61 protein-coding genes (1 of these 61 running past the window's edge) are annotated in these 57,671 nt (G+C 39.4%); 3 read left to right on the forward strand and 58 right to left on the reverse strand.

The window, feature by feature from the left end:
- Positions 1 to 187 precede the first annotated feature (187 nt).
- A complete protein-coding gene (locus G613_RS0109885; RefSeq protein ID WP_022770101.1) occupies positions 188 to 415 on the reverse strand; it encodes a hypothetical protein in 228 nt (75 codons plus the stop codon).
- A 481-nt stretch (positions 416 to 896) separates the two neighbouring features.
- On the opposite strand from G613_RS0109885, the gene G613_RS0109890 reads away from it, so the two are divergent.
- The gene (locus G613_RS0109890; RefSeq protein WP_029232514.1) at positions 897 to 1,310 is read left to right on the forward strand and encodes a hypothetical protein; all 414 of its coding nucleotides are present in this window, start codon (positions 897 to 899) and stop codon (positions 1,308 to 1,310) included.
- 36 nt (positions 1,311 to 1,346) lie between these two features.
- Positions 1,347 to 1,568: a hypothetical protein gene (locus tag G613_RS0109895; RefSeq protein WP_029232515.1), complete on the forward strand. Its 222-nt coding sequence runs from the start codon at positions 1,347 to 1,349 to the stop codon at positions 1,566 to 1,568.
- 31 nt (positions 1,569 to 1,599) lie between these two features.
- On the opposite strand, the gene G613_RS0109900 is transcribed toward G613_RS0109895, so the two are convergent.
- From G613_RS0109900 to G613_RS0109960, 12 genes are all read right to left on the reverse strand, one after another.
- Complete coding sequence (locus G613_RS0109900) at positions 1,600 to 1,992, reverse strand: iron chaperone (protein WP_155828062.1); 393 nt, start codon at positions 1,990 to 1,992, stop codon at positions 1,600 to 1,602.
- Between the two features lie 68 nt (positions 1,993 to 2,060).
- Complete coding sequence (locus G613_RS0109905) at positions 2,061 to 2,294, reverse strand: hypothetical protein (RefSeq protein ID WP_155828063.1); 234 nt, start codon at positions 2,292 to 2,294, stop codon at positions 2,061 to 2,063.
- A 123-nt stretch (positions 2,295 to 2,417) separates the two neighbouring features.
- On the reverse strand, positions 2,418 to 2,984 hold the full coding sequence (locus G613_RS0109910; protein WP_029232517.1) for a rhomboid family intramembrane serine protease: 567 nt from the start codon (positions 2,982 to 2,984) through the stop codon (positions 2,418 to 2,420).
- Positions 2,981 to 3,448, reverse strand: a complete 468-nt coding sequence (locus G613_RS0109915; RefSeq protein WP_029232518.1) for an NUDIX hydrolase — start codon at positions 3,446 to 3,448, stop codon at positions 2,981 to 2,983. Before G613_RS0109915 ends, G613_RS0109910 begins: the two co-directional genes overlap by 4 nt.
- A 389-nt stretch (positions 3,449 to 3,837) precedes the next feature.
- Entirely contained in the window at positions 3,838 to 4,485 is a 648-nt protein-coding gene (locus G613_RS0109920; RefSeq protein ID WP_029232519.1) for an alpha/beta hydrolase family protein, read from the reverse strand.
- Positions 4,486 to 4,597: 112 nt separating this feature from the next.
- Positions 4,598 to 5,056, reverse strand: a complete 459-nt coding sequence (locus G613_RS0109925) for an Hsp20/alpha crystallin family protein (RefSeq protein WP_022770111.1) — start codon at positions 5,054 to 5,056, stop codon at positions 4,598 to 4,600.
- A gap of 233 nt (positions 5,057 to 5,289) precedes the next feature.
- Positions 5,290 to 5,511 (reverse strand): rhodanese-like domain-containing protein, encoded by a 222-nt coding sequence (locus G613_RS18010; RefSeq protein ID WP_029232520.1) that lies wholly within the window; start codon positions 5,509 to 5,511, stop codon positions 5,290 to 5,292.
- A 211-nt stretch (positions 5,512 to 5,722) separates the two neighbouring features.
- On the reverse strand, positions 5,723 to 6,166 hold the full coding sequence (locus G613_RS0109940) for a flavodoxin domain-containing protein (protein ID WP_029232521.1): 444 nt from the start codon (positions 6,164 to 6,166) through the stop codon (positions 5,723 to 5,725).
- A 104-nt stretch (positions 6,167 to 6,270) separates the two neighbouring features.
- Positions 6,271 to 6,552, reverse strand: a complete 282-nt coding sequence (locus G613_RS0109945) for a hypothetical protein (RefSeq protein WP_035774567.1) — start codon at positions 6,550 to 6,552, stop codon at positions 6,271 to 6,273.
- A 150-nt stretch (positions 6,553 to 6,702) separates the two neighbouring features.
- The gene (locus tag G613_RS0109950) at positions 6,703 to 7,020 is read right to left on the reverse strand and encodes a hypothetical protein (RefSeq protein ID WP_029232523.1); all 318 of its coding nucleotides are present in this window, start codon (positions 7,018 to 7,020) and stop codon (positions 6,703 to 6,705) included.
- Between the two features lie 23 nt (positions 7,021 to 7,043).
- Positions 7,044 to 7,430 (reverse strand): hypothetical protein, encoded by a 387-nt coding sequence (locus G613_RS18650; RefSeq protein ID WP_029232524.1) that lies wholly within the window; start codon positions 7,428 to 7,430, stop codon positions 7,044 to 7,046.
- Positions 7,431 to 7,753: 323 nt separating this feature from the next.
- Positions 7,754 to 8,227: a hypothetical protein gene (locus tag G613_RS0109960; RefSeq protein WP_029232525.1), complete on the reverse strand. Its 474-nt coding sequence runs from the start codon at positions 8,225 to 8,227 to the stop codon at positions 7,754 to 7,756.
- Positions 8,228 to 8,245: 18 nt separating this feature from the next.
- Here G613_RS0109960 and G613_RS0109965 point away from each other — a divergent pair, with 18 nt between their 5' ends.
- Positions 8,246 to 8,752, forward strand: a complete 507-nt coding sequence (locus G613_RS0109965) for a hypothetical protein (protein WP_029232526.1) — start codon at positions 8,246 to 8,248, stop codon at positions 8,750 to 8,752.
- Positions 8,753 to 8,893: 141 nt separating this feature from the next.
- On the opposite strand, the gene G613_RS0109970 is transcribed toward G613_RS0109965, so the two are convergent.
- The 45 genes from G613_RS0109970 to G613_RS0110200 form a co-directional block, all read right to left on the reverse strand.
- The gene (locus G613_RS0109970) at positions 8,894 to 9,259 is read right to left on the reverse strand and encodes a hypothetical protein (protein ID WP_029232527.1); all 366 of its coding nucleotides are present in this window, start codon (positions 9,257 to 9,259) and stop codon (positions 8,894 to 8,896) included.
- Between the two features lie 23 nt (positions 9,260 to 9,282).
- Positions 9,283 to 9,477 carry a hypothetical protein gene (locus G613_RS0109975; protein WP_029232528.1) on the reverse strand — a complete coding sequence of 65 codons (195 nt, stop codon included), beginning with the start codon at positions 9,475 to 9,477 and terminating at the stop codon, positions 9,283 to 9,285.
- A 23-nt stretch (positions 9,478 to 9,500) separates the two neighbouring features.
- The gene (locus G613_RS0109980) at positions 9,501 to 9,782 is read right to left on the reverse strand and encodes a hypothetical protein (RefSeq protein WP_029232529.1); all 282 of its coding nucleotides are present in this window, start codon (positions 9,780 to 9,782) and stop codon (positions 9,501 to 9,503) included.
- A 76-nt stretch (positions 9,783 to 9,858) separates the two neighbouring features.
- Positions 9,859 to 10,242: a hypothetical protein gene (locus tag G613_RS0109985; protein WP_029232530.1), complete on the reverse strand. Its 384-nt coding sequence runs from the start codon at positions 10,240 to 10,242 to the stop codon at positions 9,859 to 9,861.
- Between the two features lie 216 nt (positions 10,243 to 10,458).
- A complete protein-coding gene (locus G613_RS0109990) occupies positions 10,459 to 10,839 on the reverse strand; it encodes a DNA-directed RNA polymerase subunit alpha C-terminal domain-containing protein (protein ID WP_029232531.1) in 381 nt (126 codons plus the stop codon).
- Positions 10,772 to 11,278, reverse strand: coding sequence for an Lrp/AsnC family transcriptional regulator (locus G613_RS0109995; RefSeq protein ID WP_029232532.1), 507 nt, complete (start codon positions 11,276 to 11,278; stop codon positions 10,772 to 10,774). Before G613_RS0109995 ends, G613_RS0109990 begins: the two co-directional genes overlap by 68 nt.
- Positions 11,279 to 11,476: 198 nt before the next feature.
- Entirely contained in the window at positions 11,477 to 11,899 is a 423-nt protein-coding gene (locus G613_RS0110000; protein WP_029232533.1) for an HIRAN domain-containing protein, read from the reverse strand.
- Positions 11,900 to 11,902: 3 nt separating this feature from the next.
- A complete protein-coding gene (locus G613_RS0110005; protein WP_029232534.1) occupies positions 11,903 to 13,006 on the reverse strand; it encodes a hypothetical protein in 1,104 nt (367 codons plus the stop codon).
- Positions 13,006 to 13,200 (reverse strand): hypothetical protein, encoded by a 195-nt coding sequence (locus G613_RS0110010; protein WP_029232535.1) that lies wholly within the window; start codon positions 13,198 to 13,200, stop codon positions 13,006 to 13,008. Before G613_RS0110010 ends, G613_RS0110005 begins: the two co-directional genes overlap by 1 nt.
- 36 nt (positions 13,201 to 13,236) lie before the next feature.
- Complete coding sequence (locus tag G613_RS0110015) at positions 13,237 to 14,637, reverse strand: AAA family ATPase (protein ID WP_029232536.1); 1,401 nt, start codon at positions 14,635 to 14,637, stop codon at positions 13,237 to 13,239.
- Between the two features lie 15 nt (positions 14,638 to 14,652).
- On the reverse strand, positions 14,653 to 15,219 hold the full coding sequence (locus G613_RS0110020; protein ID WP_029232537.1) for a hypothetical protein: 567 nt from the start codon (positions 15,217 to 15,219) through the stop codon (positions 14,653 to 14,655).
- Between the two features lie 20 nt (positions 15,220 to 15,239).
- The gene (locus G613_RS0110025; protein WP_029232538.1) at positions 15,240 to 16,289 is read right to left on the reverse strand and encodes a J domain-containing protein; all 1,050 of its coding nucleotides are present in this window, start codon (positions 16,287 to 16,289) and stop codon (positions 15,240 to 15,242) included.
- A 3-nt stretch (positions 16,290 to 16,292) separates the two neighbouring features.
- Entirely contained in the window at positions 16,293 to 17,150 is an 858-nt protein-coding gene (locus G613_RS0110030) for a hypothetical protein (protein WP_029232539.1), read from the reverse strand.
- Positions 17,151 to 17,492: 342 nt separating this feature from the next.
- Positions 17,493 to 17,651 carry a hypothetical protein gene (locus G613_RS19485; RefSeq protein ID WP_155828064.1) on the reverse strand — a complete coding sequence of 53 codons (159 nt, stop codon included), beginning with the start codon at positions 17,649 to 17,651 and terminating at the stop codon, positions 17,493 to 17,495.
- A gap of 32 nt (positions 17,652 to 17,683) precedes the next feature.
- A complete protein-coding gene (locus tag G613_RS0110045; RefSeq protein ID WP_029232540.1) occupies positions 17,684 to 17,995 on the reverse strand; it encodes a hypothetical protein in 312 nt (103 codons plus the stop codon).
- 44 nt (positions 17,996 to 18,039) lie between these two features.
- Positions 18,040 to 18,291, reverse strand: a complete 252-nt coding sequence (locus tag G613_RS0110050) for a hypothetical protein (protein WP_029232541.1) — start codon at positions 18,289 to 18,291, stop codon at positions 18,040 to 18,042.
- A 75-nt stretch (positions 18,292 to 18,366) separates the two neighbouring features.
- Positions 18,367 to 18,567, reverse strand: coding sequence for a hypothetical protein (locus G613_RS0110055; protein ID WP_035774570.1), 201 nt, complete (start codon positions 18,565 to 18,567; stop codon positions 18,367 to 18,369).
- An 11-nt stretch (positions 18,568 to 18,578) separates the two neighbouring features.
- Positions 18,579 to 18,866: a hypothetical protein gene (locus G613_RS0110060; protein WP_029232543.1), complete on the reverse strand. Its 288-nt coding sequence runs from the start codon at positions 18,864 to 18,866 to the stop codon at positions 18,579 to 18,581.
- Between the two features lie 19 nt (positions 18,867 to 18,885).
- Positions 18,886 to 19,029 (reverse strand): hypothetical protein, encoded by a 144-nt coding sequence (locus G613_RS19490; RefSeq protein ID WP_155828065.1) that lies wholly within the window; start codon positions 19,027 to 19,029, stop codon positions 18,886 to 18,888.
- Positions 19,030 to 19,154: 125 nt separating this feature from the next.
- Positions 19,155 to 21,443 carry a hypothetical protein gene (locus G613_RS0110070; protein WP_029232544.1) on the reverse strand — a complete coding sequence of 763 codons (2,289 nt, stop codon included), beginning with the start codon at positions 21,441 to 21,443 and terminating at the stop codon, positions 19,155 to 19,157.
- A gap of 6 nt (positions 21,444 to 21,449) precedes the next feature.
- Positions 21,450 to 23,792: a hypothetical protein gene (locus G613_RS0110075; RefSeq protein WP_029232545.1), complete on the reverse strand. Its 2,343-nt coding sequence runs from the start codon at positions 23,790 to 23,792 to the stop codon at positions 21,450 to 21,452.
- The gene (locus G613_RS0110080) at positions 23,793 to 25,430 is read right to left on the reverse strand and encodes a hypothetical protein (protein ID WP_029232546.1); all 1,638 of its coding nucleotides are present in this window, start codon (positions 25,428 to 25,430) and stop codon (positions 23,793 to 23,795) included. It lies immediately after the preceding gene.
- Between the two features lies 1 nt (position 25,431).
- Positions 25,432 to 28,542: a DEAD/DEAH box helicase gene (locus G613_RS0110085; RefSeq protein ID WP_029232547.1), complete on the reverse strand. Its 3,111-nt coding sequence runs from the start codon at positions 28,540 to 28,542 to the stop codon at positions 25,432 to 25,434.
- Positions 28,542 to 30,032, reverse strand: coding sequence for a serine/threonine protein kinase (locus G613_RS0110090; RefSeq protein ID WP_029232548.1), 1,491 nt, complete (start codon positions 30,030 to 30,032; stop codon positions 28,542 to 28,544). Before G613_RS0110090 ends, G613_RS0110085 begins: the two co-directional genes overlap by 1 nt.
- Positions 30,032 to 30,793 carry a protein phosphatase 2C domain-containing protein gene (locus G613_RS0110095; protein WP_029232549.1) on the reverse strand — a complete coding sequence of 254 codons (762 nt, stop codon included), beginning with the start codon at positions 30,791 to 30,793 and terminating at the stop codon, positions 30,032 to 30,034. The genes G613_RS0110090 and G613_RS0110095 overlap by 1 nt, the downstream gene beginning before the upstream one ends.
- An 18-nt stretch (positions 30,794 to 30,811) precedes the next feature.
- The gene (locus tag G613_RS0110100; protein ID WP_029232550.1) at positions 30,812 to 31,522 is read right to left on the reverse strand and encodes a vWA domain-containing protein; all 711 of its coding nucleotides are present in this window, start codon (positions 31,520 to 31,522) and stop codon (positions 30,812 to 30,814) included.
- An 81-nt stretch (positions 31,523 to 31,603) separates the two neighbouring features.
- Positions 31,604 to 33,682, reverse strand: a complete 2,079-nt coding sequence (locus G613_RS0110105) for a hypothetical protein (RefSeq protein ID WP_029232551.1) — start codon at positions 33,680 to 33,682, stop codon at positions 31,604 to 31,606.
- Between the two features lie 17 nt (positions 33,683 to 33,699).
- Complete coding sequence (locus G613_RS0110110; protein WP_029232552.1) at positions 33,700 to 34,668, reverse strand: WYL domain-containing protein; 969 nt, start codon at positions 34,666 to 34,668, stop codon at positions 33,700 to 33,702.
- Positions 34,655 to 35,932: a helix-turn-helix transcriptional regulator gene (locus G613_RS0110115; protein ID WP_029232553.1), complete on the reverse strand. Its 1,278-nt coding sequence runs from the start codon at positions 35,930 to 35,932 to the stop codon at positions 34,655 to 34,657. The genes G613_RS0110110 and G613_RS0110115 overlap by 14 nt, the downstream gene beginning before the upstream one ends.
- 59 nt (positions 35,933 to 35,991) lie before the next feature.
- On the reverse strand, positions 35,992 to 38,616 hold the full coding sequence (locus G613_RS0110120; protein WP_081647853.1) for a DUF262 domain-containing protein: 2,625 nt from the start codon (positions 38,614 to 38,616) through the stop codon (positions 35,992 to 35,994).
- 1 nt (position 38,617) lies between these two features.
- Positions 38,618 to 40,351: a DUF262 domain-containing protein gene (locus G613_RS0110125; RefSeq protein ID WP_029232555.1), complete on the reverse strand. Its 1,734-nt coding sequence runs from the start codon at positions 40,349 to 40,351 to the stop codon at positions 38,618 to 38,620.
- A gap of 23 nt (positions 40,352 to 40,374) precedes the next feature.
- A complete protein-coding gene (locus tag G613_RS0110130) occupies positions 40,375 to 43,122 on the reverse strand; it encodes a phospholipase D-like domain-containing anti-phage protein (protein WP_029232556.1) in 2,748 nt (915 codons plus the stop codon).
- Positions 43,123 to 43,134: 12 nt separating this feature from the next.
- On the reverse strand, positions 43,135 to 46,029 hold the full coding sequence (locus G613_RS0110135) for an anti-phage-associated DUF1156 domain-containing protein (protein WP_029232557.1): 2,895 nt from the start codon (positions 46,027 to 46,029) through the stop codon (positions 43,135 to 43,137).
- Positions 46,022 to 46,573 carry a DUF3780 domain-containing protein gene (locus G613_RS0110140; protein WP_029232558.1) on the reverse strand — a complete coding sequence of 184 codons (552 nt, stop codon included), beginning with the start codon at positions 46,571 to 46,573 and terminating at the stop codon, positions 46,022 to 46,024. The genes G613_RS0110135 and G613_RS0110140 overlap by 8 nt, the downstream gene beginning before the upstream one ends.
- Positions 46,570 to 49,689, reverse strand: coding sequence for a DUF499 domain-containing protein (locus G613_RS0110145; RefSeq protein ID WP_029232559.1), 3,120 nt, complete (start codon positions 49,687 to 49,689; stop codon positions 46,570 to 46,572). The genes G613_RS0110140 and G613_RS0110145 overlap by 4 nt, the downstream gene beginning before the upstream one ends.
- On the reverse strand, positions 49,686 to 49,892 hold the full coding sequence (locus tag G613_RS0110150; RefSeq protein WP_029232560.1) for a conjugal transfer protein: 207 nt from the start codon (positions 49,890 to 49,892) through the stop codon (positions 49,686 to 49,688). Before G613_RS0110150 ends, G613_RS0110145 begins: the two co-directional genes overlap by 4 nt.
- Before the next feature lie 114 nt (positions 49,893 to 50,006).
- Positions 50,007 to 51,104: a serpin family protein gene (locus G613_RS0110155; protein WP_029232561.1), complete on the reverse strand. Its 1,098-nt coding sequence runs from the start codon at positions 51,102 to 51,104 to the stop codon at positions 50,007 to 50,009.
- Positions 51,105 to 51,412: 308 nt separating this feature from the next.
- The gene (locus G613_RS0110165) at positions 51,413 to 52,054 is read right to left on the reverse strand and encodes a hypothetical protein (protein ID WP_029232562.1); all 642 of its coding nucleotides are present in this window, start codon (positions 52,052 to 52,054) and stop codon (positions 51,413 to 51,415) included.
- A gap of 219 nt (positions 52,055 to 52,273) precedes the next feature.
- A complete protein-coding gene (locus G613_RS0110170) occupies positions 52,274 to 52,576 on the reverse strand; it encodes a zinc ribbon domain-containing protein (RefSeq protein ID WP_029232563.1) in 303 nt (100 codons plus the stop codon).
- 2 nt (positions 52,577 to 52,578) lie between these two features.
- Positions 52,579 to 53,982 carry a hypothetical protein gene (locus G613_RS19870; protein ID WP_035774579.1) on the reverse strand — a complete coding sequence of 468 codons (1,404 nt, stop codon included), beginning with the start codon at positions 53,980 to 53,982 and terminating at the stop codon, positions 52,579 to 52,581.
- A 73-nt stretch (positions 53,983 to 54,055) separates the two neighbouring features.
- Positions 54,056 to 54,532: a gamma carbonic anhydrase family protein gene (locus tag G613_RS0110180; protein ID WP_029232565.1), complete on the reverse strand. Its 477-nt coding sequence runs from the start codon at positions 54,530 to 54,532 to the stop codon at positions 54,056 to 54,058.
- 177 nt (positions 54,533 to 54,709) lie between these two features.
- Entirely contained in the window at positions 54,710 to 55,264 is a 555-nt protein-coding gene (locus tag G613_RS0110185; protein WP_051151062.1) for a thermonuclease family protein, read from the reverse strand.
- A gap of 1 nt (position 55,265) precedes the next feature.
- Positions 55,266 to 55,601, reverse strand: coding sequence for a hypothetical protein (locus tag G613_RS0110190; protein ID WP_029232567.1), 336 nt, complete (start codon positions 55,599 to 55,601; stop codon positions 55,266 to 55,268).
- Positions 55,602 to 55,874: 273 nt separating this feature from the next.
- Positions 55,875 to 57,347 (reverse strand): relaxase/mobilization nuclease domain-containing protein, encoded by a 1,473-nt coding sequence (locus G613_RS0110195; RefSeq protein ID WP_029232568.1) that lies wholly within the window; start codon positions 57,345 to 57,347, stop codon positions 55,875 to 55,877.
- A gap of 39 nt (positions 57,348 to 57,386) precedes the next feature.
- A protein-coding gene (locus G613_RS0110200; RefSeq protein ID WP_022770701.1) for a plasmid mobilization protein crosses the window boundary here: on the reverse strand, positions 57,387 to 57,671 show its 3' portion. The gene runs 66 nt beyond the window's last position; the window shows 285 of its 351 coding nt (coding positions 67–351); the start codon falls outside the window, past its right edge; the stop codon is at positions 57,387 to 57,389.

Below are 57,671 nucleotides of genomic sequence, written 5' to 3' on the forward strand. Positions count from 1 at the left end.
ATCCACTCGACAGAATGTTTCTTTTTGGCCATAAAAAATCCCCCTAAAGGAGACTTTGGTTATTTCCATTGTCTACTTTAGGGGAATCATATCAAATTCCAACATCCTCTTTAAAACTTTTCCCTCATGTTACAATGCTAACTTAATGACATTGCGCATCTCTGCAGTGAAGCCCATTTGTCCATATTCAGTTAAATGCCTGTCTTCCTACAATTCTGTAGCTTTTATTCCACTTTTGCTCAACGCCTCTCCAGCTGTAAGTGAGTTCTCCATTCGGATAAAGGCAGATTGACTTCGATGTTATCTCAGAAGGATTATCTTTGGAGTCATAATATGCTCCTCCACTTGCCCTCTGGGACATCTTTTTGTAAACGAAACCATCAATAGTTATTACTTCCGGGAACTGTGTGATCATGATCACTCTCCATTGGAACAAATAAAGTTTACGGGTTTCTTATACATAATATTGTAGTACTGATATTGATATAATACAAGATAGTGTATTTAACCATTCTTTTTGTTCAGACATCACCTCTCCCTCCTGTGAACAATTTGGCACAGGAAGAAGGGAGTCTATCAAATATATGTAAAGCTCATTTTGAGCTATTTCGAGGGAGGTTTGCTGCCAGTAAAAGCTTGCTGGCAGCATATGTGTTATGAAAATGTGTGTGGGGGTGGAACATCTCTGTTCCTTATAGATTCATATTATATGTTCTGCCTTAAATTATCCTAAAAATATTATGTGGAACTCGTATCCATCACATTTCTGTCATGCATTCTCTAAAAAAGTAAAATAAGCCAGCTTATCACACTACATCTGTCATATATTTTCGCTATTCCCTGTTCTACTATGGTATTAGCAAGAGTTCACCTTGAACATGTATGGAGGAACAGTTATGTACGACATGAGAACAAGAGAAATACAAGAAGCAATTGAAGCTGCTGATGAGGCACTTAATCATCTTGAAAGAGCAAAGAGAAGCCTTTCAAGTGCCAGTGGATGGGGACTTTTTGATACTCTTGGAGGCGGATTTATCAGTGGCCTGATCAAGCACGGCAAAATGAGCGATCCCGAGTATGAAATTAATGAAGCAAAAAAGGCATTATCCAGGTTCTCGAAGGAACTTCGCGACGTTGACGGATATTCATCGGTTCATATTAACGGATTCCTTACATTTGGAGATCTCTTCTGCGATGGCTTTTTGATGGATGTACTTGTACAGTCCCAGATCGGAAAGGCCAAAAGGGAATGCGAAAATGCAATCTCACAGGTTACAAAAATCCGCAATGACCTGAAGAAAATGCTTTAATTTTTCTATAATTATGTATTAAAGGGGATTACACAAATGGAAAAACTTGAATCACATATTGCAGAGTTTGTCGGAAATTATACGCGAAGACATGGATATCCGCCAACTGTAGAGGAGCTTATAAACACGTTCGGTATCTTCCATATCATGTGTGTGATGTTTTATGTGCTGAGCCTGTACAGAATTGGTATGATTAGAAACTCACTGTTCTTTGGAACTGGCAATCTTCAGCTCATTACAATGAGGCTTAGTAACTGAGGGGGCTTTAACTAAGCCCTCTTAACACTTTTCATTCAACGGCATTTTGTTCGTAGCTCCACTTTGCAATCTCAGCTATAAGTTCGTATGGAATCTCTTTGTTATATGGAAACTGTATAGCACCTTTGCTGGTATTAAAATCAGTAAGCCTTCCGGCGAATGCTTCTATTGCATCAGGACCGGGATAAATTCCTAAGTGTTTCTTTGCCGGAGCAAAATGTATTATGTTTTTACCCTTTCTGAATGTCGGCATATTCCATGAAATACACTCTTCTGCATCAGGAATGGCTTCCCTGATTGTTTTATATACGTCATTAAGAATCTCTTTGATCTTTGGATCCGACTGTAAATTGATAAAATCAGTGATTGTCATGCACTTTCCCTCTCTATAAGCATTTCTAGGGCAACGCTCTATATTTAACAACCATATCCTCGTTTTTGTCAATAAAAAACTCCCCCACTACCCATGAATAGCGAAAGAGTTAATTATATTTAGTATTCCTGCGAATCCAAGTATTCTTCTGAAATATACTTCTCTATTTCCGCATATCCCTTTTCACCTATTCCCTTTATACTTCCAAGTGTACCCTTGTTGTATATATGTATTAGGGCAAAAACATCGGTTATATTGTTTCTGCGCAGAGCCCAGCATGTCCGGTTGCAGAAGCCACAGGACTCAATTGCTCTTTCTTTGTATATATTCTTTTCCGTAATTCTTTTTCCCACTTTTGTTTCCTCTGCTACATCAGGTCCCAAAAGCATTATATCAACGTATTATAAACCCATAATAAACGTTATATTATATATAAATTAACTCGCAGCTCCCTATGTAAAACTGGTAAGTTTTAGTTAATAACCATAAGAATATACACTGACCAAAACAAAGCCGCATATAATTCCAACTATCAGTCCGGTAAAGTGTCCGATTGAGTCTATCCTCTTTGATGTAGTCATTGCGATAAGAAGGATTATTGTCGGTATAAGAGATCTTATGCCTCCAAACCCAAACACTCTAAATGCGATCACCATATATATCCCCAATAGACCGCATATCACTCCGGATGCTCCAATGGAATATGTAAAAGGCGAGCCTTTTTTATGGAAACGTGCGGAAAAATAGCCTCCGAACAGCATGATTACGATGTAACATATAGAATATAGTTTTGTAGAAAGGACATGCTCAAGGACTGTTCCAATGTTATAAAGCGAGTACATATTACAGGCAAGATGCAACACTTCCTTCTGGGTAAACGCACTACTCACTATCCTGTAATACTGTCTGTTCTGTATAGTATCCATATATGAAGATCCGAGCATTTTTACATCAAACGCCCGAAGGTTTACCAAGGCAAATATAATGATATTGATCCCAATGATGACAATAGTTGCGGGAGAATTAAGGAATATGCTGTTCATTTTACTTCTACTTCCTTTATGCCTTTAGCCCAATCAAGAATCGGTCTTGCGTCTGGAACAAACAGCTCCTTTGGAATAGTATCTCTGTCAAAGAATCTATGCTCCAATGCTTCACCATCGGGAACCGATATCTCTCCCGAATAATTTGTCGTAATAAAAATAATGGAGAGCGAATATACCACATCTCCATTCGGATAATGTATTTCCCTGTCAGCACCTGAATACAGCCCAAAGAGCTTTAGGTCTGAAACCAATATTCCTGTTTCTTCTTTCAGTTCTCTTGTTGCTGCTTCTATATATGTTTCTCCAGGCTCAAGAGCGCCACCTGGTACACACCACTGTCCGGTGTCACTCCTTCTCTGAAGAAGGAGCTCTCCCTTTTCGTTTTCTATTAACACGCCACATCCGACAGTCATAACCAGATCATGACCTACGTGCTTTCTCATTTCTGCAATATAATTCATCTGTTCATTCTCCCATCGCCCTTGATGGATCTATTTCCAATCGCTTACAATCCTCTTTATTTCTGTAAAAACAAAATGATCAGTTAAAGCATGGCTGAGAAGTCGTCACATGATTCGACTTTTCAGCCTTTAATCTGCCCTATTGGGGTTCTTTAGGTTTTCACAGTCCGGAGGCGAATTTACCAGGTCATTGTTTCTGACCTTACAGGAAGCATTCCGGCAATCCCTGCATCTAAAGCTCACATGGTTGCCATACATCCTCTTACATGACAGTGAGCAGAACATAGCTCCTCCATGTTGGGCTGTAAACTTCCTTCCACAATTAACACATAATCTGGGAACATTTCTCGCCATAGCATCTCCTGCTTAGCTTGAGGGAAATTGTGACCTTACCTCAATTTTAAGCCTGCTATTCCCTCATAGATCTTTACAAACTCGATGGACATCTCTCTTGCATTAACGCTATCCTGCCCGTCAAATCCATGGCCTGCACCACGTATCTCTTTAAGCGTGGCATATCCATAGTTGGCTGCAGCTTCCCTTGAATACTCTATTGGCACCACGTCATCCCTATCCCCATGTATAAGAAGAACCGGCTTCCCAAAGCCTCTTTGGAGCTGCTTAACATCTATATTCTTTGCGACATTATCATATTCAGCAGTTATTTCCCTGCCAAACATGCTCGAATTTCCTGTTTCCAGTCTTTTTCTGGCATCGTCCGGTATGACAAATGCCGGATACCACAGGATAAGACCCTTTATATCACTTTTCCTTCTTGCGCCAACAATGGCCGATACAAAGCCGCCCTGGCTTTCACCTTGGAGATATATGGCTTCGCTATTGATATACGGGAGCTCTATTACAGTATCAAGCACTGCATCAAGATCGGCAGCTTCCGTCTCAATAGTCATATTTTTCATATCTCCGTCACTTGTGGATGCTGTTCCACCTCCACAGAAGTCGAAAAACACGCAAACAATCCCACTTTCTGCAAAACCTTCCCCATGATGGATGCGTAATTCTTTTAATCTGCTCATTTATTAAACTCCTCGTACAATGCTTTTTTCCTTTAAATTATAACATTCTGAGGTGTTTAGTAGAAAAGGCACCCGGTACTGATTGTACCGGGTGCCTTAAAATAAAGCTTTTTCATCCTTCAATAGCTATCAGATTCTTTTCCGGGATCTTCTTTTCCAGGGCTTTCTTAGGAACTGTCACCGTAAGAACTCCGTGCCTGTAGGTTGCCTCGATATCGCCCTTCTCTACATTGTCTCCAATATAGAAGCTCCTTGTCATGGATCCTGCATATCTCTCCTGACGGATAAGTTTGCCCTTCTTGTTCTCGTCCTTATCAAGGCCCTTTGCTGCGCTGATGGTAAGATAGCCGTTATCAAGTTCTACTGTTATCTCTTCCTTCTTGAAGCCTGGCAGGTCAACTGATACTTCGTAGTTATCATCCTTTTCCCTGATATCGGTCTTCATCATCCTGTTTGCTTTTCTTCCATAGAGCTTACGCTCCATGTTCCTCTCCATGTCGTCAAATTCATTCATTGGGAATCCAAACAGATCATCGATAAAATTCTCTTCAAAAATACTGGGTGCTAACATAATACATACCTCCTTTGCATCAAAAACATTATCTATGTTAATGAGCAATGGGACGGAGGGTTTAGATCTTAGGAAAGTTAAGTCCTAACGGTCTTCTCTGTTCCTTTGTTCTACAAACACTATAACACCGCAATTAGCACTCGTCAACCGAGAGTGCTAATTTGGATAAAATAGTATTGTACTTCTTATTACAAATTTATCATTCCGGCACAAAAAAGAGGCATCCCTGCCTCTTAATCTAGTACTGTTAATCCTTTATATGACGCGATTCCGCCTATACTTCTGGCTCTTTTATAGCCAAAAGTCTTCAGTTTCTTTACAGCGCTTATGCTTCTGCTTCCTCTTAGGCAATATACATAAATCTCCGCATCATGATCCTTTATGATACCGAACAGTAAACATACCGGTATTATCGTAGCAACCAAAACAAGAATCAATAAAACCTTTGCAGTCATTATTATAAGCCCTCCAACAATTTTGATGTTGAAATCATTATATCTTAGTTCAGAAGGCTCATATATAACTATATCGGTGATTATCAGGCATTTAATTTACTATCTATGCAAATCAAGAACTTATTCTTATCACCAATAGTTTCTGCGTCTATCTGTTCTTTTTCCTTGTTATGGTTCTTCCAGGTATCTAACCTCTTTGCCATGTCAGAGATTATAAATTCTTGTAAAACTCCACTGCAACCTGAAGCTCTTCCTCTGTAGGATGCCCCTTCTGAAGCCCTCCTACAATCTTGAACGGGCCAAAGGTGTCAAACCCACCACACTGGAATCTTCCGATCTCGTTACAGTGTTTCTCTTTAGTAGCTGCCACGATAGAATTAAAGTTGTGATTTATAGGATTACCTGCAGTTGCGATAAAAAACACATCCTTACCGGTAGGCAGATTAACCTTCGCAAAGTTGTGAAGCTGCTCTGCAAACTTCCCAAAATAAATGCCACTTGCAAATCCTATCCGGTCGTATCCTGTCAGATCCACTTCATGCTTCTCAGTTACATCAATAAGCATAATGTCGTTATCATAACCAGCAATTGCATCCAGGACCTTCTTAGTATTTCCATGATGTTGGCTATAATAAACGATAGCTGTCTTTCCCATTAACTAAACTCCTCCAAAACAGTTATATCCATTATAACCCTAACAGCTCTGTTTCACTCATAAAAAATGGACTGGAACTCTCATATGTCCCAGCCCGAATGCCATCACAAATCTTCGTTTTCTTTATAAACAAGACCATGTTTCTTAAGATTTCTTACCATAGTATTTCCAAGATTATTCATGTGTGATAGCGGTTGTCCTGCCCGGTTTTTAGCATTATTCATTATTTCTATGAACTCTTCTTCCGTTTTGGACTCCACTTCACATAAATCCTTAAATCCCGCACAAATCAAAAAATGTCTATAATGTGGGTGCATAGGCATTCCATCAAATTCACAATCATTTGGTCCTGCCTGTCGTATTCTTGTTTTCTGTTCATCTGTCATTATAAAACCGCCTTCACAAGTTTTAGAAAGGAGTAGCCCGGCTGATCTCACGAAATCCCCTACCAGACCGCACGCCCTGTGGCAACAAATCCTTACTATCCAGAGGATGGATCATTTCATTCAGGATCTGATATGTCAAAACACACACGATTAAAAATCATCTCCAAAGTCGTCTCCGAAATCATCATCGAAGTCGTCCGTGTCATATCCAGCATCCTCAAGCGCTTCTCTGCGCTCTTTCGGACTCATAAACTCTAACTCATCTTCCAGATCTTCGTCATCATCCCAGTGATGTGATTTGGAATCAGAGCTTTCTGTCATCATTTCATACATCATATCGTCATGAACTCTTCTGCAGTTTTCCTCGAAGATACTCATTTCTCCATCATGGTCAAAATCCCATCTATCTGCGCCGCCATCATATCTTTCCATTCCCATATGATGAAATTCATTAAAAGAGATACCCATATTTCCTTCCTTTCCGGCAATCGTCAATAATTGTCGTTCCAGTAATCTTCAGCTGCATCATAAGCTTCGTCTTCATCTTCGTAGTCATCTTCGTAATCGTAGAACTCTTCGTACTTGTCATCTGCAAAGTCCTGTGCTGACTTGTAGTTATGTACGTCGTATGAATCATAGGATTTCTTTGATGACTTAGAACTGCTCTTCTTAGATGAACTCTTGCTGCTTGATGATTTTGAAGAGCTCTTGTTCTTTGACTTTGAGCTTGTTGTTTTCTTTTTTGTGCTCTTCTTGCTCGATGAATAACTGCTAGTTGTTTTATTCTTGCCAGCTGCCTCTACAGATACTGATGTCATTCCCACAGATGTTATCATCATCATCACTGCTACTAAAATGCTTAATAATGTCCTCTTCATAACCACTACCTCCATTTCAGGTGAAAAGAGTTTTATCCTGTTATAAGCTTACCGCCAAGCCTTCATGTAATACATGGTTACTTCAGCGAGATTCTCTGTGTTATTTTGCTAAAACAGTGATAAAAAATGTTTTGCTTTGTTCTGATGATACTATCATGCCACACAAGGAGTCCCATATTCCTCCCTGGATACACGTACTTATGCGAAGATGCGAAGAGCGGAGAGCGTCCAAGTTCTTGGATCAGCTCTCCGCACTACGTTATAACCATATTCCAGTCGCCGAGTCGGCGACACATCCACAACAAACAACTACTACAATGTAATCAATCACCAATACAAGGACATTTGAATTGATATAGCACACTGTTGATCAGATCTATATCATAAATCCGCTTTGACAGAAAGTATCTCAGGATCATATCACCTCTGTTATTCGAGGCAAAGGAATAGCTTGCAAGTCCGAGCAATTCAACACTTTCAAGATAATCCAGACCAAAAGCAATACATAAAGCAAACACTGTTTTCTTTGAAGGATGATACCTGCGATTCTTAATTATCTTGTGAAACAACCTCCTGTCAATATAGGCTCTCTCGTAGAGATCTTTCGTAGTAAGCCGCTTGGTGTCCATATAGTAGCGGACCATGGATGAAAAAGTTGTTGTTTCATCTATATCAGAAAGCATGCTATTCACTTCAGCAACAATCTTGGATTCGGTAACATCTTTGTTTATCGCCTCTTTGACGTCATTATCCGGATTTTCAAGATCAAACAGATAAAAAATGTGTTCTTGTTTCATGCTAAAAGGAGCCTCTCAATGAAAATTATTATTATCGACACAAGCCACAATTCATCGATAACAAAGGTAAGAGCTTTTCTCAATCATCACAGTGATGCAGAAAAAGTCTTTACATTTGATGCTATGTCATGGGAATACTCTACTGTCGAAGACCTTGAAGAAGATCTTGATGAATGCCCCGAAGAATTCTTCTCAAAGCCCTGCGCATACTATGATCTCGTTGTGGCTATCCTTGGTAAAGTAAGAAAAACCGGCGCTGATTCAATTATAGTTTACTCTCCACAAATAGATGAATGCAGCAGACTATCAAGTGAATTCCTTTTTGATAATTTCATCCGGCACTTTGATATGTATAATCCCGGGATTCTAGACATCAATTATTCAAACCTCGAGTATATTCCACGTCTTGCGAAGGTCAAAAATCCAATAAAAGATCTGCTAAGCCACTTTTCACTTCCAAGATTGGATTTGTTCGGACTTGATAACGATTCAGATGAATATGATGATTTCTACTCCGCCAGTTAAATCCCCAACACTAAAAATATACCTTATAACATTTACATTTTTGTCGCCAAAAGAGCGACAAAGAGTCGGGATGCCTTGTTCGATCCCGACTCAGCAATGCACATAATCAATTTGCAAAACCAGTCTTACTTACGTTAATACTTATCTCCAAAAATCAAACACACTCCCCAATATGTATAATCCAAACAACACCAATGCTCCTATGATATTGTTCCCAACAAATAGCCATATCGCAGCAATAACAATTATAGCGAACAATATATGCCCTGACTTTTCTGCCTGAACATCTCTGCGAAGCTTCTCCATGTCAGCATTCATTTTCTTCCGCTCTTCAGCTGTAGGATACCAACCACCGCCACCAATGTCATCGCCATCATCGATGTCTACACTGCCGCCTTCATCACTTTCTTTGTAAAAAGTATCGTAAATATATGCAGCTTCATTGGAATCTATATGTCCATCATGGTTCAAATCAAAAGGAGTATTCTCAAAATTATCGTATGCCATAGCTCCCTCACTTTCCCAGGAAATTAGAACATTCTCTTTCCTGTCTTTGCCAGGATATATGCCTCATCATAAGTACACTTGTTTTCCATGGCGAACTGGTATAGTGCGCTGTCAAGATCCGGGTATTTGCGTGGATCTACGTATCCTCTGTTGCAGTCATACCAAGCTCTTTTATATAAAGCCTTTATTCTGTCTTCATTTACATCTAATAATCCCATAATTCTTACCTCTTTATCTGCAATCAAAACTCATCGTCAAAATCATCTGGATCAAGCCCAGCATCCTCAAGAGCTTCCCTGCGTTCATCTTCATCCATGAACTCGAGCTCGTCCCTGTCGAGACCTGCCATCTCGATCTCATCTAAAACGTCGTCATCTTCCTCAACGTTGCTTCCAGTTGAAATTCCATTATTGTCTTCAAAAAACGTGTCGTTAATAAAAGCCCATTCTGCTCCATCAATCTTTCCATCGCGGTTTAAATCAAATGCCGAATGTCCAAATAATCTATCCATAGGTCCTTCCATGACTAAATCCTCCTGGTTTAAAATGGGGAAACAGCTCCAAGCTATCTCCCCCGTTGTCTTTCCCTAAATATTCTCCTCAGTCGTAAAGATCGTTCCAGTAATCCTCAGCTGCCTCGTAAGCTTCGTCGTAATCATCGTAGTCATCTTCGTAATCGTAGAACTCTTCATACTTATCATCTGCGAAATCCTGGGCTGATTTATACTTGTCTGAATTATAGTAATCACTGCTGGACTTCTTTGATTTTGACTTTGATGAACTACTCTTCTTGGAACTCTTTGAACTCTTGGAAGATTTACTCTTCTTGGAAGAGGAGCTTGTTGTCTTATTTTTCTTTGATTTCTTCGAATATGAAGTTGTTGTCCTTGTCTTGTTTGATGCTTCTACAGTTACAGGTGAAGCGCTGACTGTCAGGAACATCATTGCTAATGCTATCATCAAACCAATCATTGTCTTTTTCATGGTTTCTGTCCTCCTTATGGGTGAACTGTGTGTTATCTTATTACTAGGATAAAGCCTGGGCTCTTTGGAATAAATGTTGCCTTCCGCTGCTTAACCCGTTTTAAATCGCTGTTTTGGAAAAAGATTTTTCTCCCTTGCTTTATCTTATGACCTAAGTCTAATACTCTATCAGGGTTATAAACCTCCCTATATTCACGAACAATAGTTCTCTTGCCCTCAGGAGCCCTGTTTTGCGGCATTCATCTGCACAACTTCAAGGATATATTTAGCTCTTTTCTCCTGTGGAAGAGCACTGTACTGGTATAAAAAGAGCTTTTCCATTATCTCTCTGCAGCTCTTGGAGCCACAGTTCCTGATCTTACTGATTTCTGTTCCACCGGCGATTGCCTCTGCTAGATCTCCGATAGTTCCGTATCCAGCTCTTTTTAAACTGTTATATGCTCTGACTCCAAGGTCCAATGCCTCAATTGGCGTCTCGCTCATCTTGGAATTCAGGTAAATATTGAAAAAGAACTTCCCGCCCTTTTTCTCATGAATCCTGTCCCCGGTTATCTGCTCGATTATCTGTGACAGTGTCTGGCTCTGATCTGCGCTCATATTCAATTCCTCCGTAGACGTCCTTGATAATCTCCCGGACCTGGCGCGCATGATATTCAACGATATCATCAATGCAGGCCTTTTTGATTATCTTGGCCATGTAATTGATTTGCTCTAGAGAATCGGATACAGCAACAAGATGAATATGATATTCCTTGAGAGTGGTGTAGATCTGACGCACATACACTGTTCTTGTGGCGACATATTCCAGCACCCTGTCAAAACCTTCGGGAGTTGTAATGATATCGATCAGCATCGTTATCTCATCATCTCTCTTTATGTAGGTGTTATACTGGCGGATGATTCCGGCTTCCTCAAGCTTTGCAATTCTCTTCTTGGCAGCCACTCTGGAAATTCCCAGAGCATCGCCAATCTCCTGGTAGCTCTTGCGGGCATCGCCTTTGATCATATTCAAAATCTGCTTATCTTTTTCATCCATGCATTTGCTCCTTATCAGTGTCGACTCTGATGAGCACATTATATTGAGCACATATATTTATGGCAATAGCAAAGGTTACGAAACGTAACTCTTCGGTTTCATTCCGTAACCACAACAATCAAAAATCCTCAAAAAGCCTGTACTAGCAACGTTTCTACTGCTTATGACAGAGTGGAATTTAGTTTTGCAATAGTCGTCTTAATCACACATATAAACATCAATGTAAATCTCAATCCAGGAATCCCGTTCGTCAAGATGGTCCCCTATATCACCACCATGAACAATTCCGAACAGTTCCTTTCCTGCATCCATCAAATGATAGAGCACTTCGTTCTTAACCCTGGGGATATATCCAAGCTTTTTCCCCTTAGGATCAAGAACAAGAATAGCTTTCTCATCATACTTATTCTTTGGCTCCAACAGCAGTTTGAGCCTGTCGCCCTTCTTTAATGCCTTTGCCTGCTTGTAAATAGTCTTCACATGCATAGCACCATTGATCATTGTATTCATCAAAAAGATATCCCTGGAAAACGGAAGGCTTGTATCTATGCCATTCTTACTGAGTATGCTTGATGTAAGTGCTGCACTCTGAACATTGGCAAGTTCCTTGTTTTCTCCCATTGGCTACTCCTTTTTTGCTTTACGTTTCTTGGCTTCTTTCTCGTTCTTTTCTGCTACTTTGCTGAGCTCAAGGATCTTTTCTTGAAGCTCAATAATCTTATCTGCACACTGCCTGTTATACTCTGCCAGCTCTTCCTGCCTTGCTTTAACAGCATCCTCATTAGCGAGGAAGTCCTTCTCAGTATAAGGGAAGCTGTTCTTGATCTCATCAATATGAGCCAAGAGGATCTCGACCTTTTCGGCAAGTTTTGCTCTGAGCTCCCGGAGCTTGGCTATATCATCAGGATTATCGCTGTATTTCTCAGTAATATCCGTATCATCCAACTGGTCTGCTATCTCACGAAGAGTCTCAAGATCACCTTCCGCATATGCTTTCTGTGCCTTTAACAAAAGAGCCTTATCCTTCTCCGTGGCATTTGGATTAGCATCAGGATGAAGCTTCTTCATGATCATTCTGTAAAGACGCTTAAGCTCCTCCTTTGGAGTTTCATGAATGGTCTCGCTGTCATTACCAAGACCTGCATCCTCCGCTTTTTCTCTGTCCTCACTATTCGTTTCTGAAGACTTTTCATCCTCTTTTTTGTCCTTATCTTTCGATGAATCCTCTTTATCAGCTGATTCACCATCTTTACCGCCAGAGGCCTTTCCCCTCGTATCCTTTCCTTCTTCCCTGGCTTTTCTCTCTTCCTCGGCTTTTTCTTCGTTCTTTTTATCCTGCTTAGCACGACGTTCCTTGTATTCCTTGTCGCGCTTCATGTCTTCGGCCTTCTTGTTCAGGTCTTCTTCATACTGCTTGTACTCCTGCTCGACCTTCTTCTGAACTTCTTCATACTTGGCCGCTTCCTGACGATTGATAGCTGCCTGTAGCAGTTCTATAGCTCTCTTCAGACGAGCGATTTCAAGCCTGTAGGCCTGCGCCTGATACTCCAGGTTACCAACCTTCTGGTCATAGTCTGCCCTCAGCTCAACGCATATATGATTCTCCAGGTCATCAATCTCCTCTGCAAGAGCCGCCAGCTTAAGTTCAAGCTCGAGGATTTCCTCTATAAGCTTGTCATATTCACTTATAACCGGAACAATGCCCGCATGATCAGTAGTTTTTCCCATTAAAAGAACTTCTTTCCTGTCTTGGCTAGTAGATAAGCCTCATCATAAGTGCAGTTATTCTCTCTGGCAAAGATATACAGTGCCTTATCGAGATAAGGATACTTCCTTGGATCAACATATCCCCTGTTGCACTCAAGCCAAGCCCTATGATAAAAAGCCTGTAGTTTAGTTTCATCAACATCAAATAAGCCCATAGTATTCCCCTACTCTGTCCAACAGTTGGACAACTATCACATAATTCCTTCCACATCCGCCAGCTCCAGCGTACTCAGCTGCTCATTGGTAGGATCCTTAATCTCAAATAGCCTATCTGCCTGATTCATCATAGCTGTCTCAAAGAAGTTCCTGATTTCGCGGGCATTAGCAAAGTTCTTGCTACGGTTCTGGTATTTCTTCTCAAAGGTATATGCGCAGTGCTTGATCACTTCCTCAGTTGGAATATATCCTGCATGCTTGCACATGAGCTTAAAGATCTCAAGAAGCTCTATGTCGTCATAGTCCTCAAAGTTAATATACTTGTTAAACCTTGATCTCAGGCCTGGGTTTGAATCAATAAATTCAGCCATTAGCTCCGGATAACCGGCAACGATAACTATAAAGTCATCTCTATGGTCTTCCATAAACTTCAAAAGCGTATCCACAGCCTCAGCGCCATAGTCGTTACCACTATCGCTCCTTGTCAGGGAATATGCCTCATCTATAAATAGTACTCCGCCAAGAGCCTTCTGAGCCACTTCCTGAACCTTTAGAGCAGTCTGACCAACATATCCGGCAACAAGACCCGAGCGATCCGTTTCAATAAACTGTCCCTTCGAAAGAATTCCCATCACGTGGTAAATCTGTGCCAGAAGTCTCGCTACTGTAGTCTTTCCGGTTCCAGGATTGCCATAGAACACAAGGTGATTTGATACTGGAATCTCCTTAAGGCCACGTTCTTTACGAAGCTTCTTAATCTCCTGCATATGTATCAGAGTATTGACATCCTTCTTAACTGACTCAAGACCGATTAGTTCGTTAAGCTCCTCCAGCAGCTCTTCCAAGGTCTTCTCTTTGTTTCCTTCTGCATCAAACTTAGGAATGGTCTCTCCAGGATGCACATCGCTGATATCTATTGAGCCTTTCACCTTGTCGGAGAAAGAGCTGTGTTCTCTCTTATATTTCCTAAGCGTATCCATATAAGTTGAGAAATCCTCAATCTCCTGCTTCTCAGCCTCACCATCGCAAACGATGAACTCTTTGCCCAAGCAATCAAATACATCAATGTATGATGCACTGGCAGAGACAGATAGTTCCAATCTCTGTTTAAACGCATTGTTATCCTGTTCAATCAGCCTTACCAGCGTACCAGGCGCTTTCTTCTCAAAAGCAGTGGAATAGATTCCATTTTTTTCAATATATGCCTTCAGCTCCTCTACTGAATAATTAAGGCTAAAATACTCATTTATGAAAGAAGTCTCAACCTCTGATATAGTCCCATCTGCAGCAGAAAGGTATGACAAAAAGTCCACCATTTCTGTCTTCATTGCTTCCCTTTCTGAACTATTACTGGCAGCTGCCCCGCTTACGGATGCTCCATTCGGATCGCACAGTGTATATAATTCATCCATTACTCTCTTAAGTGCTGTATTCATAGTAAAATCCTCTCTTTAACTCTTCTTAGGTGCCGGAACACCCTTCTTTGCAGGATTAACAAATATCTCCTCATCCCTTCCATTCCTGATTCCTGGATCATCCGAGTTGTCTCTCCTGAACTTCTCTACCATTTCCAAGAATCTATCCAGCTTCCCCTGCCTCTTCTCATCAGTGAAACCTTTTATGTTAACTAGAGTCTCTCCAACAAGCTTATAAACCTCATATGCGGCGTTATATGCTGTCATTTCCTCGCCAATCCCATACAGCATATTGTCAACATCCACCATCACCGAGAATGTGTGCGGTGGTTGCAAAAGATATTTTTCCTCTGACTCTACTCTTCCCAGCTCCATGATCTCATTCCAATGATTTCTGTTTACTTTAAATCCGGAAGCTTCCTCTATAAGCTCCAGCTCCTTTTCATCAAAAGAACCTTCATCAAAAATGAGATACATCCCAAAGAATGCAATCTCTGCTCTCGCAGGTTCCACAAGATCTGAATCGGCGTTTGATTTCTCCTGGATGAGCTTCATTGCCCGTCCGAAATCATTTATTGTGCTTTTTAATTCCTGTATATCCATGACTTATCCTCAAACAATAATCAACTACTCATCTGCTCCTGCAGTATAGCTATCCTCTCTTTAAGTGCTGAAATCGTATTCTTGCAGCTTTCAATTATCTTATTAAGCTCTTCCTGCTTAGCTGCAACAGCTTCATCGTCAGCAAGGAAATCCTTCTCATTGTACGGAAAGCTATTCTTGATATGCTGAACCTCTCTTTGAAGATACATCAACCTGGTCTTAAGTCTATATTTCAAATTCTTAAGAGCTTCGATATCTTCTGGAGTATTCTTAAATCTCTTTTCGATATCTTCATCTTCAATCATCTCAGCAATCTGACGAAGCCTTTCCAAATTGCCTTCCTCAAAGGCCTTCTTTGCTTCCATCAAAAGCTCGTCATCCTTGGGTGTTCTATTCTTCTTGTTATCAGGGTGGAGCGCCTTCACAATCTTACGGTACAGGCTTTTAAGCTCTTTTGCCGGATTGACATTTTTCTTTGCTGAAGCACCCTGGTCATAGGATTCTGATCTCGAATAATCTCCGCTGCTTTCTGAGCCTCCACCAAAGGCATTTCCAAAAGCTCTAAAGAAATTCTCAAATGCCTTATTGAAATCATCTATGTTCTTGAAGAACTCATCCCAATCAAATGGCTCATCGTCCTCAGGTTCATCTTCGCTATATCCGGCATCTTGGGCGTTCCTTTCATCCTGCTCAGCACGCTTCTTGGCAAACTCCTCATCTTCCTTGGCCTGCTCGGCTCTTTTACCCAGGTCATCATAGAAGTTTTTCAGCTTCTCATCTGCTTCTTTCCCTGCATCTTCAGGCGTGATCTTTTCATCCCTATTGACTGCCGCCTGTATACTTTCAATAATTGAGCGAAGTCTTTCAATCTCAAGATTATAGCTGGTGATCTGCAACTCGAGATGACCTATCTTTTCATCATATTCCGCCCTGAGTCTTCTGCAGACATTGAGCTCCAGATCATCCTTTTCTGCCTCTAGCGCAGCAACTACCATTTTCAGCTTCTGCACTTCCTGTATCAGAGACTCATATTCATCAATGACCTGCGATAATACAATCTCATTTCCCATAAATCACTTATCCTCAACATAAATATCAAAGTCATAATGCAAAAGATGTGGAACAGACGCCCTCTGCCTATTTCTTACAACGCCATAAACATGCTTTCCCTCATCAAGCATATGCGAAAGGATCTTAGTATCCCGGGAATCCATGTGTCCATAAAATCGTTTCTTGTCCTCACTCCAGACTTCAATGGCCCAGGGGTTGTCTTCAGTTGCTCTTTTTATCAGCCTTAAATGATCATTTACTTCCATCTGGCCAATTGCTTCACTCATGCCGTCAAGATACTTAGAATTCCTGTCAGGAAAAGAATATGCCAGCCAAATAGCATTACCATTCTTCTCCATAACTTCACCCTTTGTCTCACCTATTTCGAAGGTATTGGCCAAATTAAGCGGTTTAGACTCTTCCATCCAGTACAGGTCAAGCGTAACTGCCTTCTGCGTGTCCAGCTCTTCCATTGGCATATCCACGTTTAATGAATGCACCTTTGCATAAAGGTGCTTCCCTGCCTTCATAAGTTCAGCCATAACATATCTCTCCGGAGGCTGAATATATCCCAGACATAACCCTGCCAGCGTATGAACCCTTATTGATGATCCATCATCAGGAAATGCAGACGCTACTGCTGTGCAATCAGGAGATTCACTATTATATTTTCGATAAAGAGTTACCCAATCACCTATCTGAAGTCCCTGGACATTCTCAAGCAGATACTCCTTGTTCCTAAGTCCGTATACTTTCACTACTCCGAGATATGTCTTTCTCTCGAATGTAATCTGCTTTATTGCCTCTCCGAGTTCTGTATGATGCAAAAAAGTTGAGACCCCGGATGAAGAATATTCTCTAATAGCGCCATTATCTTCCATGACGTGTTACCTTTCTCCCCAGTGCCCCAACAACTTTTGTAGTTCTTATAATTCTTATAATTCTATTGTACTCAAATGCTGTCCTATAATAATGACAGCTCGCAAGATCAGAATTTCTCTGCATTTATCAGCTTTTTCTGATCTAATTACCCAAATACAGTTACTAATATTATTATAATACCCAGGGCTAAAAATATCGAACCAACAATCGTTCCATCAGACTCGCAGAAATTATATCCTCCACAATTCCCATAAAAGTAATAATGATCATGATGGGAGTCATGTCCACAATGGTCATGATCATGATGACAGTCACAGTTATGTCCCATTCTGCTCACCTCCTTATATGATCCCAAACATACACCAAACAATAATTCCAACAATCATTACGGCTAGGCCAAGTCCTCTATTAGCTTCCTGCTTCTTATCTACAAGAAGATAAAATCCGAAGAATGGCATTCCGAAAATCAGTAATATAAAAATAGCGATAAACTCTAACATAATATGCTCCCTTTCCTGGCAATCAGTGCCTTTTAACAACACCGGCATAAATGATCATGATATTCATGAGTGCAATACAGTTTCTTGCCCTTATCTGAAATAATGTAATCAAGTTCCCCTGCAGAAATCAGATTATCCATCATTCTTCTTGTCTCGTCTTTAGACAACCTTGCAAACATTCCGTAATACGGTTTTGTGACGAAAAATGGTGCGATATAAGCGGATTCCTTGCCTACCAGAATGTTTCTAATGGTTGTAACGTAAGAATAGCCATTATATTTTCCGCGTGTCATTTCAAGATCTCTAACCATTGATACAAGTAATGAATTATCTGTGTTATTCATTGATTATCTCTCCCCATTCCAGAGCCCCTTAACAATACCTTCCGTTACTGTAGTTCACTCTTCTTGTTTTTGTTGTAGTCAATTATCATGTCAAGACATGTCTCTATTGAGTTTATTATTCCCATAACTTCTTCCAGGCTGCAGTATGGCTCCAACACATTTTTGCTGTTTGCAAAGATGATGTCATACTTGAAATTGTACGGATCATCTTCAGTACATCTCTTTGCCTGAAGAAGAAAGCCATATTTTCTTAAGCGGCCGAGCTCTTTTGTCAGTTTCCACTCATCCTTTTTCATAGGCGCCTCCTATCATTTGCCTAAACGTGACAATGTAACGATCCAAGCCAACTCTTTTTCATACATATTCAGCTACTATCCACTAGCCTTCAAGTTGATACTTCCTTTCACCCCGTTTTTAGTAGTCTCAACACTAAGATTTACTCCATAGCCTTCTGTTATTGCAGTTACAACAACCATTTCAAGAGCACCTATAATAGCAAGTGCTATAAGATTGTTTCCTGACAACTGCACCGGTACCTGAACCGATTTAAGTGTATTTATTACTTCGTTCATGGTCCCTCCCTTCATGCCGCAACTTCTAATCCATAATATTCTGTCAGGTAAGGCAGCATCACATTAAGGTATTTAACAAGTCCCATTACGGAACGATTTCTGCTTCTCTTTGTAGAGATTTCGTTTACTCTTATTCCGGATTTACAAATGTCATATATAGTATGTGTGTATCTTTTGCTGAATGCGTAGATATCTTCTTTCCCTGGTGCTGTGATGTAAAAATCAATCATCTTATCCTCACCTTTGAAATTCTTAATACCTACAAGCTTTATCTGTTCCTTTAAAATAATCTTCTTCATATTCTTAGTCCTCCATTCTTCACTTTGACTCATAGTACTGATACTTGTAACATTCCCAGCAATACCAAACATCGCTACGCCAACAGCGTCCTCCACAACTCATGCATCTGTTACCTACTGTGTGCCTTGCATTACTGTGTGACTTCTTTTTCATCTTTGCCATGTTCCCGTACCTCCGTTTTGTTTAAGCATCTCTTTGTTATGAGTTGATGATACGACAAACGGATTTTTTTCTAATTAAAAAAACGATGCGAAAATGATTTCTCAAATTCGCACCGTTTTTTACACTCAGTGTTTTATTCTTTTTCCACACTTTGGACAAACGGGAATGTATTTAATTCTATGATCCGGTTGCTCCTCAAACTCAAAATCTGTAATTGTCAGCCTGTCGAAGATTATTTCTTTCTTAAGCATCAAGTCAAAGTAATCGAGATTTCTAATATCGTCTCGTTTTATCTCTACAAATGGTCTGGACCACTCGTAGCTCATTCCGCAGCCGTCAGCATGCTTGGTTTTACCAAAGATTACTCCACACTCCGGATTTTTGCACCTCCAGTTATTGTCACCCTCATCCAGACAATCCTTTGAGCCACAGATAGGGCACATCACACTTCCTCTACTCCATTTTATCTGAAGCCTTGCAGAATGCGATGAGACGAGCTTCATGAGCCTTTGAGCAGAATTCATCTCAGATTGAGCAACAGGTATTATTCCTGCCTTATAATCTCCCCATCGCTTTGCATCTTCATCACAATACTTCTCTCCATAGCTCAAAAGTCGTGAAATCAGCTTGTCTGATTTAATGCTCTTTTTATAATCGCTCAAATCTATCGGAAAAATGAACACCACTCGATCATTTATTGAATCAAGTGCATTCTGTGTAAACCTATCCACAGCAGCTTCCGTGTTTTCAATTTTTGCAAACTGCGGAACTATGCGTAAAGCCTCTTTTCTTTGCTCCTTGAATCCAGTCGATGCAAAAAGTTCTTCAAGCTCAACTCTCCAAACTTTATCTGCTTCATCTAGCAAGCGCTTTTCTTGCTGTGTTAGCCCCTTTTCCTCTGACTTACTCATGTGGAACAGATTTTTCATCTTTTTCTGTTCAGTAGCATCTGGCTTTGAAGTAAAGATTATGCTTTTGCCAGTTTTATCTATAGCAGCCCCATATGGAAGTGCAGTCCTTATTTTATTCATGTAACTGGCAGCTTTCGCTGGAATCAGATATTCGACTGTATTTTTTTCTACATACTCCAGGAATAGTCCCACATCACTGTCAGATTCTGACATAGTCTTCAAATGGCATGTTATTGTTTCTGATGAAAATAATGCATCAACCCCCAATGTACCATCAATATTCATCGTAAACTTAGATCCGGGCTCAATACTGTATTCAAGCAGCTTAAACACGTACATGAGAAGCACTGTAACATACATTTCGTAACAATGATTAAAACTTAAATCAACGGATCCTTGAACCCCCATCTCATCCTGATGATTTTGAACAATCTGTCTTTGGATCTCACCCCAAAGTCTGTATAAAGCATTATATCTTGAATCCTTTTTTAGAATATTTGTCGGCTGAATATTCCTGCTGATTCTCTTCTTTTTATCAATGCTCCTATAAAACTTTGATGCTTCTACAGTAGAAAAACTGCGCTCAAGTTTCTCCCATTGCTTCAGAAGATCTTTCAACGTCCCATTCTCTTCGGTCTTTATTTTTAGATTATAATCTGGCAGGAGTTGTTCAAAAATCCTTGTACGTTTATAATCTGATAAATCCTTTCCATATTTATTCCAATCTATGGTACTATCGTTCTGCTGTATAGTTTTCTCGAGACTAACTACCTGCCTATGGACATACCTAAGCACATCGTCCACCGCCATCCTAAAAAACAAGTTTTCGTAAATGCTTATTTCATCTTCATATACATCTGTTCTCAATCTGTTAGGCACCAATCCGTTCAGCGTCCTAGCCTTCCAATGTTCTGAATGAGACGCAAGATGATCCATGGTTCTGGAATTAATACCTTTAACTATGTTGACATCCAATACTGCCTCCTCGGTCTTGAGGCTTTTCTTAGGATGAGAACATATATCCATTACCATCGGAACCACTTCAGCAATTTTCCTTAACAAGGATTGGTCATCGTATCCTGCATACGGTGTTTTCTCGATAATAAGAGACACTTGGTCTTCTTTAATCGCGTTATATAACGTTTCTACTGAGTATTCCTTGCCAATTCTAAACGCCTCTTCCATCTGCTCTTCAAATTTGAAGAGATTAATAATATCCTCTTCATCCAAAGGAATCGTGTTCTGCAAGATAAATGTATATTTAAAATAGACAGAGTTATACCATACCGTAATATTACACCGGTTTTGCTTATCTAAAAGTACAGGAAACACATACTCTCCAGCGCCTGTAAACTCTTCCTCACAATAGCTCGATGATATTTTTACACTTTCGTCATTTCCAAGCTTAATCTGAAGAATATTATCATACAAAAGCAGCTCTGTTTTGCAGTTTTCTTCTGGCAATTGTTCGATGCCCATTGTATTTTTAACAAATATCTGCATTATATATTACCCTGAAATCTTTTCTATTAGCTTTTCTATCTTGCTAATACTCTGCTTAAATACACCATTCCCATAAATTTCATTCAAGCCATTTTTCAAGTCTTCGAGCCTATTCAAAAGATATGGTTCATACCTTTCATCTAGTTTTCTAAGAATCTTATGAGTCAAAAGATAATCCACAGCTGCTTCCTTCGTTCCACCACAAGCAATATACACAGGAACAAACTCCTCCATTTGACTCATTATTCTATTACCAAAAGTAATATCCATATCTTTGAGAAGATCATCCACCAGCTCAATCTTTTCTTTGTCAGATTTGTTAAGCTTGTTTTTTGTTGTAGATTTAGCGGCATTAAAAAGATCTAACATCTCATCCATATCAACAGCAATCTTCTTTACTGTCTCTCCCTTAAATGGATCTACACGGCTATCCATATCCAGAACCTGTGCACGGTCATAAACCTTATCTGTTATGATCGATGTTGAGTCATCATTATTGGCTGTTCCAACAAACCATATATTATTGCTAACGATGATATTTGCTGCCTCATTTGAGTAATCAAGATATTTAGGTTTCTGGTCCTCGGCTAATTCTGAATAACCAGATACAAGTGGAACAATCCATTCATTCTGATTTGGTTTTTCCAATACAGATAAGAAATCAGCAAAATAATACTCTATTCTGGCCAAATTCATTTCATCTAGCACAATAAAAAACATTTTATTTCTATTCTCAAGAGCCGATGCCTCATACAGATATTTAGTAAACTCAGTTTCCTTGAATCTGTTTGTAAAATCATTGTCATATCCAAGTAACTCTCTGTTATCTCTCCATGAAGGCTGTACAGGAACAAACTTACACTCTGTTCCAAGCGCCTCAGCCACAAGTCTGGGAAGACTAGATTTTCCAGTTCCGCTCAGTCCCTGTAATATTAGTAACCTGGATGCACTTTCTGATGCAGCAAGAGAAGCCAAGAACACCCTGATGGTATCAACGGAATAGTAAAGCCCCTTCTTAGTAGCTCCATAATTTCTTATATACTCGCATAGCTCCTCTAAAGAGCCATTGAATCCAGAAGGATTGAATATTTTCTGGTTTTCAATCTCTTTATCTATATCAAGAAGTACCTTAAACTTGCTCTCCTGTGTACTCTTATACTGCTCGCTTATGTACTTAAGCTTCATCTGAAGCTGATTGTTAAGAGATTCCAATGAAGCTGCAGCAACACGAGCATTCTCCAATTCACGAGTACTCATTGCATAGGCACTTATCTTAGCCTCTGCCTCTGTTCTCTTCTGCTTTTCGTCGTCAAGAGCTATTCTAACAGCCTCCAATTCCTTAGTATTTGCACGGAGTCTCTCAATCTCTTCCTCGGATGGCATATTTGCCAGCTCATCATTTCTGCGCTTTGCTTCCTCAAGCTTTGCTTCTAATTCCTGCATTCTCGCAACCATGGATTCGCCATTATCATCCAAAAGTGCGCTCTCCATTTTTGTTGCCTTTTCCCTCTGTTCCTTAATAATCTCTGAATATGCATCTATCTGTTGCTCATAATGTGCAATTTGTTCCTGTAGCTTAATAACTTCCTTTTCAGAATACTGACTATATTTAGCCTTAAGCTCTTTAACGTATTCTGCTTCTTCATCCAGATCAGCCTTCTGCTCGGCCATTTCTTCCATTTTTTTCTCAAGTTCGGCTTTTCTAGATGATAGTTCTTTTATTCTCGCTTCATATTCCTTAGAAAGTTCTGTACGCTTCTCTTCTATGGATTTATTTGCTTCACGAATAATCTCAATCTTGCTTTCCTCTGCAGCATTCCTCTCTTCATGAGCTTTTTGATACTCTTCATCAATTTTTTCACGCTGAGACTTGATATAATCATTAAGCTCAACTCTCTGCGCAGTCTTATCGGCTTCCCATTCAGCATAAATAGCCGACTTCTCTTTCTCTCTGATTCCTCTTTCATCAGCTTTAATACGTGCAATCTCCTCCGCAACAGCAGATTCACACTCCTTCTTAACCTGGGCCTGAGTGTTTAATAATTCTTTTGCCTTCTTCTCCTGGTCATCCTTCTGTTTATTTAACACTTGTTCTTTTAGGTCCAGATCAGCCTGCTTTTTTTCATAGTCTTTCTTAAGGCTTTCTTCTTTTTCCTTATAATCTGCCTCCAAAGATTCTTTTGCGGCCTCCAATTCAGCCACCTTATTTGCCACTCGTTCATCTGTAATAAGTGCAGCATCTATCTTATCCTTTTGAGCTTGCTTTAAGTCTTCGATTCTTTCTGCCTGAGATTTTTGGCTATCATTTTTCTGATTTCCAAATAGTGCATTTTGCTTTTTCTTACTCATTTAAACCGCCTCCATGTATCTGTTATAAAGGGCAATAAAATTTCCTTCAAACTCACTATACTGTTTCTCTACTTCAGCTAAAGTAAACTCTAAATCTGCCAGCTCATCACCGCCATGGGACGCAATATTTCCTGCACCTTTTCGCTTTGCCCCCTTATATGCATTAAGGTTTGACGTATATTCTTTTATTGATAAAGGCAACAATGGAAGGCTTCTTAAAAGCTCCATAGAAACTCCATTTTTATTCTCCCATGCATCTATCAAGATCATAGCCATGTATCCAGGAGCATTTCCATCGTCATCGTTACATTTCAGCATGTTGTTATATACGTATTTATACTCTCTAAGTATGTCATCAGACAAAAAAGAGTAGGATTTCACTAATGTCTTAAGTTTTTGGTTATATTCCCAAAACTCTAGCTTTTGGCATTCGTACAAATGCTTGTTATGCTTAACCAAAAGCCTTAGACTCGCTTCGTAAGCTTTCCTCATATTTTGCGCAAATTCAGCCGATTCATCTTCTCCGTTTTCGAAACGATACTTACTCTTCGTAAGAAGTTCAATTGTCCTCTTTACTGCTTTATATTCAGAGTCATTGCATATATATGGATACTTGTCAAAAAGAGCAATATCCAAATTATTACCGAATGCAATAGAGTCTTTAAGCTCTTCTTTCTTCTCCATTAGGAACAACTGTATCTCATCTTCAAAATCCTTGTTGCATGCCCTCATTCTGTTAATAACAGTTCTAAACCAATCGTCAAGGCGCTTCCCAAAAGGTGAAACAATTATTAGTTCATCTGGAGCATTTTTGTTAATTGCTATAAATCCTCTGGCTGAATAATACTCCGGTGAATCGTCCAAAATTGTTAGATTTGTAATCTGTTCCAAGTCATGCTTCTGTTTATCTTCCGCTTCTTTTTCAGCTAGTGTCTTAACATCTTCTTCGACGCTCCCATCTTCCTGGATTGTTTCCCAATCAATTTCATCCTCAAATGGAATATATCCATCCATCTGAGCTGTATCTACAGTGACTTCTGAGCAGTCAATGGTATTTGATCCAGTCTCTTCGCCACGCCTCAAATTATTACACAGTTTCGCCCAATATCTCATGGCTGTGCGAATCGCAGCACTTTTGGGTTTTTTCCCATAGTTGTTCTCATACTTTACTTCTAAAGCACCAGGATCTTCCAAATAATAATCCGGCAATTTCGTGATATCAAAAACCGGAATAACACTTTTTGTAACCATATCCTGAATCATATATATTTTTCTATTCTTCTTAGAAGCTTCTAAATCGCTTAAATATGGGTTATCATACTTAGCCACCATGCTTTTCCCATCATTACTAAGTCTCAATTCCTTAGTTCTTTTATCGAAATATCCTTCATTTCTGCAGGACTCAATAGCTGCGTCTACTAAGTCCTTATTAAAGCCTATTTGGGAACACAATATAGCCTTGGGGTTATTTATGCCGTTATTGACAAGTTGTAATATCAGATGTTCAAGGATATTTATGTCCTGAACATCGCTCTCTGGTATATAGCACGTCCATACCGCTACAGGCCATGCAAACGCCCTTCTCTCATTGGCACTGACATTTCTATAATCAGCACCAAAATCATACAATTTGGCCATATTACTGCTCCTTTATCACATGACTTTTCTTATACATTTCAAGTAATGGCTTTACATATTCATGTTCTTCATCAAATGCAACTGTTTCTGAATCCCCTACTGCTATCAGTAGTCTCTTAGCTCTACTAAATGCCACACAAAGTCGATTGTTATTATTCAGGAATCCAACTCTGTTTTTCATATCCTTCTCTCTGTTAGCACGAACTACAGATAATAAAACAACATCAAATTCCTTTCCCTGAAATGCATCTACAGTACCAACCTGAATTCGGTGAATGTCGCTTGGAAAATTTGCACGAACCATTTCATTGAGGAGTTCAGCCTGTTTGCTATAGAAAGTGATGATACCGATTTCATATTCTGAGTTTTTTGCCAGTATCTTGGACAATTCCTTTTGTATCTGGTCAACCTCACATTTTCTGCTAGCGCTTTGTTTTTTTACTTCTGCAGGGAACTTTTCTGAAAGCGGGAGATCTATCCAAACAAGCGCATCATTATCATATAATCCTAAATTATGCTGTTTGTTCTCTATCTTACACATGGTATCAAGTTTTCCATCATAAAAGACATTAACCAACTCGCATATATCCGGATGCATTCTGTACTGCTCAGTGAGCATAGCTGTTCTGTCTATACCAAGTTTCTTATCTTCAGAACCAATAAGCGCATTTAATCTCATGAACAGTGACTCTTCCAACACTGTTTCTACATTTTTCCCGTCAATCTTGCTGGCAACTGCCTCCACAATATCCCTCTCAACCATATGTGGAAGCTGCTTATGATCTCCAACCAAAATGATTTTTTTGCCCATAGACATAGGAATAAGTAAATCCAACGGATTTGATCTTGCAGCCTCGTCAACAATTACGAAATCGTAATCATCATCGAATCCTTCCATAGATGGACTTAAATTAGGATTTGCAGACTGTTGACAAGTTGCAGCATTTATCTTCGAGTACTTTCTTATTAGTCTATCTACGTTATTACTATTTGTAAGCTCTTGCTTGAATTCCCATATAATATTAGCCAGTGAAGCACCGTCATCATTTCCTTTGGAAACAAGTTCTAAACGGTATCCCCTAATCAAGTCTTGTATGTCCTTATCAAGAAGCTCATTATTAACTACTGTCATTCCAGGACATAAGGCTTCCAATCTTTCACAATCCGCTTTCAAATTCTCTAAATAGCCATCCAATTCAGCACAGTCATCTGTAACCTTCTCAAGTTTTTTCCAATAATCAGGTATGTCAAATTCCAGTTCGCTATCAAACTTCAGATAACGTTCTAATTGCTTTAATTGAATCGCTCCATCATCAAGATAAGCCTCTTTACTTAATCTTTGGCCATTTATCAAAGCTGGCAATGGATTCTCTTCGCTTTCAGGTGCATTACAAACTGAAGCCAGCTCAGAAATCACCATCGCATACTGCTTATGTAGTTCCGGACTCAGTTCCATATCAGCTGTCAAAATGTCACATTCTTCTAAGAGTTTCTTGATTGTCATATAATCATTAGAAGTCTCTATTAGAACAAGCTTTTCAAATAATTCCCTCACCTTACTTCTGGAATTATCTTCCTGCTGCGCAAGCCAGCCTTCACATGAATCCATCATCTTATCTATCCAGTCATAGATAAGGTAATTGCCGTCCTCTCTCCCTTTTCGTACTGCTATTCGATTAACTGGAACACCGCCATAATTAACCTCTTTTACCGCGTTATCTACTGCATCGTGCTGTGTAGACGTAATAAGAATCTTGGCTTTACTGTTCGAAAGCTCATCTATTCTTTTTACTATAGCTTTTATAACCGATGTCTTTCCCGTTCCAGGAGGCCCCTGAATAACAGCAATGTCCGGTGTGTTAATAGCCACATCAATTGCATGCTTTTGTTTCTCGGTAAAATGATCCTCTTTATTCTCAAACACAGTCTGTTCAAGATCCGCAGAAATCGGCTGATTCCGACGTCCTATCACCCCAACCTGCACGCCACCTTGGATTACACTTTTTAATCCAGGTAATCTGCATTTGTTAGAAAGGATATTTCTCTGCGCCTTTAATCTACGCTTTCGTTGTATTTCTGATCCAGTCAAGCTTGGAAGAAGATAACCTGACGAAGGTAGGATACACGTTGTATCCATATCTTCTTTTATCCTGAATTCGTTTGTGTTAACACAGCTATAGTCTATCTCAGAGCCAACAATAGTTGCGGCCTTGAAATTATATCCGAGGGGATCGAGAGGATCTATATTCTGAATTGCGACATAGTACATGTTATCTATACAGAACTCTCGTCTTGTATAGCATTTATCTAGGGAGAAAACTATAACCCCATTGGCATATCTGAACCCTTTGTACTTTAAGAAGCCCATTTCTGATGCTTCTTGCTTTATACTTTCCATCTCCAGCTCGTTATATAAATTCCACAAGCTGATAAATTCATTATCGGAGCTGATCATTTTAGCATATTGCTCATCAGCTCTGGCCGTAAGCATCGCAGCATCGTTTATCTCATCAACAATCTCAATGTTACCTTTTACCAGCATAATAGGAGAATCTATCCTGCTTTTATTGGTTCTCTTAATAATCTGAATGATGTGAAGATAATGTTGAGGCGTCTCTACAATTGTGACTGTATATCTATCGCCGACTATCTGTAGCTTGCCATCCTCTTTTTCATTTTTATATGCAAAAAGATACTTGCCTCCTTCATCAACAATCAGCTGCTTTCTCATCTCATTTGCAGCGTTTTCCTTCTCTATATCATTGGCCATAAGATCAGCAGCAATTGCCTGATCAATCACAATTCTAAGCGGATTCTCCTCATCATAATTTACAGCATCAGAAAACTCCATGAGTGTAAAGGAAATATCTGCTCCATCTATTAAGTCCGCTCTAAGGAGAGCTCTTCCATATGAAGAACGAAGTCTTGATATTACTGTCTGCATTTCAGCAGTAATGCCAACTCGAATAAAGGCTCCATCCGCATCTTTAATAAAAAGATCGTCCTGTGGAATCTGATAATCAACTATCCCTGTCTTTATCTTCCCTTCGGCGTTATCTATACTTGCCATGAAACAAAACTCATTTGCAAATTTTATTCTGTTGCTTCTCATCAATCCTCCTGCCTGATCAGTATGAACTTACTGATTTCGGTTGTTCCATAGAATTTCTCAATCTGTTTTGTATCTATGAATTCACTGTCAGTGGTCACATCGATATTTTTATCCAAAAACATAAACTGTTTTCCCGGTGTTTCATCTATTACCGACGGAATCGTAACACCCTTTTTATATAAAGACACTTCTCTTGGTTTCGACATCTTTGAGTCGTTGAGAATTATCTTGGTATTTGACAGATTAATCACTGCTAGCTTTCCGTCTTTTGTTCTTGCTACAGCTGCAAGAGTCTGATCAGATTCAAAGGGAATATTTTCGTCAAAAAAGCTTCGATTTATATATTTCATTTCCTTTGTCACAGCCATGTTTCCTACTACATCAGAATAGACGTCAAGCGGCTGCATTTCTTTTGCGGCATCCAAGGGTATCAGAATTTTTCCTTTAGTCCTTACCATGTTTCTGCTTGTAAGTAGATATACCTTTTTTATATGTTCGTCACACAATGGGCAGTTACAGTCTTTGCCTGTATAATAATACTCTGCATCACAGTCCTGATTATCACACTGTATAACGTGATTCCTAGCATGCGCACAAGCTCGCATGAACTCAATAAGCGTCGGCCTTCTTGAACTTTCGAGCTTACCGTCTACAAAAGTTCTCCTGAAAAGCTCCAACAATTCATCCGTCAGAAAGACTTTTGTGTTTTCAAAATTGCTGTTTTTGTTCTTATCGCTATTCGGATCACCAATATAATCAAGCTTTCCCCTGTCTACAGACTCCTGAACCCACTCAGGATTAGCATCCTCAGCATCATCTCCAATGAATGGATGACAAGTCGTTAACATCTTGAAAAGCAAAACAGCGTATGAGTATGTATCAGTTACTGTATTGGCAACTGCTGCTTTGTTCGCAATTTCGGGCGCCATATAGAAATTGGTTCCATCAATCAGAGGACTGTAAACACCTGAAGTAATATTGTCTGAATCTATTATGGCAAGACTATTTTTATCTCTTGAAACAAAAATATTGCTAGGCGATATGTCAACATATGCGTATCCGTTGATATGCAGATACCTTAAGCTTTTTGCTAACAAACCACCAATTTGCAATCTCTTGGTTAAGCCACCAGTAGCATTAAAATACCAATCCCACAAATCTTCTATTTCTTCAGGCTTCTCTACATAATCATTAAGAGAAACATGACCTTTGGCCTCTTTCATAACGTAACCAACAAATGGTTCTTCCAAAATTGCAATCGGAAATGCAATCCTTGTTTCCTTTGGAAGCTGTGAGCCTTTTTTCTGCAGCCAACGATACCTCTCAGCGTATTTGTCCTTATCAATCGAAGTGTTTATCTTGATCAAGTAATCCTCCGAAGTTCTGTAGACAACACCCTGTCCGCCTTTGCTCAAGACAGCGGTAATATGATATTCTCTGCCAAAAGTATCTTTAATTACCTGACCAACGAGATCATTATCACTACCCATCAAATCCTCTTTTCTATAGACAGATAACAAATAGTCTTGTCATCACTATGGTTTTCTGTAGCCCAGTCACCGAGCCAATCCTCCAGTTCACTTTGGAGTGCTGTCACTCCGTCATTTTCAATAGTCTCTTGAAAATAACCAGGTAATGTCAGTTTTTTCTCTGGAATAAGATCGTCAGCTATTCCATCAGTTGCCAGGATCATAATTGCCTTGGACTTAATATTGGCCTTATCTACAACTTCTGTAGAAAGCAATTCTGACACGTTTATTGAACACATTGAATTTGTCACATTACTGAAAAGATCGTCAGCACTAGCAATATCCTTACATACAATCGAGTCATAACTTAGCAATGCCATGCCATCTCCGACTCCGCCAACAAGAAGACTTCCATTGTAAAAAACCGCAAAATGAACCGTCGAATCATAATCGTTTATTTCTTCTGCTTCATAGGAAGCCGTCCATTCCTGTACCATTCGCTTGGCTAATATATTTGCCACATTATTGCTCATAAAAGAATACTCAGGAAGCTTATCGACAACCCATTTCTCTACAATTTCTACTATCCTTGCTGAGCCTTTGTCTGAATTTCTGCAGGATCCAAGTCCATCAGCAACAACAATGTAGGCAAGCTTTTTTTCAGGTACCACTCCTATGGAAAACGCATCTTGGTTAACTTTTTTATCAACTCCGATCTGCGATAAACCGCCGATATCAATCTTATAATCTTCAAGCATCACAGATTTCACATTCTGATTCATCTCTAACTTATCCTATTCTTACAGACTGAGCAGGTATTCCACCTCATCTACTCCAAACATTTCCTTTGGATCTCCGATGACTGGCTCGTTCGGATTACTACTAACAGATCTCTTGCTTATTGAATATGTAACCCATTGGAAAAACTTTGTGATTGTCGCTAGGTCATTTGCTTTTATTACTGGAACCTCCGGATTATTTATAAACGCATTAAGCATTCTATAATTTGTTCCGTCACCTATTCCAAGCGCTAGTTTAGGGCACTTCTTGAGTCTTTCACTGGAATGTAACCTCTGTAACGGCTCCCACTGCGAAAAATCATAATTCTTTGGATCAGTCCGCCCAGGACAATCAGACGGTAATCCATCACTAAGCAAAATTATGGTAGGAGTATATGCTCTTTCAGGAACCTGGTTTCTGTCTTCAAGCATATCAATAGCCTTGTCTATCGCCTCTCCCATCCACGTCTTTCCAGCTGCCTGAAATTCCGGAACAACCGTTTCCTCAATCCTTTTTATTGGCTGGACTATTTCAACAGTATTACCAAATGTTATTATTCCTACACTGATCTTACCCTTTGCATTCTTGATGCCGTTAAACTCAGCAATCATTTCCTTAAGAGCCACATTTACAGTGTTTATCTTTTCATTTGCCATACTTCCACTATTATCTACCAATAACAGAACAGGTAATGGTCTTGCCTCTTTTATAACAACATCCTTTAATCCCATAGCGAACCTCTCTCGTAATATTTATGTATATAATTTATCAAAAGCCCAAATAATTAACGGTAAAAAAACTGTGCGAACTTATCACAAATCCAAAAAGTGTTTCAACTCTGAAAAATCAAAGTGATTCCCAAAGTCATCCGTGTATATGTCATCCTCATTAACTTCACATCCTATCATCTCGTCTTTATGTTCATCAATTTCGCATTGCAACGCTTTTTCTTCTTCAATTTTATCTTCTTCAATAGCTCTTTCTTTGTTGTCATTTGCACGAATAGCACTGTAGTCTTCTTCATTCATGACCACCCAAGGAATCTGTAACTCATCAGTCATTATCTTTACATTTTTGATAAAGCACTCATCTCCAGAATTCATTACCTCCGCCAATATTAGTGGAGCCTGATCTGGGTAGTTTATAAGTAATTGCTTTGCCACCCTGTGCTTTGGTGTCATATCTAAGCTATTCTGAGTATTAATCCATCGGTTAAACAGAACTTCTGATTTATATGATGCAAGAATGTCTTCGCAATTATCGAGATTTACCCCCATTTCACAAAAAGCCATGTACAATTCCTCCATCAAAGGAAGTCCTGCATATGATTCTGCAAGCGTAATAAGCATGTCAAAGTATGGAGGCAAAATATCCATAACTGACACCTTCTTTTGCGCATTCTTTATTATCTCTTTAAAATACTCTTCTAATTTATCTACATCCTCATCAGACAAATCATTATTACGCAAGTCCACCACACATTGCATCTCATTTGACCAACCTGCAGATTCACTAGGTTCTATCCAAGTTATACTTACCTGAAGAATGTAATTTATTAAAGCCAAATCATTTATAGAATTAAGATATTCTCTTGCATCATTGCTAAACAAATCAAGATATGGGATGTATTCCAGAAAAGTCTCATCCACCTCTACGCGCTTCAATATTTCATTTTGAAGCCAATCATCATACAGCAGCTCCAGATTTGTCGAAATATAGCTCAAGTACTGAATCGAAAACTCCCCTTTTTTCATTTCAGCATAGATTTTTCCCTGCCCGGTCCTATCATTGGAAATTTTCTTCAAAAGCAATTCGGGGTAAGGTGAAATCATTCCTATTAGATCAATTGCTGTTTTATATAGCTTTTCATCTTCAAAATTCAGAGCCCCTATTTGATTTTCAAATTCAATATCTTCATTTTTATACTCTTTACAGAAATCCAACAGAAATACACTTGGATTTCTTTTCATAGCAACAGAAAGAATTCTTCTCTTTTCAGTACCCTCAACCTTTCCCAAATACTCGCGGAGTATCCAATCAATATCCTCATTTGTACTGACCAATGACTTTCTTGCATCGCTAGTAAATCTCTTATTACTGCTCTTTATATATTCATCAATAAGGTGTCTAGCCTGCTTTTCTCCGTCGCTTTGCTCATCTCCCTGGGCGAAAAAGAGTCTATTTTGATGGTATAGCCAGGCTGAAAAATAAATCGTGCTACATTTAGGACATTCTTTTCCCACAATAGTCTTGGTTTTTCCTTCATTATCCCTTATGAGATATATAAGATTGTATGTTTCATTTCCACAATTATTACAGTTCTCAGGTAGTTTCCTTCCTGTAGGGATAAGGGTTGCTCTTATTTTTCCATCCTTTACATTTCTTACAATGGTTTCCTTATCAGAATTCTCTGCCTTAGTAATTGTATTGTTGTACTGTGATGGAGTTTCATCCGCCTTGATTGTTTCCTTAATCTCACCGCTCACAATCTTTCTCTCATGCAAGCTTTTTCTAAAATTCTCTTCTGATATTCTCTTAAGCTTTTTAAAGGCTCCAAAGTACTCTACATATGTATTTGTTTTAAACAATACTAAAGAGCAATTTTTACATTTTACTCCAGTAATATCCTTTTGCTTTTCTAAAACCTCTCCTTTAAATATGTATTTCTCTGTTCTTTTTCCACATATAGGGCATTCGTCAGGAAGTACCTTTATCTCTTGCCCTAATACTTGGTATGTCAGTCCTGTCGCATCATCTACAAAAGTTGGCTTTCCCTTAATGGACTTTCTCCTTCTGTAATCCTCATCTATAACAACGAGTGTCTTTTTATTCCTTGAATTTTTCAAAGAATAATTCTCTTTTTCTTTATCTTTTTTATTATTCTTACTCATCCTGACATAAACCTTTTTTATTCATACATCTTGCTTGCCGCTTGTATTCTGTTATAAACTTCCCTTTGTATAATCCTTGGCTCCATAACCACGACATAGCTTCCCAAAGAAAGTATGTTCTTGATAACTTCATTCTCATCAGCTCTAAAATATGATATTTCTAACTGATACTTGTTCTCTGCCTTATCATACCTTGCCTTTCGGTCATAATAAGAGAACACCCTAAAGCACCGCTCAATAACATGTCCTACCGGTTCAACATCCAGTATTACCGTTTTGGTCTCACGCTTTATAAATTCCGTGTATCTCTCCATAAGGTCTATGCTTGCTGACTTATCAATAATCTTGATGTCATGCATGCTATCAAGATTCATCTTTACAAACCGGTCCTCATCCTCAAAGTATCCGCATATCCTAAACCGGTCATTTACAAGAGAAAATTCTATTTTTACCGGAAACACTATTGATTTTTCTCTGTGCACACGTCCGGGCCTATCATAGTCATAGCAAATACCCTTCTGTTCACGAATAGCCTTGGCTATCAATGAAAGCTCGCTATTATAGGATTCTGTTACAGATGATGCTCCACCTGCAAACATGTTTTTAATAGTGATATCGTTGGGATTCCAGTCCATTGTAATGGACTTAGTGGCCGCTTTTAGTTTTTCTATTATTTCCGGAGACAAAAAATGATTCACATAAAGGCTACCTGCAAGCGACTTAGCAGCTTCATTTTCAATCCTGCTATTTCGCACAGGAAATGTGCCCTCCATAACTGGAACAAGCCCATCGTTGTCCTTCATGTAAATCATTTCTTCGCCCTCTTTTGCAGAAAAAAGAGATTCTGTTACTTCAAAATCAGTTTCCCCGGGGCAATACTGTTCTATCATATCTGTTATTTCGCCATGTGTAAGCGCGCTTCCACTTTCAAGCAGGTATGCCAATAATTTGTAATATTTACTTTCGGCTTCATCAAAGAGAATCATACTTTTCTAATGCCCTCTTCCAATCTTCTTTTATTTTCTCTTCTGTCTTCCTTTCCCCACTTGAGATGAGCTTTGCTCTCTCTCCAAAACTCCTGATCCAAGGAATCATTTCATCTGGATCCCTGACAGAAATCCTATATTCATATAAACCATCAGATTTCTTCTCAATCGCCCCACCATGGCCTTCCGTCGATATTCTCCTTAAAATGTACGGTTCTTTCTCCTCATCAAACATAAATTGGATCACCACTTCAGAAGTTTTATCTCCATATGATGAGGTGGCCCAGCATTCGTCTGAATAGTTGGCCATTTTTCTTGCTAATGACCGCTCTTCATCAGTCATTTCCCGGTCAATAGTTAACTCTCCAATCTTATCGATCCTGAGTGCCAAATATCTGTCTTCATCCGGGTAATAGCAGTACACATATTGCCTTCCATAAACACTATCATGTACTATTTCACCAGGAATAAGGCTCTTTGCCTTTTGACCGTAGGAATCAGCAACCTTTATCAATCTTGAATCAGCCTTAGCTCTGAGTATTCCAAGCAATACATCATTATCCAAAACATTGAACAGATGACTATGTTTAAAACTAAAAATCTTGTATTCTGGAACCTCTACTCCTCGCTCAGTTCTTAGGTAAAGCTTTATCTTGTCATACAGGAAGCAATATGGCATTTCAATCGGCGATACATTTTTCATGAATTCCAGGTAAGTACAAATATCCAACAGTTCATCTTCAGAAAAGTCGCTCCATATATCGCTACTAAGCTTATACTTTACATTTCTTCCATCTTTAACTGTTGTAATGAACCCCTTATCAACAAGCTCATCAAGCTTCACTCTAAGATTATCCTTAGTAAAAATAACCTCCTCATTGAAATCCGGCAATAAGTCAAGGATCTCCCCCGCGGTCATCTCTGGTGTTTCATTAAGTAATTCCTGAACAAAAAAGAAAGACATGACATCAAGCGCTGTAAATGACTTATTCCTGTAGGTATCAGCAAGATAATTCTCACTGCTCTCCATACCATCATAAGTACAGTACAGCACCACCTTTTTATCTATTCTCCGCTTCCGGATAAACTTCTTAGGAAGATAAGCGCTTATTCTCTGCTGTTCCTTGTCATATTTTCTGCCGCTAATGCCTTGCTTTTCTACATAATCATCCTTGGAAAAGCAGCCATAAATATATACATCCCTGAGAATAGATCTTATGTTTTCATAGTCCCTAATAAGAAGGGTGGATTTATTTAACGCCATACATCATTCATCTCTCTTCTTGAAAAATAGTACAAAAAAAGTGAGCATTGATTGGTATTTCAAGAAAGTGTTTTGTAAGCTTCTAGCAAAGCTCTCCACTCGGAACACTCCTCAATCTGTTTATAAATCTCAACAAACTTCTTATCCCTATCTGAAACTTTTACTTCAGGATAATATGCCTCAAAAAAGCCATTACCAGGAATAAACGTATCCTTATTCACTACCAGCGCTGATATGGGTGGCAACCCATTTTCTTTACATGTAAATGACACTTCCCCCAGTAACACTTCCACGTTTCTAGGATTTTCCGGGAAACTGAGTTTTTTGCATAAATCTCCATAAGTAATAAGCTTTTCTTGGCTATTTAGATAATGCTCCAATAGCTTTATTGCAACTTCGACTGTATGTGGATTTCTATATTCTGTAGGAATCTCAAATTCTAGATTGCCTCCAGATTTCATGATATCTTTTGATTCCTGATCCTCCATGATATCGGATATCTCTTCTGATGCCTGTTCTACCTTTACTATTTCCAGATATTTTTTTATTCTGTCCTCTGTATCTGTTCCTTCATCATCCTGACATATATCAATTCTAGATATCTCCTCATTGTTTTCAGAACTGTAGGTTACGAATGCAGAGTTTTCGCATTGTACATAGGATCCATCATATACAAGACGCAATCCAAAGTCATCTTTAGAAATATGATTTGAATCAATCGCTTTCAAAAATGGCTGGTACGAATTCTGTGACAAGTTTCTTTCTGTCCACATAGCAACCATCTCATATGGTTTGCCTGTCAGGTTATCCCAGCTATATTTTCCATATCTACCGGTTCTGAAAACCTCATATTTTATATAATAGTACTTCCAATCATACCTTTGATTCTTTTCACGTTCTTTTAGGAAGTCACTAATCAATTTTTTCAACTTATCATCTGAAAACGAATCAAACTTTGAAAGGAGCATGCGTAGACTTGTCTTAGTTGTCTCAAATCCTTCAGCCGAACTCCTATGAAAGAGATTTGTCCATGCTTTTGGCATCTTTTTCGATCCAAGCTGATATCTCCATTCATTCTTCTCTTTTTGAAGATAATTACCCATCGTTAATAATGCGCAATCTATCAAGTCCCAATTGCACTTAAACAAAGACTCAAACCTGCTAAAATACTCAGGTTTATCCAGTCCAACCACTTCAATTTGCCCATAAAGCAAATAATGGTCCTCAAGTTTGTACAAATCATCAGCCTTACTTGGATTGTTATAAACCCAAATCAGCTTTTCATTTTCTTCGTTTATTTGAACTGCATTAAAGTTTCTCTCAAGTTTTAGGTTAAGCCTTCCGTCCACCATAACCGAATCAACCTGCTTTAAAATATTCGGCATACGATTTCCACCAGCTCTTGTCTCACTATTACTCATTTCAAATTCAGAGTTTAGAGTGAGATTATTGATTATCCTAAATCTACGTATAAATTGTTCTTCACTAACTTTACCCTTATTAAGCAGGTATACAACGACTGCATATAGCAAAATAACTCGATTTAAAGCAAAAGATCTATTACCATTTCCAAGCCAATCGCCATTATTTCTTAGACAATCTTCAAAAATATCAATCTTGTATCTTTCCTCGATCATAACCTTTCCGACTTCATGGCGGTTACTAAGCACTCTCTCAAAGAAGTCTTGAGGCTTTTCATTCATGGAAGCCCAACAATCAAAATATGATTCCATGAGTTCTATGTTTGAGATTGCATTTTTATTTTCCGCACTAAAAAATAGCTTTATTAGCGCAAACTCATCCAGATCCTTTCCTAATGGAGTGTCTCCGGCCTTATAATATAAAATGTCACATATAAAATGAAAATAGCGAAGGAACTCATCATCAATAAGGTTATCGTCCCCTCGATATCTCCAGAGCATATCTGTCCAATCCAGATCAATCTTAGAAATAACTCTTTTAGCAGCCGCCTTATCAACCTTATTAAGTTCACGCTCTAACTCTGCCTTAAAATGCTCAAATAATGTAAGCGGCTTTCCCCTAGAATTCATCTTTATATACAATTCATCAGTTAAGCCCATATCCTTGATAGGAAGAAAATAAAAGGATATTGCTCCGGATTTTAATTTCTTCCAAATATCTGAAACATCCGAAAACTTCTCATCTATAGCGTCTATCATAACAAGCATCGCGGCTATTGTAGGATCCTGCATCCAATCAAGAGGAAACCATGCCTGATCTATTATTTCTTCAGATATTTTGATAGCAAAAGAAGGCTCATGCTTTATCAGGTATGAGCAAAAATCCCTAGCGCTATAACGTGTTACATAGGAAAAATTATTTAAAAATGCGTACTCTTCGGATGATATCTTCTCCTTCTTTGCTGCATACCAATGGAGAAGAAAGAGCGTAGTGAGCCTCTGCTGTCCATCCAAGGGAGTTAACACGCCATCAGAATTCAAATCACCATATACGAAGTCAAGCGTAATTGGTGTCCTTTCAATAGCCTCATATAGCGCATCTAAAAAGCGTGTTCTTACTCTTGCTATATCAGTTTCTCTTCTGCCCTGAGCATAGTCCCTCTGTATTATTGGAATAACAATCTTACTAAGTTTTATCGGTTCTTCCTCGCCTTCAAAGGAAGCATCAAATATGTCTATAAACGTGTGAAGTGATGTTGCCATATCAGTTTGCCTCCTTCTCTACAGATATCTGCTCTTCCAGATATTCACCAAGGACTTCATTTATAGCATTAACATATGCTATTCTGTCCGGCTGACCCCAGAAATGAATCTGCGTGCTCTCTGAAGGAGTGTAATATTTAAGAAAAACCATCTTAGTGCAGAACGGAATAAATTCACCCCTTTTATCCATATCAATGATTTCATTACGCTTTACATCAAATGTAGAATTACTGAGAGCTGCATTGTTGCCGCTGTTAAGCAACGCCAAATTTGAAATTGAATGCATATACTCAACATTTCCCTGCGTTGAAAGAATCGCTACAACCTCGGTCTGAATGCGTTCAAATTCGGTTCTATCAACCCTTTTAGTATTCACAACCTTCTGCATTCTCTCGATCAACTGCACATTATCCGGGGACAGATGCATTACAGAGCTCAAATGTAGTCTTATCCATTCAGTCCAATCTTCTTGGTTTTTCATACCTTCAGACTGCTGTGCATGAATATGTTCCAAGCTCCAACGGACCTTTCCACCATCTTGGAACTTAAACTTATCAAACGGGAACCATTGCGTCCTTTCTCCATTCTTTCTAACAGATTCCACATTAAATAGAAGAAGTAATCTGCTGATTTTAGAGTAATCACCTGTCTTATCATAAGCCAGATCTGCGTAGTTTTCTCCAATCTTTATACTATTCTTAATGGCATTGTCAAGCGCATCCATGAACTCTTTCTTGGTTTTCCCTTTAGACATTGCATAGATATCACCAAGAGTATTATTCCTGGATGCTATAAGATATCCTACCTTATGATAGAGCTCATGATTTCCATACCAATCTTTCAAAATGAGAAAAGTGTGCATTATATCTTGCCATATTGTATTCAAATCCTCGCTCCTGCGAAGATTGTCAAAATAAAAGAAGGTATAGTACTTTTCCTTGTTATCAAGGCCCTTATCAGATATGAGATCAAGAATCAAATCTATTCTAGTCTGATAATTAAGCTTTTCATTATTTGTCAAAAAATACCATAAACTGTCATTATGAAGCTCTTTCTCCATGTTATCCCATTGCAGAGCAATTTCTTCCTGACGTTCTTTATCCATCGCCTTTCTGTTATCGCTGCTTAAGAACATCGCCTTCACAAGTTCCGCACTTGTTAGCGGAATCTTTCCTATGTTAAGACGCGTAAATAGCGAAATTGCATCAACAGATTCATCTACTTCATACCAAATAACCTTTACATTCTCCGCAAAATATGTATTCAAGTGATTCATAACAACTGACTTTTTGGCATCTATTGTGTTAAACCACTGTTCTACCTTTTTGTATGCATTACTAATAAACCAGAAATCTATGTTATCACCTGCCTGGTTATCATCCATAGACTTCAAAAAGTCTTCAGATTTAGAGCGCGTCTCATATTTCAAGCTAAAACGAGGCTCTTCAATAAACCCGCCACTGGAATCACTCATATACTTGTAGATAAGATAAAGCGTAGTCAAACGCTGCTGACCATCAATCAGCTCGTAGTCTTTTTCTCGCTTCTTAACTACAATGGGTTGTAAACAATAATTCCTGGTTGTCTTAGTCTCCTCGTCATATATTCCATAAATATCATCAAGAAGTCGTACAACCTCATCATCGCCCCATCGGTAGCCACGCTGATATGATGGAACAAAGAAATCGCCTTCAATATCGCCAACAAATTTTGCATCAAGCATTATATTTGCCATGAACTATACCCTCTCAATAATAATTACCAGCCTTTTAACAGCTGCTCCATCTTATCGTGCTTATCAAGCACTTTTTCACAAGCATTCCAATCTTCCGTTTTTGCTGGTTTCATTTCATATTTGACTGTAAAAGGATTATGATTCGGAATCATATCAATTCTTTCTTTTGCCTTTTCAATATCATTATTGGCAATGTCAATCCAAACATCCTCCAAGGTGTCAGGTATCTGTCCGAACATGTTATAAATGCTATTAAGGCGTATTGAAAGTGCCTTGTGTACCTTATCCTCTACAGAATCTTTATATCTCATGTTAAATATTTTTACACTGTCACTTATTTGTCCTATTCGCTGTATTCTACCCTTTCTCTGTTCCAATCTTGTAGGATTCCATGGTAAATCCAGGTTTATCAATGTTGACAAAGACTGCAGGTTAAGACCTTCACTTGCTGCATCAGTACCAACCAGAATCTTCAATTCTCTCTTTTTTACCGATGCCTTAAGATCATTTTTTTCCATCCTAGTGAACTGCCCATTCTCAAAGATTCCCGACTTATCTCCACCGGCGTATAGTCCAATCCTTATCCCTGAGAGATCCCTAGATAACGACTCTGCTACAAAATGAGCACTATCATAATACTGTGAAAAAATTATGCATCCAGCATCTTTCCAAGGCATTGCATCATCAATTCCAGATGTCAGTATTTCCAGCACCTTGTTATATTTCGGATCGCTATCTTTGTTTAAACCAAGAATTTTTACAAGCTCTTTGAGACAGTCAATTTCCTCAGCTGTAAGATTCTTTACCTCACTTCCGTCTTCCTCTATGGCTTCATCTTCAAAGTCCATATCAAATTCATCTTCAAGAATCTGACGACCCTCTTCTGTCCATGCGAGCATTTTCCTAGCAGTATTATCGCCTGCAACAATTGTACTTCCTATACGCTTTAACATCAGCGTTGACAAGAAACCGCCTGCCTTGACTCTCTTAGAAAGAAGATCACAAAACTCCTGCGCTTTTTCATATGCCTGGCGCTGATAACCTTCCAAAGGTAGAGAGTCTTCATTATCTTCGCCATAGAGTTTTACTTCAATCTTCTTTAGATAAGGTTCACCAGTCTCAGGATTAAGCGTGTTTTCCAAAAAATCCCTTGTCCTTCTTACAATATGCCTAATGTACGGATTATACGTATGAACAAAATCATCCGTCTCGTAGAGTGATCTGATCTTATCCTGTACTGACGGTCTTGAATGAATAAATAGTTCCGGTTCCAATACATATGTATCGTCTTCAATATCAAGTGCGTCTCGCAAACTATTTATCTTCACTGAGTCCGGAGTCCTTGCTGGTAAGGGATTACGCATTATGTCCCACATAGTCCGTTCACTCTCAGGGACTGCATCCTGGCCACATACCATATTAAGCATAGTCTGCGGCTTTGACCTCCATTCACTGTATACATTTCCCATAATCTTATCAGTTGGAAGCGCGAGAATGTTCAGAAGATCAAATGCTTCTATAGTATTTACCTGCACCGGGGTTGCTGTTCCCAGTATCATACTCCTTGTATTGAAGGTAATCTCATTCAAAAATCTCAGAAGATAATTAGCATCAGCCTTATTAGTATCTGCGTCTCTACTAGCATTACGCCTTCGCGCACGGTGGCATTCATCAACAATAATGCATTCATATTTCTGTTGTTTAAGAAGATCTGCAGCTTCTGTTCTCCGAGCCACAAGTCCCTGTGAAATAATCCCAATTCTCCTCGGACACCTAAGTATCGCTCTAGTGTTTTCTGCCTGGTAAAAATATCCATTCTCATCCTGCCAGCCTTTACCGGTCCAAACGGCAGACGGCATTTCCAGAAGAGACATCATTTCTTCCTGCCACTGGAATACCAGTGTTTTAGGAACAATAATAAGAATGGGCTTGTCACCATATAGCGCCATTAGTTTTGCTGACATAGCCATTTGTATGGTTTTTCCCAAGCCAACCTGGTCTGCAAGAATAAATCTTGCTCCCCCAGACTTTTGGTGCTCACGAAACGCCAATTCTACAAAATACTTCTGGTGCTCCCATAAACCGAATTCTTTCCTGTATACAGGCTCTTCTACTGCAGCTGCAGCAAGTTCCTGAACAGCATTTTCCCTCCAATCATGCAAAGGAATAACATGTCTCTTAGCGATACGATTAATGTCATTTACCACATAATCGCATAATTCGACTGCATACTTATTATTCCAGAAGAAATCAAATTCCTTCTGAACCCAATCTACAGACTCTTCCGAACTGTCTTCCCATATCATTTCGTAATTCAGTTTAAAGGCACTTTTGGTCTCGTTTATACTCCCGATAAAACTCGTTTTGGAACCATCGTTATATGTGATAACCCCTGCTTTACCATGCATCAGCCCATATACTTCATCCGGTATAACTCTTACCTGTAATTTCCCTGATGCGAGAAGTCGATACAAACGTGCAAGCCTATCCGATGCTTCAGGAGTACTGTATTTATTCTCTGGCTCATATTCACACCACTCCTGCTTCATCTGCTGTGCTTTTACCGCAATATCAACATCCTCAGGCGACACACTAGAATTACATATCACTCTAACTTTTTCAGCCACAGCTTCAATATTCTCTCCAGCAACTTCCAGTATCGACGAGCAGAAATACCCCGCAATACGGTCATAAAATCTGGCATTATGCAGTTTCTCAATCAGAAAACCCTCATCCAACTTCTGTTGCCGGGAAGAATATCTGTTAATCATTCGCTACCATCCTTAGATGCTATCATGTGTAACTAGTGCTAATAACTGTTCAGCTATTTCAGCAGAATCAGTCCAATGTGGTTGCATATTACTGATGTCCTTAATATTTACAAGAAATCCTAATATATGCTGTATCATTTCTCTCTTCTCCCAATAATTCGGAAGATCATTTTTGATATAATTCAATCCTTGTGAAGGATTCATATCTTCTTTTATTGCAACGTATATTCCCAAAAAAATAGTTCTCATCAAAGATGATTCAAAATCAGGGACATCACTCATGCTCCTACTAGCCATTTCAAAAGGAGTTTTGAGCCTTGCTGTATTAGCCTTTTCACTAGCCATCAGCTGTGAATAACCCCCGATAGAAAAGCCTCTAGCATACTCTTGGTAAGTACTGATAGAGTAGTCTCCCTGCTTTTCACTTTCGAGTCCTTTTATAAAAAACTTCTCTGCATTTGTAAGATCCCGCCATAAATATCCATCAAACTCGGCAGGTATCACGCAATCATATGCAATTTTCTTAGCGTTTTCAATAATAGTTACAACTTTACTTCCTGCTGGATTTTTTATTGCTTGGTTGAGTTCATAATCCAGATCAAGATCTTCTATTTCCGCATATGCTGTAAGCACTTTTAGCGATGCAGCATATGCAGCCAACACATAATCTGGATCCGTAAAATTAGGTTCTTCTTTATCATCAAGTTGCTGCATACTTTCTATTTGATTCTTAACTTCATTTCGAATATCAGCATTTATTTCATCTAGAAATGCCATTCCATTGTTGCTTTGTTTTCTCAAAACAAGAAGAACTGTTCCTTTTACATAATTGCCTTTTTTTATACCTGCAGCATCTGTTTCGGTAGCAATATTCCAAGCAGCCGTAACTTTCAAACCTGCTTTCCACATAATTATCGCTAATTGTGCCCATACAGCCGGATCACTATGCGTAAACATGACAATCTGCATACCCTCGCAACTCATATGCGATGCTAAATTGCTGTAAATTCCTATCATAGTATTTGAAAAGCTATCATCGCCTTTAACTGCTAGAACTCTTTTACTATCAACATACCAATCTGGAAATGTTTCTGTCACTATTCTTCTGTCCCAAGCCAAGAAAAACTCAGTCAATTCATGATAATTCACAGCATCAGCATATGGGGGATCAGTAATCCAATAATCACATATATGATCAATGTCTCTAGCATCTTTTATCTGAACTTCACAAGTACTTCTCACATCAGATGGAAGTCTATCAATAGAAAGAAAAAAGACTCCTTCCAGCAATGACAGTCCTCTTGCTCCATAATTCCACATTGTATTAAATGCCTGATTATAAAATGTCTGCGCCATAGATTCTCTTGCTTGGCCAACCCCCCAGCTGCACAACTTACTATTCCAATTGCAGCATCTATGAAGACATAGAAGTCCATATATCCGCTCTTCTTTTGTCTTGGCTAATCGAATTATATTTTCGTGCATCAATCCATGCAAAATTAGTTGTCTATAGTTAAATAACTGATGCCAATATTTCCATCCCTTCTCACGTTCAAGCCTAGTAGTCTCAACGCCATTTTCAATAGCTGCTGAAGGAATTATGCCCTCAGCTTGCCAATAAGATATGTTTTTTCTTAAATAGTCAATTATGAATCTTTCGTTATCTAAATCATGCTTATCTGGCTCTTTATAATATCTTTTTCCACTTGGATCATTGTATCTGATGGCATAAAGTCTCTCTCCCAATAAATCATCGTCTCGATTGATAAACTCCTCCTTCTCCCAACATCTTAACCCATAAGATGGATTTCCATTCTTATCTACACCATCATGGCGAATACTAGAAATTGGCGTTTCTTTTCCACATGCAGGACATACCATTGCATTTCCTGAAAGGGTACCACTTGATTTTGCCCTCTTAAGCTCATCAGCAGATGCATTCATTTTTATTCGTATCCGAATGTGCTTATCTTCTTTTTCTAATATAGCGACCGTCTTTGAGCCTTGGCCAATAAGCCAATTAGGTGCCAAAGGGACACGCATCCCGCATTCAGGGCATGTTGCTTCCGTACAGTATAAATAAGCATCCCCTCTATCTCCATTTTCAGCAGACTCAAACCCCATTTCCTCAATTTGAGAATCCAGTTCATCATATACTCTTTTTTGGAAGTTCTTTAATCCAATTTGATCTTTTTTAGACAACAGTGAAAATGATAGATCTGCCCAGGTCAGTAATCCCGCCACTGGATTCAAATCACTTGCAAACACATCTGCGCCAATCCTTGATGCCTCAAAAGGAATACTTCCACCTCCCGCAAAACAATCTCCCACTATTATTTTATGTCCATAACGCTTTATGGACATCTGCTCAACAAATTCCTCTAAAGACTTAGCAGTTGTACCACAATAACCATTAATATCATTCCAAGTTTCAGCAGAGATTACATTCATCTCTTCGGGGCGCAAGCAAAATTTCAGCTTTTCATCATATCCCAAATTTGAAAAAATCAACTTTTCAACTTGTTCCTTGTCTATGTGTTCCGATAGTTTAACTTTACCTTTGACTTCTTCGAACCAATTGTCAATATTCATTACAAGATTGGAATTGTTCTTGCATATTTCGAATAGTTCTTGAGAAGATAGTGATTTCTGACTTCTTTCCCATAATGATTCATTATCAATCATTAATAGCTTCTGAAAAATCTCCATATCTTTCTTTGGATTATCAGTAGCAGGCAGTAAACACCCCAGGATAGCAGCGCGCACTAATATTAAGGGTTTTCTCCCCCACCACTTACCCAATCCTGTTAACGTCTGGCTCTGGACTGCTTTTCTTTCTTTAAAGCTCTCTTTGCTAACTTTAGATACCGGAAACTGTACCTCTATAAACGATTTACCTTCACTCATTTAATTCTCCTCCAAGAAACTCTTGTATAGAAATCTGATTGTTTTCATTTACTGGGTTTTCGCATAAAGCATAACGAAGCGCCATTCTCCATCCACGCTTGTCATTAATATCTCCGGTACTTGCATTGGTCATTGTATAAAGCCACCAGCGTTCTTCTGGCTGTAACCCCAGCCAATTTCTAATTGCAGTAGGAATACCTGAAGGGTCATTATTCTCTATCCCCCATAACAGAACCATAAGCTCTTTTCCAAGCAGTTTTTCTACAGGTACTCCACCATTTACAAATTTCCCAGTTTTTTTCTTATCAGCTTTTAATCTGCTATTGAATTCTGTAGCAACTGCAGAAGCAAGTTTCGACCATTTATATCTTGAAATCTTTAGCTTTAAAACATCTTTACGGCTTATTACCTGCTCGCCATCTTCATCCCAATGAAATCGTTCATATATTGACACTTCTTCTTTCTTGTCCTCAGGAATAACAACATAGAAATGATTTTCATTATCAACAGGATTAAAGCCAAACCCCATTATTTGTTTATTCATTGATTGATAGTTCCTTCCTTGTTAAGTGTATTCAAATCCTGCTTACACAACTCTACCCAAGTATTAAACTTCCTACCCTCGTCAAAGCGCAGTTCTTTATAGTCTATCGTCACAGTAATATCCTTACCCTCAAAGCTTGTTTCACGAACAAGATCAATCATTGCTTTAAACGTGTCAGGTTTATACTGTACTCCAGATTGAATCTCCACATAATTAGCCTGATTCTCTTTTTCAAATATAAATGCGCTTACTCCAGACATCGTAAGTCCATCGATCTTAGCCAGATTTTCAAGATTTCTATAACTGGATTCAGTATCATCACATTTTTTCTTAGACTTATACTTAAATACCAATGGCTGATCTTCATCGATTTTCTTTTCTTCAGCTTGAGCCGAGTCCTTAGATATCGGTACATCCTTAGTTGTGATCAATTTCTCTGCGTACATAAGAGCAATACGAACAAACCTACATTCATCCGGCACAAGTATTTCTTCTGTATATATTCCGCCATTCTCTTTAGGCTCACTACCATCTGTAGTAAACCTGATTTCATACTTCTTATTTGTTCTTATCTCAAAGTATCTTCCCGATGGAGTACTTCTTTCCCCATACTTCAATGAAGGCTCACCAAGGAACTCTTTTATATCACCTGTTTTTCTCTCGCCGGATGGGTCAATACAAGCAAATCTAAGCTCTGGCTCAGTTGTAACAAGAACTTGATCTGTTAGTTCTGAAGAGGCAGAAGTCGGATCAGCACCAATATCATAGTAAACTCGTCCACCAATACCTCTTACTGATAATGTAAATTCTTCAGTATCTTCGTTATAACTTGTTTGGCTTACCTGCACACTAGTAGGCTCTTTTTCAAACGGCCCCTTCTGAAGATATCCACCAAGTTCTCTCCACTTATCAGTTTTCAGACAGTATGCCTTCAGACTATCAAGCTGATCAGGATGATACCATCCCCATACAGCTTCCGTGGCTGCCCTGTCGACAATCTGGTTGTATGTCATCTCAGATGTAGTAAACAACCTGGCTTCACACTTCTTTCTGAGCGTTTCCATGAAACCATCTTCCTTAGAAAACGCCTCATATTTCATCTCATCAGCCAGTGTTTTCTTTATCTGTTCTTCACCATCAAACTTGTTATCCTTAAACTCCAATTTAAATTCTGTAGATACGATTCCATTTTTTGATGGATAATATAGTGTTACAAAGGTCTCTCTTATTGTTGAAAGAAGTGCCTGTGTAGCCTTATCAAGCTGGACATCAGCCTCTTTTCTTTGCTGATCATTTGCCGGAAGCCCCTCATCATCCATATTTTGTACTATTGTTTGAATGGCTTTCAGCTTTTTGCTATTAGCATACAGTTTTTCCATAATGCTTCTCTCTCCTGAGAGGAACATCACTCTGTTCTTTAACGAACTATTGTTGTAATAATTTGCTAAATCTGGATGTAATGTATTTCCCGGGTATGGTTCAAATATTACAAGTGAAATCTTCTTTGTATCGAGACTAATCTCATCAACAGCAGGTAGTACATAAAGGAGTTCATAGCAATCCTTCATCTTGGGTGCAAAATTGTCCTTCAAAATTTGACGAAGTTCTTTCTTGGCATTCTCATTCGTATAAGAATCCACTAGGGTATTCATCTCAGCGACCATATTCTTGGTATTCTGGAAGTATAAGCGGCCTCTATTATCAGCTTTTATATACCAACACTGAGTTCTCAAGCTTTCTAGAGCGCTCTTCATAACATTCATGTCAGCCCCAGGTGCACTCATGAAACCTAAAGCCTCTGCTTCTGTTAAACCTAAAAGAGCATGACTTGCCGTTGAAAGCGAAGACACAAGAAGTAGCTTAGCAAGTTGCTGAGCATTGTTACTCTTATCCTGGCTTTCTTCATCTATAATTTCAGCTATGGCCTGTTTATCCTGCGCAATATCATGACTTATAGCTTCTTCAAGAGAAGGATTAATCTGTCTAAAGAGAGATAAGAGATTGGGATTATTAAGGTTTACATCAAAAACATTTATGATATAAGCCTCTTTTGCTCTTCCACTTTCATAAAACTCACGGACAATCTGTCGCATGAGCTTGATAAGACCTCTTGTCTGCTGAAAATTCTGATTTTCCTTAAATCTCGCATACAAATCCCTTATCGAAGGATGGAAAGGATATGAATCATTGATTCCCCTATATACAGCTTCTCCTGTATATGATGTGAATCCCATCTTCTTTGACGCTTCTACGGCATCTTTGAAACCTATAGCAACTTCATTCTTTTCCATTGCATAGTTTTCTACTAATGGCTGATCTTCAAATAAACGCTTCTTTAGAATGTAATAAATCTCGTCACTGTTAAGGGAAACTGGAGCAACTTCGATAGCAATACGATTCGCTTCCTGCTCAAGTTCTTTAAAGCTGGACTGAAGCAAATCACTGCCTGATTCATAAGCTGCTCTCAGATCTGAGAACACAAGGCATACATTAGCAAGCTGAGCCTTTCCAAGTGCGGAGAAAAGATTAGCAAGCGCTGCAATAGTTACTTTGCTTAGATCTGAATTGCCTACAGTAATAGAACGAGCATTTTCCAAGTATGGAGGAAGCTCATCTAACAGAATGAGTGTTTTATCTCCTTGAAGAAGATTAATCCATGCACTTTCTCCAGGTGCCTTAAGCGGAGAATAATATCCTGAGAACATTTCTTTTTTACCTAATTGCTCCGCGATACTACCCCATATTCCAAAATCTGCATTCTCTCTTCCAGAAAAAGTAACTACGTTTATTTTTCCTAAAGCTTTATAGTCATCACCAAGTATTTCCGCGCGAAGATCCACGTTATCTGCAAGTAACGCCAATGCAAGCATGCTATGCGTTTTACCACCACCCATAGCCTGTGTCAGTTTCACTACGCCAGTATCAGATTCTCCCTTGAATCTCTTAAATGCCGTATCAAAAAGCATTGTCATGCCCTGAGTTTTAAAGTTTTCAGAAAAGAATTTATGGGCATCTATATTCCCTTCTGCGAAATCAGACAGATTTAAGACATCATCTCTGACTGTATCTGAAAATACGCTTTCTCTTGGCTTTAGCATCTCAGCTATAGATCTCATTTTGTACCCTCCGTATTTTTATTCTTCAGTTCTCTAGATTCTTTTGTTCGCCCATCTTCAGGCTTTTGAGCATCAATAGGAATTAAATACGCTCTTCCAACCTGTGACACACCTTCAATCCTGCCTTCCTGACAAAGAAGCCGGACTCGTTGCGAAGAAATACCCCATTTCTCTGCAGCCTGCACTGTTGACATATACTCCATAAAAGAACCTCCGATAATGATTATCAACGCAAAAACTTACCCATTTATTATATTGCGTTATCGCAACAATATCAACGAGAGGCCTTACGATTTAATAATAGTTTCATAATCATTTCAACCCACATGATTAAGCACTCCAACAAACACCGGCAGCCTTGTCTCAGTGTGTATAATCGCATACACAAATGGCCTATCCAGATATACCTCCTTGAGATCAAAGTTCGGGCAACAGCCTGCCACAGCAAGCTCTTCCGTTATAGCTGCAGCCTTTGTTCCCTGGCTATCAACCTCAATATGGGCTTTATGAATAATTGCATCCACCATAAGCTGTGCGCTTGATAATGGAGAAAAGTCTGCTTCTGGTGTAAATGGTGTTCTTATCCCCATGTCTTTGCACAACTGAGTCAGATCTTCTCCAAAATCATAACTGAACTGTGGCATCGTCACTGATACCTCGCAGTACTCCATAGTGTTCATCAAGCTGGTGAAATCGATATTCCTAACTGCACTCTGTAAAACAGCGGAATTCTCATGCTTCTTTGGAAGAAGCGCCATATATACATAGTCTCCGCCTTTGTAGGCCTTTATAAATCCGTTGAAACGGTCATCTTCTATGTAGTAATCCTCGCTGCTAGCCATCATGTCTACTTCACAGGTTGTTCCATCAGCATTGTGGAATTCATCCTCAAATATCTCTTCGGCCTCATATGGCCTTTCCCACTTTGCCTCGAAAGCAATTGCATTAATCAGGCAGGCCAACATATCCTTCATGGAATCATCGGCAGCTTCCTTGATCATTCCATTTGTCTTTTCTGAAACCCATTTGTTCACATCGTTCACTATGTTCTCTGAAACAAAGAGCTGGCCATCAAAGAACTCCTGAAGTTCTTTCTCATAATCAGGGTTAATGGTCTGCTTTATTGAGTTGTTTACACAGACAGCGTTAGATGACTTCAGCCATTTGTCTCTACCAAACACACTCTGGAACTCCTTAAACAGCTCTTTTACCTCATCAAAAGAAATCTCGCCGCCGAGAACACTTACTATTTCCTCTTTGGACTTCCCCTGAACAGCGCCAGCTGCTATTGCCAGCAGCATCACTATTGATAATGGTGAGAAAACAATGTTCTCATTCTTCTTGCCTGATACAAAGTTGTTCAAAACAATATTTGTGAGTTCATTGTATTTTCCGATATAATCCTTAATCTGCATTTTTCACCTCCAGATATATACTCGCGTGCATCATGTTCTTTTTCTTAATTATACTGCCAGACCACATCCAAGAAGTCGCCTGTCAGGAGACCTGACCATCAATTTATTCAAGTTCTCCGTCTCTATGGCAGACATCATAATACTCGCAGGTAACGCAGAAATGTCTGCAGAACTTGTTGCGTCCCATTACGCATTTCCTGATCCAATATATAAATCGCTTCATAAGCTCAGTCCTCCTAAGCACAAAAATGTTGAGTCTAAAACCATACGTTCCATCCCCAACATTTTTCATTCTCCATCTTCTTGTGTTAGATAATATTAGCAGCCCTCTTAATAGTCAGATCATTTGTAACTCTGTCAGAAAAAGTTGCATAATCATCTGACCATGTAAGGTCGATCTTTATAAGTGTCCTGATTGTGGGCTCAAGCCTAAACCCAACAGGTTCTGCCTCTTTTGTAGCTATAACAACGTAGTCGCCGCCCTCATTATCTGATACTTTCTTAGCCTTGTCTTTTGCTATATCCTCTTCGTAGAATCCTCCCAGATATCTGATCTTGGACTTGTCGTCCTTATAGAAAATGTAAGTATAGTAAACGTCCATGTTCTCAAAAGAACTCAGTAGTCCCTTCAGGTCATTATTGAGTTTTGAGGCCTTACCCTGAACATTGGATCCGGTCTTTGTTTTCCAAGATGTTCCCTGAACGTTTCTATCGCGGTTGGCCTTCTTTTCCTTGTTGATATACTCCCTCTTTTTCCAGTATGGATGTGAAAGATTCTTTTCCAGGTATTTACAATTCTTCCTAAGGCATTCGTGGTTTTTCATCATGTCTACAGATAATGCTCCAACATGCATTCTGTGATGGCAGTATGCTACACAGTTCTCTTCACAAGGCTGACCATTCATCTGTCTGGCTGGTCTTGGTTTTGTTGTTGTAATTGTTGTTTCCATTGAAAGCTCCTTTCTCTTTTATTCCCCTTTGAGCCCCCAATTGCTTACTTTTTTCTTGTTGTGATTACAGTCTAAATCTTTAACAGGGTTATAAACCTCTCTAGATGTTCGAACGGATGTTTCTTGGGTTTTTCACGGAACGCCGGAACGCAAAAAAGAGCTCTAAAGCACATGCCTTAAAGCTCTTTCGACTCATTATTATTCTGTCTCATTGCTCAATTATGGATGTCTGAACCCGCCTCGCATATCTCCTCTTCCCATTGGTGGATGTCCTGGTCTCGGGCCGGGTCTCATGCCAACGGGCGGTCTTCTGTTACTTGCAAGAACCGCTCCTCCTATTGCCGCGATAGTACTACCCAATATTGTTCCAACACTACTCGTGTTTTCTTCAGCTTCATTATTTGTTCCGGTCATATTCCCACTGTCCTGTGAACAATCCGGCACAGGCAATGGCGCTCCACAATACGGACAGACATTTACGTCATCATTGCTTCTCTGTTCGCAATATTCACATCTAACCATATTTACAACACCTGCTTTCCATTTACATAAAGATGTTGCCCGTTGGCCGTAATGCTATCAAGGTCGCCTTCAAAATCAGATATATAGCTATCTCCGGTCAGGGTCCATGTGCTGCCATCATTCAAGTTTACAGTTACGTTTCCGGCTGCGCCATCTTCGTTGATGGCGCCTTCATAGGTACTATTACTCAGGTTGATCTCAAGACTAGAGATTTCATCTACCGTTATGCTGCCTTCCAGCTTCTGATCCGTGGCATTCATGGTACAATCGCCGCCGTTGTTTCCATCTTTTCCCCATCTTCCCGAAGAAACAATGAGCAGACTTCCTGCGTCTGACAATGTAAGGTCTGCATTATTAAGATTGATGGTACTGGCAGTATTAGTGCAATAGAACATTGCTCCGCTGTTTGAGGTCATGCTTCCGCCATTCATTGTAAAAACGCTGGTTCCTTCATCAGCATCACCCGAAGCACTTTGGTATAAAAGCACATTTGCCTTTATACTTCCTTCTTTGGTGGATTGATCATTTCCAGTTAAAGTACAATCATTGAGGGTAACACTGTTTTTGCCTTCAATGATAACTGCTCTAGAGTTCTCTGAAATACAATCGGCATTGCTGACTGTGATCTCTGCAGTACTATAAATAGCAGGGCATCCACTTGAACCTGTAGATGTATAAACTCCACCATCAACGACGAGTGTCCCTCCGCCTCTGTCTGATCTTATTGCCGCCTTGCTGGCACTTGTCACTGTAAGATTATTTGCGTAAAGAGTTCCTCCTCCGGCAACCTGTATTCCTCCTGCGCCGCCACCTGTCACATCGACAGTAGAATCAGAAATATAGATGGTGCCATTCTCATAGGCAAAGACGCCGGTAGCATTCTCGGCATCTGCAGTTATCTTGCTGTCTTTTATTGTGAGCGTAGCATTTCCATAAACTCTGACAGCAGCATTAACTCCATAAAAGCTTGAGTCATCTGCACTTGTTGCATCACCGCTGCTCTTTTGAATTGTGGACCCTGAGATCGACGCCGTTATATCTCCGGATACATCAACTGCACTCTCGTCGCTTTCTGTTGCCGTGTATGTCTCTCCTGTTATTTCATCACCATCCTGAAGCGTAGAAGATGCAGCTGTTGTAGATGAATCTGATGACTCAGATTTCTTTTTTGAGCCGCCCTTTTCTTTTGATTTACTTTCAGAGTTTTTTTCTGAATGTTTATTCTCTGAGCTTTCTGAAGAAGCAGCATCCGCTGATGCCTCCTGCTCAGAATCCGTCTCAGAACTTGTGACAGATTCTGTTGCGCTGCTGCTCTCTTTTGCATCAACTGTATTTGTATTTTCTCCGCAGGCAGTGAGCATTATGCTTCCACCAATTAGCAGAGCTGTTAGCATTTTTCTTTTCATGATAAAAGCCTCCTGACTATCGTTGTCGTTACGATAATCATAGAGGCTCTTCCTAAAATTTCCCTTAATGTTTTTAACCATTTAATGCTTCTTTTGCGTGCCCAACATAAATGTCAGCATTTTCTAATATCCTCTGCTTTTCTTCTTCGCTTAAGGCTCTTATAACTTTGGCCGGACTTCCATATGCCATCATTCCATCCGGTATGACCATATTTTCTGTTACCAGCGCCCCGGCTCCAATAATACAGTTATCTCCAATCTGAGCACCATTCATTATTATCGCGCCCATTCCAATCAAAACATTATTGCCAACAGTGCAGCCATGGACAATAGCACTATGACCTATAGTTACATTATCTCCAACGCTCAGCTTAAAATGCTTATCCACATGAAGGCATGCGAGATCCTGTATGTTTGTTCTTTCTCCTATCACAATTTCTCTGGAGTCACCTCTTATCACAGCGTTATACCAAACACCACAATCTTTTCCTATAGTTACGTCTCCAATAACCTGGGCCCCAGGTGCTATGAAAACACTTTTATCGATCATGTTTACATACATCCTTTCACTTATAATATAGACTTAATAACGCTGCTCAGTTCCTCAGCATATCTACAGCCTCTCAAGTCCTTCGTGGGCAAGTGTATCTGTGTCCGTATTCATTTTCTTGGCTGGCGATAAAATGATCTTCAATATCTTTTCTCCCCTTACGCATCAAGAACAACGTTAATGGAAAAATCCCGTTCCCCAGAACCCGGCTTTGGTTTCTTTTGCAAAAAGTTCTGCGGCTGCAAGCCGCTCTTTATATTTCGTATTTGGCTCTATGGTCATGGTCCTTGCATAACCATTTTTCAAAAGGATTTCATTTACCATTGTGCTCTTGTCATGAAGATAAACGTAGCACAAGGTGCGGCCGTATTCGTCCAGGATTTCCTGATCAAATTCAAGATAAACGGTGTTACCTTCAAGAAGATTTGTCGTATACTCTGATGCCTCTTTTCCTTCTTCAGTGTTTTCTTTTACAGACTCATCTGCAACACTCTCAGGAGTATCAATACCTATAAGTCTTACCCTGGTATCCTGTCCATCGATGTCGACAATAATGGTGTCCCCATCGACTACTCTGACAACTTCATATGGTCCTGACAGCTCTGCTGTCAGGTCACTAATCGTGCTCTTAGCGAAGAGGACCGCGATATAAATCATGAGGAGTATTGCCACGGTAGTGGCAACAGCAATTATATATTTAGCTGTCCTGTTTTTCTTTCTACGTTTCCCCATATTAGAGCCCCAGAATTGTGAAGCAGCCATGTTCCTTCAGGACATCTTTTGCCCAGGCATCTGCTTCATCATAGAGATCTAAACTTTCGGTATCATCCTCTGGGATGAAACTCTTTACAGCCTTCCAGTTCTCTGCTGAAACCTCCACCATTTCATATGGATCATAGCCGGGCACGGCTTGATGAAGAGCATCATAAAAACCCTTATGATTCACCAGTTCATCATCATGAAGGTCGATGGAATCCTTACTCCAGAAGGTTTCCTTATCCCATTTTCCTTTATAAAACTCGTGGTATGCCGTGCTTTCTCTCTGATCATCTGTCACAAAATATTTCATATTCTTCTTTCCGCCTGAACTCAAGGCTGCAACTACGTTGTGGGTCTGCCAGATATGGCAAAAAGTGAACCGGACAGGGTGCCTAAGCACCCTGGTTCACGTTTTTGGCAAGCAATGCAACCGGGTACCCGGTTACATTTTTCCAAATTTCCGATCGGTCGGAATTTTGCAAAAATGCTTGTTAGGGGAGGCCCCTAATACCCCATTCAAATTTTCCAAATTTGAAGCAACGCCCTTCCGGGCTAAGTACTGATTTCTGTTCACCAAGCAGGATTATTTACTGCGCTCCCGCTCATCTTTTTCAAGGAAATCATGAACTCCGTCATGGTCTCTATCTAAGATTATATCAATATTTTTTCTCGCTACGGCAATTTCTGTATAATCTCTTCTGGCTTTTTGATAATCCTTGTAAAGCTCAGATTTTTTAACTTTCAGCTCTGCATATTCAGCCTTTAATTCCTTGATGGTTGGAAGCTTACCACCCTCATATTCTTTGAAATGTTTTCTGGCTTCCTCGTGATCCATGATGTCTTTCAGGAGCTCTTCTTTAACCTTTTTACTATATCCTGACTTCTTATATTTCTGATAGGAATCATTAGTCTGTATGTAAGTTATGATGGCGCCCTGGAGCTCTTTTATCTTTTCCATTCGTTCGTCCATGCCTTTGATTTTCAGCCTCAATGATTCGTAAGTATCAAAGAGTTTTTTGTGAACACTCTTCAGATCATCATAAGAATTCACGTCCATATCTGACAGAAAACTTAAGGTCTTGGCGGTCTGTTTCAGGTTGAATTGCTTTGCCCAGCGTTCATATCCGGAGCCTTTTCCTTCCTGGATCTTCTTCTGAACATCGATCAAAAGGCTAAGCTTTTCATCCCTTGACAATATGTCAGGAATCATGGTTTTGATGCGTCTTCCAGCCAGTTCTTCGTACTGATTATCTTTTCCTTTTATCACAGGAACAGCTTCGCCACGGATCCTTTTTTCTATATCTTCACGAGTGTAACCTGCGCCCAAAGAACCTATTCTGGCAAAAGTTTTCTGCCCCTCGCACTTTAGTTTTGTATGTTTTCCGGACTCATCAACATCGATGTTGTATTTTGTTTTTAGCAGTTCAACCAGTGCCTTAAATGACGCCGGTTTTTCTTTTAACGCATCGTCGATAGCGGTCCTGATATAGTCGCGATGTGAAGGTTTCTTATGATCACCGAGCCACTTGCCATAGGTGTTATTGCCATGCTTTGGATTCTTTATGACTGACAGATTATTCTCCAGACAGATGATGTCATTGACCTTCCTGAGAGCAAAACTCGAGCCCCAGAAGTTTCGAAATTTCTTCCTGGAATCCATAGAAACCGAGTTGAAAATAATGTGATTATGGATATGTTTTTTGTCTGTATGCGTTGCCACAATGAACTGATAATTGCCCTTGGTGAACCTCATGGCCAGGTCATATCCAAGCTTATTAGCCTGTTCCGGAGATATCTCTCCCGGGGCAAAAGCCTGACGAATCTGATATGCAATCACATCAGATTTAGCTCCAATTTTGCCATGATCTCTGTCGTAAATCTGCCTGACAAAAGTAAATTCTTCGGTAACAGTTTCCTGATCACAGCGGTAGGAACTTATGTATTTCCCCTCTTCCGTCTTATCAGGATTTTTTGCATAATCAGTCCTCAGACCAAGTGATGTTGTTAATGATGTTCCGCTATGCGCATGCATGGGAATTAGTCTTGTTGTTGCCATGTTTTTCTCCAAAAAATGGCAGGCATTTGTAGCCCGCCATCACGATTTTGTTATCATGTTTACCTGTCTCAGGATTTCTTTTAAAGAGCCCCACAGCTCCTTGTAATTCTTCTGTATTTCTTCCAGATCGTTCTTATAAACGCCGCCGGTTTCATTGGCATGTCTGGCAATCTGATTTAGGTTGTTTGAGGAATATCTAAGGAGCCTTATAGTCTCACTTATCCCTGTAATATCTACGTTTATCACGTAACCATCAATAGCCATTTTCCTCAGATATGCACCTGTATTCCTGATGTTCGCCAGCTGTTTTTTCTCGCGGATCAG

Origin of the sequence: Butyrivibrio sp. VCB2006 (assembly GCF_000420945.1) — a bacterium.
Taxonomy (GTDB): domain Bacteria; phylum Bacillota; class Clostridia; order Lachnospirales; family Lachnospiraceae; genus Butyrivibrio.

What these genes read in the sequence shown, in the direction of transcription:
- G613_RS0110195 (WP_029232568.1), bottom strand. Translation starts at nt 57,347, where the DNA reads ATGGCAACAACAAGACTAATTCCCATGCATGCGCATAGCGGAACATCA.
- G613_RS0109975 (WP_029232528.1), bottom strand. Translation starts at nt 9,477, where the DNA reads ATGGGATTATTAGATGTAAATGAAGACAGAATAAAGGCTTTATATAAA.
- G613_RS0110010 (WP_029232535.1), bottom strand. Translation starts at nt 13,200, where the DNA reads ATGGGCTTATTTGATGTTGATGAAACTAAACTACAGGCTTTTTATCAT.
- G613_RS0110145 (WP_029232559.1), bottom strand. Translation starts at nt 49,689, where the DNA reads ATGAGATCTATAGCTGAGATGCTAAAGCCAAGAGAAAGCGTATTTTCA.
- G613_RS0110125 (WP_029232555.1), bottom strand. Translation starts at nt 40,351, where the DNA reads ATGGCAAATATAATGCTTGATGCAAAATTTGTTGGCGATATTGAAGGC.
- G613_RS0109945 (WP_035774567.1), bottom strand. Translation starts at nt 6,552, where the DNA reads ATGACAGATGAACAGAAAACAAGAATACGACAGGCAGGACCAAATGAT.
- G613_RS0109910 (WP_029232517.1), bottom strand. Translation starts at nt 2,984, where the DNA reads ATGAACAGCATATTCCTTAATTCTCCCGCAACTATTGTCATCATTGGG.
- G613_RS0109990 (WP_029232531.1), bottom strand. Translation starts at nt 10,839, where the DNA reads ATGAGCGCAGATCAGAGCCAGACACTGTCACAGATAATCGAGCAGATA.
- G613_RS0110120 (WP_081647853.1), bottom strand. Translation starts at nt 38,616, where the DNA reads ATGGCAACATCACTTCACACGTTTATAGACATATTTGATGCTTCCTTT.
- G613_RS0110140 (WP_029232558.1), bottom strand. Translation starts at nt 46,573, where the DNA reads ATGAATAAACAAATAATGGGGTTTGGCTTTAATCCTGTTGATAATGAA.
- G613_RS0109915 (WP_029232518.1), bottom strand. Translation starts at nt 3,448, where the DNA reads ATGAATTATATTGCAGAAATGAGAAAGCACGTAGGTCATGATCTGGTT.
- G613_RS0110110 (WP_029232552.1), bottom strand. Translation starts at nt 34,668, where the DNA reads ATGATTCTCTTTGATGAAGCCGAAAGTAAATATTACAAATTATTGGCA.
- G613_RS0110045 (WP_029232540.1), bottom strand. Translation starts at nt 17,995, where the DNA reads ATGAATAACACAGATAATTCATTACTTGTATCAATGGTTAGAGATCTT.
- G613_RS0110170 (WP_029232563.1), bottom strand. Translation starts at nt 52,576, where the DNA reads ATGGTTAGATGTGAATATTGCGAACAGAGAAGCAATGATGACGTAAAT.
- G613_RS0109885 (WP_022770101.1), bottom strand. Translation starts at nt 415, where the DNA reads ATGATCACACAGTTCCCGGAAGTAATAACTATTGATGGTTTCGTTTAC.
- G613_RS0110090 (WP_029232548.1), bottom strand. Translation starts at nt 30,032, where the DNA reads ATGGGTAGTGATAATGATCTCGTTGGTCAGGTAATTAAAGATACTTTT.
- G613_RS19490 (WP_155828065.1), bottom strand. Translation starts at nt 19,029, where the DNA reads ATGGCAAAGATGAAAAAGAAGTCACACAGTAATGCAAGGCACACAGTA.
- G613_RS0109995 (WP_029232532.1), bottom strand. Translation starts at nt 11,278, where the DNA reads ATGGATGAAAAAGATAAGCAGATTTTGAATATGATCAAAGGCGATGCC.
- G613_RS0110055 (WP_035774570.1), bottom strand. Translation starts at nt 18,567, where the DNA reads ATGAACGAAGTAATAAATACACTTAAATCGGTTCAGGTACCGGTGCAG.
- G613_RS0110080 (WP_029232546.1), bottom strand. Translation starts at nt 25,430, where the DNA reads ATGGCCAAATTGTATGATTTTGGTGCTGATTATAGAAATGTCAGTGCC.
- G613_RS0110070 (WP_029232544.1), bottom strand. Translation starts at nt 21,443, where the DNA reads ATGCAGATATTTGTTAAAAATACAATGGGCATCGAACAATTGCCAGAA.
- G613_RS19485 (WP_155828064.1), bottom strand. Translation starts at nt 17,651, where the DNA reads ATGTTAGAGTTTATCGCTATTTTTATATTACTGATTTTCGGAATGCCA.
- G613_RS0110130 (WP_029232556.1), bottom strand. Translation starts at nt 43,122, where the DNA reads ATGATTAACAGATATTCTTCCCGGCAACAGAAGTTGGATGAGGGTTTT.
- G613_RS0109960 (WP_029232525.1), bottom strand. Translation starts at nt 8,227, where the DNA reads ATGAAACAAGAACACATTTTTTATCTGTTTGATCTTGAAAATCCGGAT.
- G613_RS0110060 (WP_029232543.1), bottom strand. Translation starts at nt 18,866, where the DNA reads ATGAAGAAGATTATTTTAAAGGAACAGATAAAGCTTGTAGGTATTAAG.
- G613_RS18650 (WP_029232524.1), bottom strand. Translation starts at nt 7,430, where the DNA reads ATGAAGAGGACATTATTAAGCATTTTAGTAGCAGTGATGATGATGATA.
- G613_RS0110075 (WP_029232545.1), bottom strand. Translation starts at nt 23,792, where the DNA reads ATGAGTAAGAAAAAGCAAAATGCACTATTTGGAAATCAGAAAAATGAT.
- G613_RS0110095 (WP_029232549.1), bottom strand. Translation starts at nt 30,793, where the DNA reads ATGAATCAGAATGTGAAATCTGTGATGCTTGAAGATTATAAGATTGAT.
- G613_RS0109985 (WP_029232530.1), bottom strand. Translation starts at nt 10,242, where the DNA reads ATGAAAAAGACAATGATTGGTTTGATGATAGCATTAGCAATGATGTTC.
- G613_RS0110025 (WP_029232538.1), bottom strand. Translation starts at nt 16,289, where the DNA reads ATGGGAAATGAGATTGTATTATCGCAGGTCATTGATGAATATGAGTCT.
- G613_RS0110185 (WP_051151062.1), bottom strand. Translation starts at nt 55,264, where the DNA reads ATGGGGAAACGTAGAAAGAAAAACAGGACAGCTAAATATATAATTGCT.
- G613_RS0110005 (WP_029232534.1), bottom strand. Translation starts at nt 13,006, where the DNA reads ATGGGAAAAACTACTGATCATGCGGGCATTGTTCCGGTTATAAGTGAA.
- G613_RS0110150 (WP_029232560.1), bottom strand. Translation starts at nt 49,892, where the DNA reads ATGGAGTATATGTCAACAGTGCAGGCTGCAGAGAAATGGGGTATTTCT.
- G613_RS0109895 (WP_029232515.1), top strand. Translation starts at nt 1,347, where the DNA reads ATGGAAAAACTTGAATCACATATTGCAGAGTTTGTCGGAAATTATACG.
- G613_RS0110100 (WP_029232550.1), bottom strand. Translation starts at nt 31,522, where the DNA reads ATGGGATTAAAGGATGTTGTTATAAAAGAGGCAAGACCATTACCTGTT.
- G613_RS0110050 (WP_029232541.1), bottom strand. Translation starts at nt 18,291, where the DNA reads ATGAAAAAGGATGAGTGGAAACTGACAAAAGAGCTCGGCCGCTTAAGA.
- G613_RS0109925 (WP_022770111.1), bottom strand. Translation starts at nt 5,056, where the DNA reads ATGTTAGCACCCAGTATTTTTGAAGAGAATTTTATCGATGATCTGTTT.
- G613_RS0110115 (WP_029232553.1), bottom strand. Translation starts at nt 35,932, where the DNA reads ATGGCGTTAAATAAATCCACCCTTCTTATTAGGGACTATGAAAACATA.
- G613_RS0110015 (WP_029232536.1), bottom strand. Translation starts at nt 14,637, where the DNA reads ATGAATACAGCACTTAAGAGAGTAATGGATGAATTATATACACTGTGC.
- G613_RS0109980 (WP_029232529.1), bottom strand. Translation starts at nt 9,782, where the DNA reads ATGGAAGGACCTATGGATAGATTATTTGGACATTCGGCATTTGATTTA.
- G613_RS0110105 (WP_029232551.1), bottom strand. Translation starts at nt 33,682, where the DNA reads ATGAGTAAGAATAATAAAAAAGATAAAGAAAAAGAGAATTATTCTTTG.
- G613_RS0110190 (WP_029232567.1), bottom strand. Translation starts at nt 55,601, where the DNA reads ATGAAATATTTTGTGACAGATGATCAGAGAGAAAGCACGGCATACCAC.
- G613_RS0110165 (WP_029232562.1), bottom strand. Translation starts at nt 52,054, where the DNA reads ATGGAAACAACAATTACAACAACAAAACCAAGACCAGCCAGACAGATG.
- G613_RS18010 (WP_029232520.1), bottom strand. Translation starts at nt 5,511, where the DNA reads ATGACTGCAAAGGTTTTATTGATTCTTGTTTTGGTTGCTACGATAATA.
- G613_RS0109890 (WP_029232514.1), top strand. Translation starts at nt 897, where the DNA reads ATGTACGACATGAGAACAAGAGAAATACAAGAAGCAATTGAAGCTGCT.
- G613_RS0110030 (WP_029232539.1), bottom strand. Translation starts at nt 17,150, where the DNA reads ATGGAAGATAATGGCGCTATTAGAGAATATTCTTCATCCGGGGTCTCA.
- G613_RS0109965 (WP_029232526.1), top strand. Translation starts at nt 8,246, where the DNA reads ATGAAAATTATTATTATCGACACAAGCCACAATTCATCGATAACAAAG.
- G613_RS0110180 (WP_029232565.1), bottom strand. Translation starts at nt 54,532, where the DNA reads ATGATCGATAAAAGTGTTTTCATAGCACCTGGGGCCCAGGTTATTGGA.
- G613_RS0110155 (WP_029232561.1), bottom strand. Translation starts at nt 51,104, where the DNA reads ATGCAGATTAAGGATTATATCGGAAAATACAATGAACTCACAAATATT.
- G613_RS0110020 (WP_029232537.1), bottom strand. Translation starts at nt 15,219, where the DNA reads ATGGATATACAGGAATTAAAAAGCACAATAAATGATTTCGGACGGGCA.
- G613_RS0109920 (WP_029232519.1), bottom strand. Translation starts at nt 4,485, where the DNA reads ATGAGCAGATTAAAAGAATTACGCATCCATCATGGGGAAGGTTTTGCA.
- G613_RS0110085 (WP_029232547.1), bottom strand. Translation starts at nt 28,542, where the DNA reads ATGAGAAGCAACAGAATAAAATTTGCAAATGAGTTTTGTTTCATGGCA.
- G613_RS0109970 (WP_029232527.1), bottom strand. Translation starts at nt 9,259, where the DNA reads ATGGCATACGATAATTTTGAGAATACTCCTTTTGATTTGAACCATGAT.
- G613_RS0110135 (WP_029232557.1), bottom strand. Translation starts at nt 46,029, where the DNA reads ATGAGTGAAGGTAAATCGTTTATAGAGGTACAGTTTCCGGTATCTAAA.
- G613_RS19870 (WP_035774579.1), bottom strand. Translation starts at nt 53,982, where the DNA reads ATGAAAAGAAAAATGCTAACAGCTCTGCTAATTGGTGGAAGCATAATG.
- G613_RS0110000 (WP_029232533.1), bottom strand. Translation starts at nt 11,899, where the DNA reads ATGGGAGAAAACAAGGAACTTGCCAATGTTCAGAGTGCAGCACTTACA.
- G613_RS0109950 (WP_029232523.1), bottom strand. Translation starts at nt 7,020, where the DNA reads ATGGGTATCTCTTTTAATGAATTTCATCATATGGGAATGGAAAGATAT.
- G613_RS0109940 (WP_029232521.1), bottom strand. Translation starts at nt 6,166, where the DNA reads ATGGGAAAGACAGCTATCGTTTATTATAGCCAACATCATGGAAATACT.